This window comes from Janthinobacterium sp. GW822-FHT07A03, from assembly GCF_058798815.1.
The window spans coordinates 57,672-114,964 of the sequence record NZ_JBXAKW010000012.1; the positions used below are offsets into that span (position 1 = coordinate 57,672).

General features: G+C 62.8%; 53 protein-coding genes (2 of these 53 cut by a window edge). 44 read left to right on the forward strand and 9 right to left on the reverse strand.

Features of this window, described 5'->3' with window-relative positions; all coding sequences use genetic code 11:
- From AC1RJW_RS26875 to tatC, 26 genes are all read left to right on the forward strand, one after another.
- Window positions 1-2,022, forward strand: partial view of a glutamate synthase-related protein gene (locus AC1RJW_RS26875; RefSeq protein ID WP_493047630.1) — the end only. Its footprint begins 2,679 nt before the window's first position; 2,022 of the gene's 4,701 nt are visible here — the last part of the coding sequence; its start codon lies off the left edge, out of view; the stop codon is at window positions 2,020-2,022.
- Window positions 2,023-2,102: 80 nt separating this feature from the next.
- The gene (locus AC1RJW_RS26880) at window positions 2,103-3,566 is read left to right on the forward strand and encodes a glutamate synthase subunit beta (RefSeq protein WP_493047631.1); all 1,464 of its coding nucleotides are present in this window, start codon (window positions 2,103-2,105) and stop codon (window positions 3,564-3,566) included.
- 259 nt (window positions 3,567-3,825) lie between these two features.
- Complete coding sequence (locus tag AC1RJW_RS26885; protein WP_070219703.1) at window positions 3,826-4,635, forward strand: ABC transporter ATP-binding protein; 810 nt, start codon at window positions 3,826-3,828, stop codon at window positions 4,633-4,635.
- Window positions 4,632-5,414: a lipid asymmetry maintenance ABC transporter permease subunit MlaE gene (gene mlaE / locus AC1RJW_RS26890; protein WP_493047632.1), complete on the forward strand. Its 783-nt coding sequence runs from the start codon at window positions 4,632-4,634 to the stop codon at window positions 5,412-5,414. Before AC1RJW_RS26885 ends, mlaE begins: the two co-directional genes overlap by 4 nt.
- Window positions 5,415-5,493: 79 nt before the next feature.
- On the forward strand, window positions 5,494-5,964 hold the full coding sequence (gene mlaD / locus AC1RJW_RS26895) for an outer membrane lipid asymmetry maintenance protein MlaD (RefSeq protein ID WP_070219660.1): 471 nt from the start codon (window positions 5,494-5,496) through the stop codon (window positions 5,962-5,964).
- Window positions 5,961-6,842: an MlaA family lipoprotein gene (locus AC1RJW_RS26900; RefSeq protein ID WP_326459556.1), complete on the forward strand. Its 882-nt coding sequence runs from the start codon at window positions 5,961-5,963 to the stop codon at window positions 6,840-6,842. Before mlaD ends, AC1RJW_RS26900 begins: the two co-directional genes overlap by 4 nt.
- A gap of 72 nt (window positions 6,843-6,914) precedes the next feature.
- Complete coding sequence (locus AC1RJW_RS26905) at window positions 6,915-7,550, forward strand: MlaC/ttg2D family ABC transporter substrate-binding protein (RefSeq protein ID WP_493047633.1); 636 nt, start codon at window positions 6,915-6,917, stop codon at window positions 7,548-7,550.
- A gap of 52 nt (window positions 7,551-7,602) precedes the next feature.
- A complete protein-coding gene (locus AC1RJW_RS26910) occupies window positions 7,603-7,950 on the forward strand; it encodes an STAS domain-containing protein (protein WP_070219654.1) in 348 nt (115 codons plus the stop codon).
- 211 nt (window positions 7,951-8,161) lie between these two features.
- Complete coding sequence (locus tag AC1RJW_RS26915; protein ID WP_133989052.1) at window positions 8,162-9,079, forward strand: ABC transporter ATP-binding protein; 918 nt, start codon at window positions 8,162-8,164, stop codon at window positions 9,077-9,079.
- Window positions 9,076-9,837: an ABC transporter permease gene (locus tag AC1RJW_RS26920; RefSeq protein ID WP_493047634.1), complete on the forward strand. Its 762-nt coding sequence runs from the start codon at window positions 9,076-9,078 to the stop codon at window positions 9,835-9,837. Before AC1RJW_RS26915 ends, AC1RJW_RS26920 begins: the two co-directional genes overlap by 4 nt.
- 46 nt (window positions 9,838-9,883) lie before the next feature.
- Complete coding sequence (locus AC1RJW_RS26925) at window positions 9,884-10,120, forward strand: BolA family protein (RefSeq protein ID WP_034753824.1); 237 nt, start codon at window positions 9,884-9,886, stop codon at window positions 10,118-10,120.
- Between the two features lie 4 nt (window positions 10,121-10,124).
- A complete protein-coding gene (gene murA, locus AC1RJW_RS26930; protein ID WP_070257789.1) occupies window positions 10,125-11,375 on the forward strand; it encodes a UDP-N-acetylglucosamine 1-carboxyvinyltransferase in 1,251 nt (416 codons plus the stop codon).
- Between the two features lie 20 nt (window positions 11,376-11,395).
- Complete coding sequence (gene hisG / locus AC1RJW_RS26935) at window positions 11,396-12,064, forward strand: ATP phosphoribosyltransferase (RefSeq protein ID WP_070219646.1); 669 nt, start codon at window positions 11,396-11,398, stop codon at window positions 12,062-12,064.
- Window positions 12,065-12,090: 26 nt separating this feature from the next.
- The gene (gene hisD / locus AC1RJW_RS26940) at window positions 12,091-13,416 is read left to right on the forward strand and encodes a histidinol dehydrogenase (protein WP_493047635.1); all 1,326 of its coding nucleotides are present in this window, start codon (window positions 12,091-12,093) and stop codon (window positions 13,414-13,416) included.
- Window positions 13,417-13,421: 5 nt separating this feature from the next.
- A complete protein-coding gene (locus AC1RJW_RS26945) occupies window positions 13,422-14,351 on the forward strand; it encodes a DNA-methyltransferase (protein WP_493047663.1) in 930 nt (309 codons plus the stop codon).
- Between the two features lie 33 nt (window positions 14,352-14,384).
- Window positions 14,385-15,479, forward strand: a complete 1,095-nt coding sequence (gene hisC, locus AC1RJW_RS26950; RefSeq protein WP_493047636.1) for a histidinol-phosphate transaminase — start codon at window positions 14,385-14,387, stop codon at window positions 15,477-15,479.
- 19 nt (window positions 15,480-15,498) lie between these two features.
- Window positions 15,499-16,089, forward strand: a complete 591-nt coding sequence (hisB, locus tag AC1RJW_RS26955; protein WP_010402123.1) for an imidazoleglycerol-phosphate dehydratase HisB — start codon at window positions 15,499-15,501, stop codon at window positions 16,087-16,089.
- Window positions 16,090-16,127: 38 nt separating this feature from the next.
- Window positions 16,128-16,766 (forward strand): imidazole glycerol phosphate synthase subunit HisH, encoded by a 639-nt coding sequence (hisH, locus tag AC1RJW_RS26960; RefSeq protein WP_230542020.1) that lies wholly within the window; start codon window positions 16,128-16,130, stop codon window positions 16,764-16,766.
- A gap of 55 nt (window positions 16,767-16,821) precedes the next feature.
- Window positions 16,822-17,595: a 1-(5-phosphoribosyl)-5-[(5-phosphoribosylamino)methylideneamino]imidazole-4-carboxamide isomerase gene (gene hisA / locus AC1RJW_RS26965; protein ID WP_070219639.1), complete on the forward strand. Its 774-nt coding sequence runs from the start codon at window positions 16,822-16,824 to the stop codon at window positions 17,593-17,595.
- Window positions 17,596-17,654: 59 nt separating this feature from the next.
- On the forward strand, window positions 17,655-18,416 hold the full coding sequence (hisF, locus tag AC1RJW_RS26970) for an imidazole glycerol phosphate synthase subunit HisF (RefSeq protein ID WP_070219637.1): 762 nt from the start codon (window positions 17,655-17,657) through the stop codon (window positions 18,414-18,416).
- Between the two features lie 38 nt (window positions 18,417-18,454).
- The gene (gene hisI, locus AC1RJW_RS26975) at window positions 18,455-18,892 is read left to right on the forward strand and encodes a phosphoribosyl-AMP cyclohydrolase (RefSeq protein WP_070219635.1); all 438 of its coding nucleotides are present in this window, start codon (window positions 18,455-18,457) and stop codon (window positions 18,890-18,892) included.
- Window positions 18,889-19,260, forward strand: a complete 372-nt coding sequence (locus AC1RJW_RS26980) for a phosphoribosyl-ATP diphosphatase (protein WP_034753849.1) — start codon at window positions 18,889-18,891, stop codon at window positions 19,258-19,260. The genes hisI and AC1RJW_RS26980 overlap by 4 nt, the downstream gene beginning before the upstream one ends.
- A 15-nt stretch (window positions 19,261-19,275) precedes the next feature.
- On the forward strand, window positions 19,276-19,647 hold the full coding sequence (locus AC1RJW_RS26985; protein WP_493047637.1) for a histidine triad nucleotide-binding protein: 372 nt from the start codon (window positions 19,276-19,278) through the stop codon (window positions 19,645-19,647).
- An 80-nt stretch (window positions 19,648-19,727) separates the two neighbouring features.
- Window positions 19,728-19,964, forward strand: a complete 237-nt coding sequence (tatA, locus tag AC1RJW_RS26990) for a Sec-independent protein translocase subunit TatA (RefSeq protein ID WP_034780931.1) — start codon at window positions 19,728-19,730, stop codon at window positions 19,962-19,964.
- Between the two features lie 48 nt (window positions 19,965-20,012).
- On the forward strand, window positions 20,013-20,546 hold the full coding sequence (gene tatB / locus AC1RJW_RS26995; protein WP_326459564.1) for a Sec-independent protein translocase protein TatB: 534 nt from the start codon (window positions 20,013-20,015) through the stop codon (window positions 20,544-20,546).
- Entirely contained in the window at window positions 20,543-21,298 is a 756-nt protein-coding gene (gene tatC, locus AC1RJW_RS27000; RefSeq protein WP_035823092.1) for a twin-arginine translocase subunit TatC, read from the forward strand. The genes tatB and tatC overlap by 4 nt, the downstream gene beginning before the upstream one ends.
- Window positions 21,299-21,382: 84 nt before the next feature.
- Here the strand turns inward: tatC and AC1RJW_RS27005 are convergent, their stop codons facing one another.
- The 5 genes from AC1RJW_RS27005 to AC1RJW_RS27025 all read right to left on the reverse strand — a co-directional run bounded on the left by AC1RJW_RS27005 (window position 21,383) and on the right by AC1RJW_RS27025 (window position 30,666).
- A complete protein-coding gene (locus tag AC1RJW_RS27005) occupies window positions 21,383-21,784 on the reverse strand; it encodes a hypothetical protein (protein ID WP_493047638.1) in 402 nt (133 codons plus the stop codon).
- Between the two features lie 171 nt (window positions 21,785-21,955).
- On the reverse strand, window positions 21,956-23,815 hold the full coding sequence (locus AC1RJW_RS27010; protein ID WP_493047664.1) for a DUF885 domain-containing protein: 1,860 nt from the start codon (window positions 23,813-23,815) through the stop codon (window positions 21,956-21,958).
- Between the two features lie 171 nt (window positions 23,816-23,986).
- Window positions 23,987-24,475, reverse strand: a complete 489-nt coding sequence (locus AC1RJW_RS27015) for a hypothetical protein (protein ID WP_493047639.1) — start codon at window positions 24,473-24,475, stop codon at window positions 23,987-23,989.
- Between the two features lie 69 nt (window positions 24,476-24,544).
- A complete protein-coding gene (locus tag AC1RJW_RS27020; RefSeq protein WP_493047640.1) occupies window positions 24,545-28,726 on the reverse strand; it encodes a DEAD/DEAH box helicase in 4,182 nt (1,393 codons plus the stop codon).
- The gene (locus tag AC1RJW_RS27025) at window positions 28,723-30,666 is read right to left on the reverse strand and encodes a dipeptidyl-peptidase 5 (protein WP_493047641.1); all 1,944 of its coding nucleotides are present in this window, start codon (window positions 30,664-30,666) and stop codon (window positions 28,723-28,725) included. Before AC1RJW_RS27025 ends, AC1RJW_RS27020 begins: the two co-directional genes overlap by 4 nt.
- Before the next feature lie 199 nt (window positions 30,667-30,865).
- Between AC1RJW_RS27025 and hemE the strand changes: the two genes are divergently transcribed.
- Window positions 30,866-31,951: a uroporphyrinogen decarboxylase gene (gene hemE / locus AC1RJW_RS27030; protein WP_070312001.1), complete on the forward strand. Its 1,086-nt coding sequence runs from the start codon at window positions 30,866-30,868 to the stop codon at window positions 31,949-31,951.
- A gap of 842 nt (window positions 31,952-32,793) precedes the next feature.
- On the forward strand, window positions 32,794-34,848 hold the full coding sequence (locus AC1RJW_RS27035; protein ID WP_493047642.1) for a primosomal protein N': 2,055 nt from the start codon (window positions 32,794-32,796) through the stop codon (window positions 34,846-34,848).
- Between the two features lies 1 nt (window position 34,849).
- Here the strand turns inward: AC1RJW_RS27035 and AC1RJW_RS27040 are convergent, their stop codons facing one another.
- The gene (locus tag AC1RJW_RS27040; protein WP_493047643.1) at window positions 34,850-35,740 is read right to left on the reverse strand and encodes an ArgP/LysG family DNA-binding transcriptional regulator; all 891 of its coding nucleotides are present in this window, start codon (window positions 35,738-35,740) and stop codon (window positions 34,850-34,852) included.
- Window positions 35,741-35,869: 129 nt separating this feature from the next.
- On the opposite strand from AC1RJW_RS27040, the gene AC1RJW_RS27045 reads away from it, so the two are divergent.
- Together AC1RJW_RS27045 and AC1RJW_RS27050 are read left to right on the forward strand one after the other, a co-directional pair.
- On the forward strand, window positions 35,870-37,318 hold the full coding sequence (locus AC1RJW_RS27045; RefSeq protein ID WP_493047644.1) for a dihydrolipoyl dehydrogenase: 1,449 nt from the start codon (window positions 35,870-35,872) through the stop codon (window positions 37,316-37,318).
- 164 nt (window positions 37,319-37,482) lie between these two features.
- Window positions 37,483-38,604 (forward strand): HD-GYP domain-containing protein, encoded by a 1,122-nt coding sequence (locus AC1RJW_RS27050; protein WP_493047645.1) that lies wholly within the window; start codon window positions 37,483-37,485, stop codon window positions 38,602-38,604.
- A 32-nt stretch (window positions 38,605-38,636) separates the two neighbouring features.
- Here AC1RJW_RS27050 and AC1RJW_RS27055 read toward each other — a convergent pair whose 3' ends face one another.
- Entirely contained in the window at window positions 38,637-39,122 is a 486-nt protein-coding gene (locus AC1RJW_RS27055) for an SRPBCC family protein (protein WP_099666092.1), read from the reverse strand.
- 209 nt (window positions 39,123-39,331) lie between these two features.
- On the opposite strand from AC1RJW_RS27055, the gene AC1RJW_RS27060 reads away from it, so the two are divergent.
- Entirely contained in the window at window positions 39,332-41,392 is a 2,061-nt protein-coding gene (locus AC1RJW_RS27060; protein WP_077398209.1) for a UvrD-helicase domain-containing protein, read from the forward strand.
- Window positions 41,393-41,399: 7 nt separating this feature from the next.
- Here AC1RJW_RS27060 and AC1RJW_RS27065 read toward each other — a convergent pair whose 3' ends face one another.
- Both AC1RJW_RS27065 and AC1RJW_RS27070 read right to left on the reverse strand, forming a co-directional pair.
- On the reverse strand, window positions 41,400-41,756 hold the full coding sequence (locus tag AC1RJW_RS27065) for an addiction module antidote protein (protein WP_493047646.1): 357 nt from the start codon (window positions 41,754-41,756) through the stop codon (window positions 41,400-41,402).
- The gene (locus AC1RJW_RS27070) at window positions 41,753-42,133 is read right to left on the reverse strand and encodes a type II toxin-antitoxin system RelE/ParE family toxin (RefSeq protein WP_493047647.1); all 381 of its coding nucleotides are present in this window, start codon (window positions 42,131-42,133) and stop codon (window positions 41,753-41,755) included. Before AC1RJW_RS27070 ends, AC1RJW_RS27065 begins: the two co-directional genes overlap by 4 nt.
- A gap of 160 nt (window positions 42,134-42,293) precedes the next feature.
- Between AC1RJW_RS27070 and AC1RJW_RS27075 the strand changes: the two genes are divergently transcribed.
- From AC1RJW_RS27075 to rbsD, 13 genes are all read left to right on the forward strand, one after another.
- Window positions 42,294-42,512 (forward strand): SlyX family protein, encoded by a 219-nt coding sequence (locus AC1RJW_RS27075; protein ID WP_034753936.1) that lies wholly within the window; start codon window positions 42,294-42,296, stop codon window positions 42,510-42,512.
- Between the two features lie 154 nt (window positions 42,513-42,666).
- The gene (locus tag AC1RJW_RS27080; protein WP_493047648.1) at window positions 42,667-44,814 is read left to right on the forward strand and encodes a M3 family metallopeptidase; all 2,148 of its coding nucleotides are present in this window, start codon (window positions 42,667-42,669) and stop codon (window positions 44,812-44,814) included.
- Between the two features lie 227 nt (window positions 44,815-45,041).
- A complete protein-coding gene (locus AC1RJW_RS27085; RefSeq protein WP_493047649.1) occupies window positions 45,042-47,186 on the forward strand; it encodes a M3 family metallopeptidase in 2,145 nt (714 codons plus the stop codon).
- Between the two features lie 109 nt (window positions 47,187-47,295).
- Window positions 47,296-47,508 (forward strand): VF530 family protein, encoded by a 213-nt coding sequence (locus tag AC1RJW_RS27090; RefSeq protein WP_071326083.1) that lies wholly within the window; start codon window positions 47,296-47,298, stop codon window positions 47,506-47,508.
- An 11-nt stretch (window positions 47,509-47,519) separates the two neighbouring features.
- Window positions 47,520-47,798 (forward strand): DUF4404 family protein, encoded by a 279-nt coding sequence (locus AC1RJW_RS27095; protein WP_493047650.1) that lies wholly within the window; start codon window positions 47,520-47,522, stop codon window positions 47,796-47,798.
- A 356-nt stretch (window positions 47,799-48,154) separates the two neighbouring features.
- Window positions 48,155-50,410 (forward strand): YgiQ family radical SAM protein, encoded by a 2,256-nt coding sequence (locus AC1RJW_RS27100; protein WP_493047665.1) that lies wholly within the window; start codon window positions 48,155-48,157, stop codon window positions 50,408-50,410.
- Window positions 50,411-50,551: 141 nt separating this feature from the next.
- Window positions 50,552-51,433: an EamA family transporter gene (locus AC1RJW_RS27105; RefSeq protein ID WP_493047651.1), complete on the forward strand. Its 882-nt coding sequence runs from the start codon at window positions 50,552-50,554 to the stop codon at window positions 51,431-51,433.
- A gap of 208 nt (window positions 51,434-51,641) precedes the next feature.
- Complete coding sequence (locus tag AC1RJW_RS27110) at window positions 51,642-52,601, forward strand: sugar ABC transporter substrate-binding protein (protein WP_493047652.1); 960 nt, start codon at window positions 51,642-51,644, stop codon at window positions 52,599-52,601.
- 85 nt (window positions 52,602-52,686) lie between these two features.
- Entirely contained in the window at window positions 52,687-54,240 is a 1,554-nt protein-coding gene (locus AC1RJW_RS27115) for a sugar ABC transporter ATP-binding protein (protein WP_493047653.1), read from the forward strand.
- An 18-nt stretch (window positions 54,241-54,258) separates the two neighbouring features.
- Window positions 54,259-55,230 carry an ABC transporter permease gene (locus AC1RJW_RS27120; RefSeq protein WP_070312235.1) on the forward strand — a complete coding sequence of 324 codons (972 nt, stop codon included), beginning with the start codon at window positions 54,259-54,261 and terminating at the stop codon, window positions 55,228-55,230.
- Window positions 55,231-55,239: 9 nt separating this feature from the next.
- Window positions 55,240-56,298 carry a LacI family DNA-binding transcriptional regulator gene (locus AC1RJW_RS27125; protein WP_493047654.1) on the forward strand — a complete coding sequence of 353 codons (1,059 nt, stop codon included), beginning with the start codon at window positions 55,240-55,242 and terminating at the stop codon, window positions 56,296-56,298.
- On the forward strand, window positions 56,295-57,203 hold the full coding sequence (gene rbsK / locus AC1RJW_RS27130; RefSeq protein ID WP_493047655.1) for a ribokinase: 909 nt from the start codon (window positions 56,295-56,297) through the stop codon (window positions 57,201-57,203). The genes AC1RJW_RS27125 and rbsK overlap by 4 nt, the downstream gene beginning before the upstream one ends.
- A 4-nt stretch (window positions 57,204-57,207) precedes the next feature.
- Window positions 57,208-57,293 carry the beginning of a D-ribose pyranase gene (gene rbsD / locus AC1RJW_RS27135; protein ID WP_475416672.1) on the forward strand. The gene runs 307 nt beyond the window's last position, so the window shows 86 of its 393 coding nt (coding positions 1-86); its start codon is at window positions 57,208-57,210; its stop codon lies beyond the right edge, outside the window.

Genomic DNA, 57,293 nt, shown 5'->3' on the forward strand with positions numbered 1-57,293 from the left:
TCGCTCGGGTCGATCAGCACGGAAGCGCACGCAACGCTTGCGGTCGCCATGAACCGCATCGGCGGCAAGTCGAACACGGGCGAGGGCGGCGAAGATCCGAACCGCTACACGCAGGAATTGAAGGGCATCCCGATCCGCCAGGGCGATACGATGGCGTCCGTCGTAGGCGCCGAGCAGATCGTCGTCGATATTCCGCTGCAGGAAGGCGATTCCATGCGCTCGCGCATCAAGCAGGTGGCGTCGGGACGTTTCGGCGTCACGGCCGCCTACCTGAACTCGGCCGACCAGATCCAGATCAAGATGGCGCAGGGCGCGAAGCCGGGCGAAGGCGGCCAGTTGCCGGGCCATAAGGTGTCCGAATACATCGCCAGCCTGCGCTTTTCCGTGCCGGGCGTGGGCCTGATTTCGCCGCCGCCGCACCACGACATCTATTCGATCGAAGACCTGGCGCAGCTGATCCATGACTTGAAGAACGCCAATCCGCGCGCGTCGATTTCCGTGAAGCTGGTGTCGGAAGTGGGTATCGGCACGGTCGCCGCCGGCGTCACCAAGGCGAAAGCCGACCACGTGGTCGTCGCCGGCCATGACGGCGGCACGGGCGCCTCGCCATTGTCGTCCGTGAAACATGCGGGCACGCCGTGGGAGTTGGGCCTTGCTGAAACGCAACAAACGCTGGTCTTGAACGGCTTGCGCAGCCGTATCCGCGTGCAGGCCGACGGCCAGATGAAGACGGGCCGCGACGTGGTCATCGCCGCCCTGCTGGGCGCCGACGAGATCGGTTTCGCCACGGCGCCGCTGGTGGTCGAAGGCTGCATCATGATGCGTAAATGCCACTTGAATACATGCCCGGTGGGCGTGGCCACGCAAGATCCGGTGCTGCGCGCCAAGTTCTCGGGCAAACCCGAGTATGTCGTCAATTACTTCTTCTTCGTTGCTGAGGAAGCCCGTCAATTGATGGCGCAGCTGGGCATCCGCACCTACGACGAACTGATCGGCCGGGTCGACTTGCTCGATAAATCGAAGGCGATTTCGCACTGGAAGGCGCAGGGCCTGGACTTCTCGGCCATCTTCCACAAGCCGGAAACGCCGGACGGCCAAGCCTGCCGCCACGTGGAATTCCAGGACCATGCGCTGGAGAAAGCACTCGACCACAAGCTGATCGCGCAAGCGCGCGCGGCGCTGGAAAAGGGCGAGCGCGTCTCCTTCATCTCGCCCGTGCGCAACCTGAACCGCACGGTGGGCACCATGCTGTCCGGCGAAGTGGCGAAGAAATATGGCCATGCGGGCTTGCCGGACGACACCATCCACATCCAGCTGCAAGGCACGGCGGGCCAGTCGGCCTGCGCCTTCCTGGCGCACGGCATCACGATCGACCTGGTGGGCGAGGGCAACGACTACGTGGGTAAAGGATTGTCCGGCGGACGCATCATCGTGCGGCCGAATACGGAATTCCGCGGCTGGGCCGTGGACAACATCATCATCGGCAACACGGTGCTGTACGGCGCCATCGCCGGCGAAGCCTTCTTCAATGGCGTGGCCGGCGAACGCTTTGCCGTGCGCAACTCGGGCGCCACCACGGTGGTCGAGGGCCTGGGCGACCATGGCTGCGAATACATGACGGGCGGCACGGTCGTGGTGCTGGGCAACACGGGACGCAACTTCGCGGCCGGCATGTCGGGCGGCATCGCCTATGTGTATGACCCGGCCGGCGACTTTGCCAGCAAGTGCAACACGGCCATGGTCAGCCTGGGCAAGGTCGTGTCGGCGGCAGAACAGCATGTCGACCGCGATGCCTGGCATACGCAGCACCGCGACGGCGTGCCGGAAGCGGACGAAGTCATCCTCAAGCGCCTGATCGAGCGTCACTTCAAGCACACGGGCAGCACCCGCGCCCGCGTCCTGCTCGACGACTGGGCCGCGGCGCGCGGCAAGTTCGTGAAAGTCTTCCCGAACGAATACAAGCGCGCGCTGATCGAGATGGCAGCGGACGCCGCCATGGAAGTGCAAGCCGTCGCCGCCTGAGCCAGCCAAGCTCATTGCCAAATGAATTGACCAGGGAGCGGCCCGGCCGCTCCCCGCCAGCCAAATACAAAGGAAACATCGTGGGTAAAATTACCGGCTTCATGGAATTCAAGCGCCAGGACGAACACTATCTGGAGCCTGCCGCGCGTCTGAAGAACTACAAGGAATTCGTGCTGCACCTGTCGGACGCGCAAGCGACCGTGCAGGGCGCGCGCTGCATGGATTGCGGCATTCCCTTCTGCACCACGGGTTGCCCCGTGAATAACATCATTCCCGACTGGAATGACCTGGTGTACCGCGGCGCCTACCGCGAAGCGCTCGACATCTTGCATTCGACCAACAATTTCCCGGAATTTACGGGCCGCATCTGCCCGGCGCCGTGCGAATCGGCCTGTACCCTGGGCATCCATGAAGATCCGGTCGGCATCAAGTCGATCGAGCATAAAATCATCGACATGGGCTGGGAGCACGGCTGGGTCACGCCGCAGCCGGCGGGTTTTAGCACCGGCAAGAAAGTGGCCATCGTCGGTTCCGGCCCCGCCGGCCTGGCGGCGGCGCAGCAGCTGGCGCGCGCCGGCCATGCCGTCACGGTATTCGAGAAGAGCGACCGGGTCGGTGGTTTGTTGCGTTACGGCATCCCCGACTTCAAGATGGAAAAGTCGCACATCGATCTGCGCGTGAAACAGATGGAAGCCGAAGGCGTGGTGTTCCGCACCAGCGTGCTGGTCGGCAAGGATTTCCCTGCCAATGTGAACAACTGGGCCAAGGAAACCATTTTCCCGGAAGACCTGGAAAAAGAATTCGACGCCGTCATCATGGCCGGCGGCGCCGAGCAGCCGCGCGACTTGCCCGTGCCGGGCCGCGACTTGAAAGGCGTGCACTTCGCCATGGATTTCCTGCCGCTGCAAAACAAGGTCAACGCGGGCGACAAGCTCAAGGACCAGATCAAGGCGACGGGCAAGCACGTGGTGGTGATCGGCGGCGGCGACACGGGTTCCGACTGCGTCGGCACCTCGAACCGCCATGGCGCCGCCTCGGTGGCCCAGTTCGAACTGATGCCGCAGCCGCCGGAACAGGAAAACAAGCCGCTGGTCTGGCCGTACTGGCCAACCAAGCTGCGTACCTCGTCCTCGCACGAGGAAGGCTGCGAGCGCGACTGGGCTGTGGCCACCAAGCGTTTCGAAGGCAAGGGCGGCAAGGTGGAAAAGCTGATCGCCTGCCGTGTCGAATGGAAAGACGGCAAGATGAGCGAAGTGCCGAACTCGGAATTCGAGATGAAGGCGGACCTGGTCTTCCTGGCCATGGGTTTTGTTTCTCCAGTGCAACAAGTGCTGGAAGCGTTCGGCGTCGATACGGATGCGCGCGGCAATGTCAAGGCGACAACGGATGGCGCCGGCTGCTACCAGACCTCGGTGCCGAAAGTCTTTGCGGCCGGCGACATGCGCCGCGGCCAGTCGCTGGTGGTGTGGGCCATCCGCGAAGGGCGCCAGTGCGCGCGCGCCGTCGATGAGTTCCTGATGGGGGCATCCCTGCTGCCACGCTAATTAACGAGCAATTGTTCGTTTTTTGACAGGGCCACGGCGCGGATTGCGGCGTGGCCCTTGTTATTTTTGATTGTCAAGCCGACAGCATTGAACGCCAGCGGATGAGGGTGCGATGCGCAGGTCAAATTTCCACTACAATATCTGACTTTCGATTCATTAGTGTTGTATTCTTCCCCTTTACGGGGCTGTCCCAAGGGGTGTCTCAGCAGAGGTTGGCGTTTCTGCACTACAATACGCCATTAAAATAGTGAGCTTCGTCGTGCCAAATCTTGTTGAGATCCGTGATTTACACTTTGCCTATGGAGAACGTTCGATTTTATCGGGCCTTCAAATGGATTTCCCACGTGGAAAAGTTGTGGCCGTCATGGGTGGCTCCGGCAGTGGCAAGACGACCGTACTGCGCCTGATCGGCGGGCAGTTGCGCCCCAGTTCCGGTTCCGTGAATGTGGACGGCCAGATCGTGCATACGCTGGGGACCGACGAGCTGTATCAGCTGCGCCGCAAGATGGGCATGCTGTTCCAGCACGGCGCCCTGTTTACGGATTTGACGGCGTTCGAAAACGTGGCGTTCCCCCTGCGCGAACACACGGACCTGAATGAAGAGCTGATCCGCACCCTGGTGCTGATGAAGCTGCACGCCGTGGGTTTGCGCAATGCGGCGCAATTGAAGCCGGCCGAGATTTCCGGCGGCATGGGCCGCCGCGTCGCGCTGGCGCGCGCCATTGCACTCGACCCCGAACTGATCATGTACGACGAGCCGTTCGCCGGCCTGGACCCGATTTCCATGGGCGTGACGGCCAATTTGATCCGTAATCTGAACGATGCGCTGGGCTCCACGTCTATCCTGGTATCGCACGATGTGAAGGAGTGTTTCGCCATCGCTGATTATGTCTATTTTCTGTCATCGGGCAAGATCGTGGCGCACGGCACGCCGGCCGAGATGGCCGTGTCGACGCATCCGTACGTCAAGCAGTTCGTCAATGCCGAGGCCGATGGCCCCGTACCGTTCCACTATCCGGGCAAGTCGCTGGCCGACGACCTGGGCTTGCACGCGGGAGCGGGCCGATGATCGCGCGTTTCCTGGCGGCGATCGGAGCATGGTTGCGCAATTCGGTACAAGACCTCGGCTTTGCCGTGCGTTCGTTCTTTATCATCATCGCCTCGTCGGGCGGCCTGTGGCGCCGTCCGCGCCTGGTGATCGAGCAACTGTTTTTTATCGGTAACCGCTCGCTGGTGATTACCGCCGTCTCCGGCCTGTTTGTCGGCATGGTGCTGGGTTTGCAAGGCTATTACACCCTGACCACGTATGGCGCCGAGCAGTCGCTGGGCTTGCTGGTGGCGCTGTCCTTGACGCGCGAACTGGGCCCCGTCGTCACGGCGCTGCTGTTCGCCGGCCGTGCCGGCACGTCGCTGACGGCGGAAATCGGCCTGATGAAGGCGGGCGAGCAATTGTCGGCCATGGAAATGATGGCCGTCAATCCGATCCAGCGCGTGCTGGCGCCCCGTTTCTGGGCCGGCGTGATCGCCATGCCGATCCTGGGCGCCATCTTCACGGCCGTCGGCATCGTCGGCAGCTACCTGGTCGGCGTGGTGCTGATCGGCGTCGATGAAGGCTCGTTTTGGTCGCAGATGCAAGGCGGCGTGGATGTCTGGAAAGAAGTAGGCAACGGCACCATCAAGAGCCTGGTGTTCGGCATCGCGGTGACCTTCATCGCGCTGTTCCAGGGGTACCAGGCACAGCCGACGCCGGAAGACGTCTCCGGCGCCACCACGCGCACGGTGGTGATTTCGTCGTTGATGGTGTGGTGGCTCGATTTCATGATGACGGCGTTGATGTTTAGCAAGTAATTGCCAATCAGCGACAAACAGCGGGCCTGGGCAAGATGTTGCGCAGGCGGCAGCAAGTAAAAATTATTTAGGATTGTTTATGCAACGTAAATCTTTGGATGTCTGGGTCGGCTTGTTCGTCTTGTTGGGTGTGGCGGCATTGATGTTTCTGGCGCTCAAGGCCGGCAATATGAGCTCGCTGTCTTTCAGCAAGACGTATACCATTACGGCCAAGTTCGACAATATTGGCGGCCTCAAGCCGCAGGCGCCCGTCAAGGGTGCCGGCGTGGTGGTGGGGCGCGTGGCGGAGATCCGCTTTGACGACAAGACGTATCAGGCGCTGGTGAAACTCGACATCGAAGATGGCTACAAATTTCCGAAAGACAGCTCGGCCAAGATTTTGACGGCCGGTTTGCTGGGTGAGCAATATATCGGCCTGGAAGCAGGCGGCGATTTGGCCAACCTGGCAGAGGGCGACAAGATCGCCCGTACTCAATCGGCCACAGTGCTGGAAGACCTGATCAATCAGTTCATCTACAGCAAGGCAGCGGAAGGAAAGGACAGCAAATGAGCGAGTCGACCAAGCAATCCCAAGGCAGCCTGGCGCGTATCGGCCTGGCCCTGGCCATCGCCGCCAGCGTGAGCGCCTGCGCCACCGGCACCAATCCGCGCGACCCGCTGGAAGGGTATAACCGCGCCATGTTCAAGTTCAACGATACCGTCGACCAGGTGGCGCTGAAGCCGGTCGCCACGGCCTACAAGACGGTCACGCCGTCGTTCGTGCAAACGGGCGTGGGCAACTTCTTCGGCAACTTGTCCGACGTCTGGAGCGCCGTGAACAATTTGCTGCAAGGCAAGGGTGAAGCGGGCTTGCAGGACGTCGTGCGCGTCAGCATGAACTCGACCTTCGGCATCCTCGGCCTGATCGACATCGCCTCGCAAGCGGGCATTCCCAAGCATAACGAAGACTTTGGCCAGACGCTGGGCTGGTATGGCGTCCAGTCGGGTCCGTACCTGATGCTGCCGCTGCTGGGCCCATCGACCGTGCGCGACACGGCGGCCCTGCCGCTCGATATCACGGGCGACCCATGGCGCTACAAGGATCCGGTCAATGTACGCAATATCGGCACGGTGACGCGCGTGGTCGACAAGCGCGCCGCGCTGCTCGACGCGACCAACCTGATGGAAGCGGCCGCGCTGGACCGTTATGAATTCATCCGCGACGGCTTCCTGCAAGCCCGTGAAAGCAAGGTTTTCGATGGCGATACGGACCGCCGCGACCGCAAAGTGCCAAAAAACGACACCAGCGATTACGAGCCGGAGTACGAGGCAAAACCGCAACCTGCCAATGACGCGCCTGCGGCCACCGCCGCCGCCGTGGTGGCGCCAGCGGACCTCGTAACATCTGGTAGCAATACCGTTGCTTCCGAGGCCAGGCCTCAGGAGTAAACTCCGGTACAGAAACACCACGGCTGCGATCAACGCCAGCCGGTGCATAGCAACACCATGAAAGGTAGAACCATGAAATTGATGAAACAACTGCTGGCGATGGCCACCATCGCCTTTGCCACCGCCGCCCAGGCCGCTCCTGCTGTCGAAGCGCCGGACGTATTGGTCAAACGCATCAGCCAGGACGTGATCGATACGGCCAAGAACGACAAGGCCATCCAGGCTGGCGATATCAAGCGCGTCACCGAGTTGGTGGAAAGCAAGATCTTGCCGTACGTGGATTTCCAGCGCATGACGGCCCTGGCCGCCGGCCGTTTCTGGCGCGACGCCACGCCGGACCAGCAAAAGCAGCTGTCGGCGGAGTTCCGCACCCTGCTGATCTACACGTACTCGGGCGCTTTGTCGCAGATCAAGAACGAAACCGTGGAATTCAAGCCGCTGCGCGCCGACCCGAGCGACACGGAAGTGGAAGTGCGTTCGCAGGTCAACGTGGCGCGCGGCGAACCCGTGCCCCTGAACTACCGCGTGGCGAAAACCCCGTCCGGCTGGAAGATCTATGACATCAACGTGTTGGGCGCGTGGCTGGTGGAAACCTACAAAAGCAGCTTTGCCAGCGAGATCAGCAAGGGCGGCATCGATGGCCTGATCAAGACCCTGCAGGCAAAAAACAAGGCCCTGGCCAGCCGTCCCGCTGCCAAAGCCAAATAATCGGCTATCATATAGCTCCTGACCCAGCTCCAGACCAGCGCAGCCCGACGCCATGCCCGACTCTCTCGACACCTTGCAGTCCCTGACATCCCTGACCGTGCACAATGCCACTTCGGCATTGGAGCAGGGTCTGGACGCCATCCGCTCGGGTCAGACGAAGTTCGACCTGCGCAACGTCAAGGCCGTCGATTCGGCCGCCGTTTCCGTCATGCTGACGTGGCAGCGCGCCGCGCAGGACGCGGGCGGCGTGCTGGAGCTGAAAAACCTGCCGAATAACCTGAAAAACCTGACCAAGCTGTATGGCGTCTGCTCGCTCGTCTCGAGCACGCTGACGGCCGACGACTGCGCCAGCGCCGGCGGCCACGCCGAACGCAGCCCGTCCGACCTGCATCATCATTGATCCTGTCCCACTCCCCGCATCAGCAGTAGCTTTCAAGCCGGCAGGCCAGCAGCGCCGCCGGATTGATCTCCAAGTGTTCCACGAATTTTCCAACTATAATTGACTGTTGCGCCGTCCTCGCCTGAAGGTGGCGCCCTGCACCGGCCTGCCGGCCTGGATGTCTCCGGCAACTGGCGCATCACACCAGACGCATTACACTTGAAACAAGCACATGACCGCAATTCAAATAACGAATGTAGAAAAGAGCTATAAATCGCTCAAGGCGCTGGGCGGCGTGTCGCTGGCCATCGAAGAAGGCGAGTTTTTTGGCCTGCTCGGTCCCAACGGCGCCGGCAAGACCACCCTCATTTCCATCATCGCCGGCCTGATACGCCCCGACGCGGGCACCGTCAAGATCCATGGCCACGACGTGGTCACGGATTTCCGCAACGCGCGCCGCAACTTGGGCGTGGTGCCGCAGGAACTCGTGTTCGACCCGTTCTTCACCGTGCGCGAAACCCTGCGCCTGCAGTCCGGCTATTTCGGCCTGCCGAACAACGACAAGTGGATCGACGAGGTCATGGAAAACCTCGACCTGACCGGCAAGGCCGACACCAATATGCGCGCCCTGTCCGGCGGCATGAAGCGCCGCGTGCTCGTCGCCCAGGCGCTGGTGCACAAGCCGCCCGTCATCGTGCTCGATGAGCCGACGGCCGGCGTCGACGTGGAACTGCGCCAGACCCTGTGGAAGTTCATCTCGCGCCTGAACCGCGAAGGCGGCCACACGGTCGTGCTGACCACCCACTACCTGGAAGAGGCGCAAGCCATGTGCCAGCGCGTGGCCATGCTGAAGACCGGCAAGGTGGTGGCGCTCGACACCATGTCGGCGCTGATCCGCCGCATCGCCGGCTCGCAGCTGCAGGTGCACCTCAAATACGGCAGCCTGCCGGCCGACCTGCAGCACCTGGTGCTGCACCCGGAAGAACAGCAGGCGCCGAACAAGTTCAGCCTGCGCGTCAACGAATACAGCGAAGTCGAGAAAATCCTCGCCCGCCTGCGCGAAGCGGGCGTCGAGATCGATGAAATGCAATTGCAACAAGCCGACCTGGAAGATATCTTCTTGCAGATCATGGATAAAGGTACCGTATGATTTCGACAGGATTTCGCACCCTCGTCTACAAAGAGACGCTGCGCTTCTGGAAAGTGGCGACGCAAACCGTGGCCGCGCCCGTGCTCACGTCGATGCTGTACCTGCTGGTGTTCGGCCATGTGCTCGACGGCCGCGTCGAGCCGAGCCCCGGCGTCAGCTACACGGCCTTCCTGATTCCCGGCCTGGTGATGATGAGCGTGCTGCAAAACGCGTTTGCCAACTCCTCGTCCTCGCTGATCCAGTCGAAGATCACGGGCAACCTGGTGTTCGTGCTGCTCACGCCCCTGTCGCACTGGGAAATCTTCTCGGCGTATGTACTCGCTTCCGTCGCGCGCGGCCTGGCCGTGGGCTTTGGCGTGTTTGCCATCACCTGCTGGTTCGCCGACCTGTCGTTTGTCGCACCGCTGTGGATCGTCATCTTCGCCTTCCTCGGTGCCGCCATGCTGGGCACCATGGGCCTGATCGCCGGCATCTGGGCCGAGAAATTCGACCAGCTGGCCGCCTTCCAGAACTTTTTGATCATGCCGGCCACCTTTTTGTCGGGCGTGTTCTATTCGATCCACTCGCTGCCCGCCTTCTGGCAGACGGTATCGCACCTGAACCCCTTCTTCTACATGATCGACGGCTTCCGCTACGGCTTCTTCGGCGTGTCCGACGTCAGCCCCTGGCTCAGTCTTTCCATCGTCGCCGGCTTCCTCGTGATCCTGGCGCTGGCATCGATCCGCCTGCTGAAAAGCGGCTATCGTTTGCGCCATTGATTGCGGCACATCACATCACTACATTATTCAATATCAAGGACTTATCGTGACCACCACTCCAGAACTGATCCACGGCTACCTGTCGGCCGGCCTCGAATGCACGCACCTCGAAGTGGAGGGCGACGGCCAGCACTTCCAGGCCGTGATCGTTTCGCCCGCGTTTGCCGGCAAGCGCCTGATCCAGCGCCACCAGATCGTCTACGCGGCGCTGGGCGACCGCATGCGCGAGGAAATCCACGCGCTGTCGATGAAAACCCTGACACCTGAAGAATTCCAAGGATAAGCACATGGACAAGCTCCTCATCAACGGCGGCAACCGCCTGAACGGCGACATCGCCATCTCCGGCGCGAAAAACGCCGCCCTGCCCATCCTGTGCGCGGGTCTCTTGACCGCGGGCGACCTGGACCTGACGAACGTGCCGCATTTGCACGACGTGGCCACCATGCTCAAATTGCTGGGCCAGACGGGCCTGAAAGTGCAGCAGGACGGCGACCGCGTCGTTCTCAACGGCAGCGCCATCGACACCCTGGAAGCGCCATATGAACTGGTGAAAACCATGCGCGCCTCGATCCTCGTGCTGGGCCCCATGCTGGCGCGCTTCGGCGAAGCCAAGGTCTCGCTGCCGGGCGGCTGCGCCATCGGTTCGCGCCCTGTCGACCAGCACATCAAGGGTTTAGAGGCGCTGGGCGCCGAGATCCGCATCGAAGCGGGCTACATCTACGCCAAGTGCGCCAAGCTGAAAGGCGCGCGCATCGTCACCGACATGATCACCGTCACCGGCACCGAAAACCTGCTGATGGCGGCGACCCTGGCCGAAGGCGAAACCATCCTGGAAAATGCCGCCTGCGAACCGGAAGTGACCGACCTGGCGCACCTGCTGGTGGCCATGGGCGCGAAGATCGACGGCATCGGCACCAGCCGCCTGGTGATCCAGGGCGTGGACGCCTTGCACGGCGCCTCGCACGCGGTGATCGCCGACCGTATCGAAACGGGCACCTTCCTGTGCGCCGTGGCGGCCACCGGCGGCGACATCACCCTGCGCAACGTGCGCACCGACATTCTCGACGCGGCGCTCGACAAGCTGCGCGCCATGGGCCTGACGATGACTTTCGGCGCCGACTGGATCCGCGCCGAGATGTCGGCCCGTCCGAATCCCGTCAGCTTCCGCACCACGGAATACCCGGGCTTCCCGACCGACATGCAGGCGCAGTTCATGGCCGTCAATACGATCGCCAATGGCGCCAGCCGCGTCACCGAGACGATTTTCGAGAACCGCTTCATGCACGTGCAGGAAATGAACCGCCTGGGCGCCGACATCACCATCGAGGGCAACACGGCCATCATCGCCGGCGTCAAGCAGCTGCGCGGCGCGCCCGTGATGGCGACGGACCTGCGCGCCTCGGCGTCGCTGGTGATCGCCGCCCTGGCGGCCGACGGCGAAACCTTGATCGACCGCATCTATCACCTCGACCGCGGCTACGACCGCATGGAAGTGAAATTGTCGGCAGTTGGCGCGAACATCGTGCGCATCAAGTAAAAACAAGAAAAGGAACGAGCATGAACGGATCGAACAACGGCGACAGCTCCCAGCTGATCCTGGCGCTCTCGAAGGGCCGCATTTTTGAGGACACCATGCCGCTGCTGGAAGCGGCCGGCATCAAGGTGCTGGAAAACCCGGAGACTTCGCGCAAGCTGATTTTGGCCACCAACGATCCGAACGTGCGCGTCATCATCGTGCGCGCCAGCGACGTGCCGACCTACGTGCAGTACGGCGCGGCCGATTTCGGCGTGGCGGGCAAGGATGTCCTGCTCGAACACGGCGGCGAAGGCCTGTACCAGCCGATCGACCTGAATATCGCTTCCTGCCGCATGTCGGTGGCGGTGCAGGCCGGTTTCGACTATGAAAAGGCCGTGCACCAGGGCGCGCGTTTGCGCGTGGCCACCAAGTTCGTGCACACGGCGCGCGAGCATTTCGCCGCCAAGGGCGTGCATGTCGACCTGATCAAGCTGTATGGCTCGATGGAGCTGGCGCCGTTGGTCGGCCTGTCCGACGCCATCGTCGACCTGGTCAGCACGGGCAGCACTTTGCGCGCGAACAACCTCGTCGAGGTCGAGCACATCATGGAAATTTCGTCGCGCCTGGTGGTCAACCAGGCGGCATTAAAGCTCAAGCGCGAGCGCTTGCAGCCGATTATCGAGGCGTTTGAACGCGCCTCGCAAGCCTAGACACATTCAGTAGCAGAAAGCCGATTATGCCGATACAGATACGCAAGCTCGATTCAAGCCAGGAAGGTTTCCAACAATCGCTCGACACGCTGCTGGCGTTCGAGGAGGGCACCGATGCGGCGATTGAAACGTCGGTCGCAAAAATCCTGGCCGACGTGAAAACGCGCGGCGACGCCGCCGTCCTGGAATACACCAACCGTTTCGACCGCATCCCGCATGGCGGCGCGGCGGAAATGGCGGCCTTCGATATTTCGCAAGCCGAACTGCAGGCGGCCCTGAACGGCTTGCCGTCGGCCCAGCGCGAGGCGCTGCAGATCGCCGCCCAGCGCATTCGCGCCTTCCACGAACGCCAGCGCGAGGAATTGCGCGGTTTTAGCTACACCGAGCCCGATGGCACGGTGCTGGGCCAGAAGATCACGCCGCTGGACCGGGTCGGCATCTACGTCCCGGGCGGCAAGGCTGCGTATCCGTCGTCCGTGCTGATGAACGCCATTCCCGCGCATGTGGCGGGCGTGGGCGAAATCATCATGGTGGTGCCGACGCCCGATGGCGTGAAAAACCAGATGGTGCTGGCCGCCGCCGCGATCGCGGGCGTGACGCGCGTGATCACCATCGGCGGCGCGCAAGCCGTCGGCGCGCTGGCCTACGGCACGCAGACGATCGCCGCCGTCGATAAAATCGTCGGCCCCGGCAACGCCTATGTGGCGGCCGCCAAGCGCCGCGTGTTCGGCATCGTCGGCATCGACATGATCGCCGGACCGTCGGAAATCCTCGTGCTGTGCGACGGCACGACGGACCCGGACTGGGTCGCGATGGACCTGTTTTCGCAGGCCGAGCACGACGAACTGGCGCAGGCCATCCTGCTGTGCCCCGACGCGGAGTACATCGCGCAAGTCGAAGAGAGCATCGCCAAGCTGCTGCCGACGATGCCGCGCCAGGCCACCATCAGTACCTCGCTGGCCGACCGCGGCGCCTTGATCAAGGTTCGCAGCATGGAAGAGGCGTGCGCAATCGCCAATGCCATCGCGGCCGAGCACCTGGAAATCTCGGCAGACAACCCGCAGCAGTGGGCCGAGCAGATCCGCCACGCGGGCGCCATGTTCCTGGGCCGCTTTTCGTCCGAATCGCTGGGCGACTATTGCTGCGGTCCCAATCACGTGCTGCCGACCTCGCGTACGGCGCGCTTCTCGTCGCCGCTGGGCGTGTACGACTTCCAGAAGCGCTCGTCCATCATTCACGTCAGTGAAGCGGGCGCGCAAACCCTGGGCCGTGTCGCCGCCACCCTGGCGTATGGCGAAGGCTTGCAGGCGCACGCGCGCAGCGCCGAACTGCGTCTGAAGCCGCAGCCATGACGACGATGGCGGACCAGCCGGACTGGGTCAACCGGGTCTATTGCGAAGATGCGCTGGCAGGACTGGCGCGCATTCCCGATGGTTCGGTGGACCTGATCCTGACGGATCCGCCGTACAACCTGGGCAAGGATTACGGCAATGCGTCGGACCAGCAGTCGGTGGCCGACTACCTGCGCTGGACGGAACAGTGGATCGACGCGGCGCTGCCCAAGCTCAAAGCCAACGGCAGCCTGTATATCTTTCTGACCTGGCGCTATTCGCCGGAAATCTTCGTCATGCTGAAACAGCGCATGGCGATGATGAATGAAATCATCTGGGACCGCCGCGTGCCGTCCATGGGCGGCAGCGTGCGCAGTTTTTCATCGGTGCACGACACCATCGGCTTCTTCGTCAAGCGCAAGGATTACTACTTCGACCTTGACGCGGTGCGCATCGCCTACGACGCGGCCACCAAGAAAGCCCGTTCGCGCTCGATCTTCATCGGCGCCAAATGGCTGGAAGTGGGCTACAACCCGAAAGACTTGTGGAGCGTGTCGCGCCTGCACAAGGAGCACCCGGAACGGGCCGACCACCCGACGCAAAAGCCGCTCGAAATCATCGAGCGCATGGTCAAGGCGTCGTGCCCGCCCGGCGGCGTGGTGCTCGACCTGTTCATGGGCAGCGGCACCACGGCCCTGGCGGCCAAGCGCTGCGGGCGCGATTTCGTCGGTTTTGAATTGAACCCCGATTACTGCGCCATCATCGAACAGCGATTGGCGGCGTTGACGCAGGAGCTGGCCGAACCGACCACATCGCCGGCGGCCAAGCCCGCCAAGGCGGCGAAGAAGCCGGCGGCGGTCAGAAAAACGGCTGCCGTGAAAAAGCCGCCCACCGTGAAAAAAGCGCCGGCCCGCAAGGCGCGCAGCGCCAGCGTGCCGGAAGACGTCGTCATTTAGTCTCCATTTCATTTCATCAGGAGTGTTTGCAGCATGTCTTTCCTCGATCAGTTAATCAGCAACACCGTGCGCGCCGATGTGCGGGCCGTCAAGAGCTACCAGGTAGCCGATGCCAGCGGTTACATCAAGCTCGATGCGATGGAAAACCCGTATCCGCTGCCGCAGCAGCTGCGCGAGGAACTGGGCGCGCGCCTGGCCGGCGTGGCGCTGAACCGCTATCCGCCGTCCTACGCCAGCCTGCAGGCGGCCATCTGCGCCAATCTGGGCGTGCCCGCCGGCTACGACGTCATGCTGGGCAACGGTTCCGATGAACTGATTTCCATCCTGGCCATGGCGTGCGCCCGCCAGGAGCCGGGCCAGCGCGCCGTGCTGCTGGCGCCCGTGCCGGCCTTCGTCATGTATGCCCGTTCGGCGCAGTTTGCCGGCATGGATTTCGTCGGCGTGCCGCTGCAGGCCGACTTCAGCCTGGACATGCCGGCCATGCTGGCGGCCATCGAAGAGCACCGCCCGGCGCTGGTCTTCCTCGCCTATCCGAACAACCCGACGGGCAACCTGTTTGCCAGCGCCGACATCGAGCGCATCCTCGCCGCCCTGGGCGACACGGGCATCGCCGTCGTCGACGAAGCCTACGAGCCGTTCGCGCAGCACAGCTTCATGGGCCGCCTGCCCGAGTTCGAGAACCTGGTGGTGATGCGCACCGTGTCGAAACTGGGCCTGGCCGGCATCCGCCTCGGCTACATGTCGGCCGCGCCGGCCCTGCTGGCGCAGTTCGAGAAAGTGCGTCCGCCGTACAATGTGAATGTGCTGACGCAGGCGGCGGCCGAATTCGCGCTCGAGCACCTCGACGTGCTCAACGCCCAGGCGGCCCTGCTCAACAGCGCGCGCGACGACCTGGCACGACGCCTGGCGGAATTGCCCGGCGTGACGGTATTCCCCTCGAAGGCAAATTTTCTTTTGATTCGTGTGGCGGATTCCGACGATGTTTGCGCAAAACTGCTTGCCCGCAGGGTTTTAATTAAAAATATGAGTAAAATGCATGCTGCGCTGGCCAATTGCCTGCGCATCAGCGTCAGCACCCCGGAAGAAAATTCCCTTTTTTACGATGCCTTCAAGGCATCCCTCGTTTAGCCTATCGCCAGAGCCTCCCATGAACCGCACCGCAGAAATCACGCGCAACACCAATGAGACGCAAGTTCGCGTCGCCCTCAACCTGGACGGCACGGGCCAGCAAAAGCTCAACACCGGCGTGCCCTTCCTCGACCATATGCTGGACCAGATCGCCCGTCACGGCTTGATCGACCTCGATATCGAAGCGACGGGCGACGTGCATATCGACAACCACCATACGGTGGAAGACGTGGGCATCACGCTCGGCATGGCCGTGGCCAAGGCCATCGGCGACAAGAAGGGCATCCGCCGCTATGGCCACGCGTACGTGCCGCTGGACGAGGCGCTGTCGCGCGTGGTGCTCGATTTCTCGGGCCGCCCTGGCATCGAATACCACATCCCGTTTACGCGCGCCATGATCGCCGGCTTCGACGTCGACCTGACCCTGGAGTTTTTCCGCGGCTTCGTCAACCATGCGGGCGTGACATTGCATATCGACAACTTGCGCGGCACGAATGCCCACCATCAGTGCGAAACCGTGTTCAAGGCCTTTGGCCGCGCGCTGCGCATGGCTGCCGAGCTCGACGAGCGCGCGGCCGGCATCATTCCATCGACCAAGGGCAGCCTGTAAGCGCCGCGCTCGCTATATTGTAGATTCCGGGATCAAACATGAATAAAATTGTGGTGGTGGATTACGGCATGGGCAATTTGCGCTCGGTAGCGCAAGCCTTGCGTGCCGTGGCGCCAGAAGCCGACGTGCGCATTTCCGGTGTCGCTGCCGACATCGACAGCGCCGACCGCATCGTCTTGCCGGGCCAGGGCGCCATGCCCGACTGCATGCGCAGCCTGCGCGAATCGGGCGTATTGGAGGCGCTGCTGCGCGCCGCCGACAGCAAGCCCGTGCTGGGCGTGTGCATCGGCGAGCAAATGCTGTTCGACGGCAGCGAAGAGGGCGACGCGGCCGGCTTGGGCTTGCTGCCAGGCAAAGTCGTGCGTTTCCAGCTCGACGGCCAGGTGCAGGAAGACGGTTCGCGCTTCAAGGTGCCGCAAATGGGCTGGAACCAAGTGCGGCAAACGGCGTCCCATGTCATGTGGGATGGCATCGCCGACAATGCGTATTTTTACTTTGTGCACAGCTATTTTGCTCAACCTCAAGAGGCAGCGCACACGGTGGGCGAGACTATCTATGGCGCGCCGTTCGCTTGCGCCGTCGCCCGTGATAATATTTTCGCGACACAGTTTCACCCTGAAAAAAGTGCTGCCGCTGGCTTGCAGCTGTACAAGAACTTCGTTCACTGGCAACCTTAACGTTGGCTCTCCGGCTTTTTTTCCGCCTCTCACTCACTTTTAAACCACACTGACCATGCTGCTTATTCCCGCCATCGACCTGAAAGACGGTCACTGCGTACGCCTGAAACAAGGCGATATGGAACTTGCCACCGTATTTTCCGAAGACCCGGCCGAAATGGCCCGCCATTGGCTGATGCAAGGCGCGCGCCGGCTGCACCTGGTCGACCTGAACGGCGCCTTTGCCGGCAAGCCGAAGAACGAAGGCGCCGTGAAAGCGATCCTGAAGGCGGTGCAGGATTTCGCCGTGGAAAACGACATCGAGGAAATCCCCGTGCAGCTGGGCGGCGGCATCCGCGACCTCGACACCATCGAGCGCTACCTCGACGCCGGCATCACCTACATCATCATCGGCACGGCGGCCGTGAAAAGCCCCGGCTTCCTGCACGATGCCTGCGGCGCCTTCCCGGGCCACATCATCGTCGGCCTCGATGCCAAGGATGGCAAAGTGGCAACGGATGGCTGGAGCAAGATGTCGGGCCACGAAGTGATCGACCTGGCGAAAAAATTCGAAGCCTACGGCGTCGAATCGATCATCTACACGGACATCGGCCGCGACGGCATGATGGGCGGCATCAATATCGAAGCCACCGTCAAGCTGGCGCAAGCCGTCAAGATCCCCGTCATCGCTTCGGGCGGCCTGCACAATATCGGCGACGTGGAAGCGCTGTGCGCGGTCCAGGCCGAAGGCATCGAAGGCGTGATCTGCGGCCGTTCCATCTATGAAGGCACGATCGACCTGGCGCAGGCGCAGGAACGCGCCGACGAACTGACCGACGCCGCCGTTTAAGCCTGCCCGGCCGGGCACGCCTGCGCGTGTCCTGGCCTGGCGACAATCTGGATACCATCATGCTTGCAAAACGTATCATCCCCTGCCTCGACGTGACCAATGGCCGCGTCGTCAAAGGCGTCAATTTCACGGAATTGCGCGACGCCGGCGACCCCGTGGAAATTGCCCGCCGCTATGACGAGCAGGGCGCCGACGAAATCACTTTCCTCGATATTACCGCTTCGAGCGACAACCGCGGTTTGATCTTCGACATCATCGAAGCGGTGGCGTCGCAAGTGTTCATTCCGCTGACCGTGGGCGGCGGCGTGCGCGTGGTGGAAGACGTGCGCCGGCTGCTCAACGCGGGCGCCGACAAGGTCAGCATCAACACCTCGGCCGTGACGAACCCGCAGCTGGTGTTTGAGGCATCGCAAAAGCACGGTTCGCAATGCATCGTCGTCGCCATCGACGCCAAGCAGGTGTCGCCCGGCAAGTGGGAAGTGTTTACCCATGGCGGACGCACGGCCACGGGCCTGGACGCGTTCGAATGGGCGCGTAAAATGGAAAGCCTGGGTGCCGGTGAAATCTTGCTCACCAGCATGGACCGCGACGGCACCAAGGTGGGCTTCGACCTGGGCCTGACGCGCGGCGTGTCCGATGCCGTCAGCATTCCCGTCATTGCCTCGGGCGGCGTGGGCGGCTTGCAAGACCTGGTCGATGGCATCAAGGTGGGCCGCGCGGACGCCGTGCTGGCCGCCAGCATCTTCCACTATGGCCAGCACACGGTGCAGGAAGCCAAGCGTTTCATGGCGCAGCAGGGCATTCCCATGCGCCTGGCGTAAAGACAAGCAGTCAATATAAGCTAAGCGGATAGAAGAACATGCAGAACGGAACCATCGTAGCAAGCAATGCCAAGTGGCTGAAAAAGGTCAAATGGGACGAACACGGCCTGGTGCCCGTGATCGCCCAGGAAGCGGGCAGCAATGACGTGCTGATGTTCGCCTGGATGAACCGCGACGCGCTGGCGCGCACGGTGGAGCTGGGTGAAGCCGTGTACTGGAGCCGTTCGCGCAAGAAACTGTGGCACAAGGGCGAAGAATCGGGCCATACGCAAAAGGTGCTGGAAATCCGCCTCGATTGCGACGAAGACGTGGTCTTGCTGAAAATCGAGCAAGCCGGCGGCATCGCCTGCCATACGGGCCGCCATTCGTGCTTCTTCCAGAAGTTCGAAGGCGACGAGAAAACGGGCGAATGGCAGATCACCGATCCCGTCCTGAAAGACCCCGAGACGATTTACGCGGAAAGCAAGAGCAAATGAGTGAAACGTTAAAACGCCTGGCCGCCGTGATCGAATCGCGCAAGCTGGCCAACGGCGGCGACCCCGCCACCTCCTATGTCGCGCGCCTGTTCGCCAAGGGCGATGATGCCATTTTGAAAAAAATCGGCGAGGAAGCGACGGAAACGGTGATGGCCGCCAAGGATGCGCGCCGCGACAACGACCCGTCGAAGGTCCTGTACGAATGCGCCGACCTGTGGTTTCACTCGCTGGTGATGCTGGCGCAGTTCGACCTGACGCCGCAGCAGGTGCTCGACGAGCTGGCGCGCCGCGAAGGCCTGTCCGGCCTCGAGGAAAAGGCGGCGCGCAAGGACGAGCTGCGCGACGCTGGCGAAACAGACAAACACTGACCTACTGGAGCGTGCGTGGATAACTGTATTTTTTGCAAGATTGCTGCAAAACAAATTCCCTCGAGCATCGTGTATGAGGATGACGACTTGCTGGCCTTCAAGGACATCAACCCGGCCGCCCCCGTGCACCTGCTGCTGATCCCGAAGCGCCACGTGGCCAGCCTGTCCGATTGTGACGATAGCCATACGGAAATACTGGGCAAGCTGCTGCGCCTGGCGCCGAAACTCGCTGCCGAGTTCGGCTGCGCCGTCAGCTATGACGCCGATGGCACGCCTGCCGGCGGCTTCAAGACCATGATCAACAGCGGTCCGAACGGCGGGCAAGAGGTGTATCACCTGCACATGCATGTGTACGGCGGTCCCCGTCCCTGGCGCGGCCAGCACTGATTTCGCCGTGCGCCGGGTTCGCGTGTATACTACCGGCATTGGTTGACGCTATTCGGGCACCGTCCCGCAAGGAGAATGTGATGGGTTCATTGAGTATTTGGCACTGGGTGATCGTTCTGGTCATCGTGATGCTGGTCTTCGGCACCAAGAAACTGGGCAATATCGGCGGTGATATCGGCAAGGCCGTCAAAGGCTTCAAGGATGGCGTCAAGGGCGAAGATGACGCCCCGGCAGCCAATACCCCTCCTGCTGCGCCATCGCAAGTGGCCGACAAAAGCACCATTGACGTCGAAACGAAAGAGAAAAGCAAGTTCTGATAGCGTGGCGGGGCGCTTGCCTCGTCCGGTAACAGGCCTTGTCCGCTTATGATCGATCTCGGTCTCTCTAAAATCGCCATCATCGGCGTGGTTGCGTTGATAGTCATCGGCCCTGAAAAGTTGCCGAGAGTGGCGCGCATGGCCGGTACCCTGTATGGCCGCGCGCAACGCTATCTGAACCAGGTGAAATCCGAAGTTTCGCGCGAAATTGAAATGGAAGAGCTGAAAAACCTGCAGAAGGAAGTGCAGGAGGCGGCCCATTCCGTCAAGCAAAGCGTGGAGAAATCCATGCATGGCGTGGAAAACTCGATCTCCGGCAATCTGGCCGAGGTGGAAAACGCCTGGCGCGGCGATTCCAGCGCATATGAGGGGCATCACGACGCCCATGAAGCCATGCTGCGCGCCACCAACGATGATCTGGCCCGCAAGGCGCGCGAATTCCGCCGCAAGAAACTGGTGCGCAATTCCGCCATTCCTGGCTGGTACAAGCAGCGCCATGGCGGCAAGCTGCACGTGCAGTCGGCGGCCGCCCGCGTGGCGCGTTTCCGTCCGCGCGCCAGTTCCTCCTCCTTTTACTCATGAGTAGCAAATCTCCGGTGGAAGAAACCTTTATCTCGCATCTGGTCGAGCTGCGCAACCGCCTGGTCAAGGCGTCGATCGGCATCGCCGTCGTCTGCGCCGTGCTGTTCTATTGGCCCGGCCCCTCGCATATCTACGATTTCATTGCCGCGCCGATGATCGCCTCGCTGCCGGCCGGCTCGAAAATGATCGCCACCGGCGTCATCTCGCCGTTCCTGGTGCCGATGAAAGTGACGCTGGTGATCGCCTTCATCGTCGCCTTGCCCTGGGTGCTGTACCAGATGTGGGCGTTCATCGCGCCGGGCCTGTACACGCATGAAAAGCGTTTGATCGCGCCGCTGGTCATCTCCTCGTCGCTGCTGTTCATGGCCGGCGTGGCCTTCTGCTATTTCTTTGTGTTTGGCCGCGTGTTCCACTTCATCAGCGACTTTTCGCCGTCGTCGATCGCGGTAACGCCGGATATCGAAAACTACCTCGATTTCGTCATGTCGATGTGCCTGGCCTTTGGCGCCACCTTCGAGGTGCCCGTGGTGGTGGTGATCCTCGTGCGCATGGGCCTCGTTTCCATTGCGAAACTCAAGGAAGTGCGTCCCTACATCATCGTCGGCGCCTTCGTGATTGCCGCCATCGTCACGCCGCCGGACGTCGTCAGCCAGTTCTCGCTGGCCATCCCGATGTGCCTGCTGTTCGAGCTGGGCCTGCTGGTGGCGCCCATCTTCGTCAAGGCCACTCAGGCGCCGGAAGAAGCGTCCTAGACGCTCTGCTCTGCTCGCAGGCAAAAGCCGCTGACCTCTCCCGGGAACAGCGGCTTTTTTGTTTCCAGGAAAGTTAGTGCGCGCTTACTGCAGCATCAGTTTGCTGAGGATGCCCAGGTTGAGCAGGATCAAGGTGCTCATCATCCAGTACACGTGTTTCATGTCGGCGCCATGGCGCAAGTCCAGGCGTTCCAGGCGGGCGTCGAATTTTTGCTCCAGGGCGTCAATTTTGGTGTCGAGCCTGAGCTCCAGCGTATCGATCTTCACCGCCAGGGCGCCTACCTTGGTATCGACGTTCTGCGACACCAGCTTGATTTCCCCCAGCAGATTGCGCTCCAGCGCCGCCAGTTCGCCATGCACGACGACGGCCGAGCCCAGTACCTCGCCCAGGGCCGTGGCATGGGCTTCCGCCTGCTGCGTGGGCACGCCCGCCGAGGCGAGGCGTTTGGCGTAATCGAGGGTATCGAACTGGATGGGCATATGCATGGACGCTCCTGAACTCACCCTAGCAGAAAAATCGGCAATTGCCAGTGAGGAGTGCGGTGGCGCCTGCCTTCCCGTCAGCTTAATCGACAGGGGCGCTGGCGGTTTGCGGCGGCGCAAACGCATGCAAAAAGGGCGCCGCAGCGCCCTTTGCACGCTGACGGCGAGCGCCGCTTAATTCATCAGTTCCTTGATGACTTTCACGGGGGCGCTGCCGTAGCTGAGGAATTGCTCGTGGAAATCCTTCAGCACGAACTTGTTGCCCAGCGCCTGCTTGCGCTGTTCGCGCAAGTCCATGATTTCGCTGTAGCCGCTGAAATAGCTGGTCAGTTGCACCGAGCTCAGCTGCACGCGGCGCCATTTTTCCGTGGCTTCACGCTTGGTCTGGAAGGCCTGGCGCGTCAGCAGGTCGAGCGCTTGCGCTTCCGTCATGCCCAGCACGTGCACGCTGTAGTCGAGTATCGTGTTGGTGACGCTGCGCAAGTTCCATTTCGAATACATCAGCCACATTTCCGGCGCGTTGTTGCCATAGCCCGATTCGAGCATCATGCGCTCGCCATACACGGCCCAGCCTTCGATCATGGCGCCATTGCCGAAGATCGACTTGACCAGCGACGGCGACTTGTTGGCGTACACGAGCTGCGTGTAGTGGCCGGGGATGGCTTCGTGGATGTTCAGGATCTGCAAGATCCAGTGGTTGTACTCGCGCAAGCTGCTTTCCGCCTGTTCCGGCGTTTCGCCGTCGAGCGGCGTCACGTTGTAATACGTGCGGTCCTGCGGGCGGTAGGGGCCGGGCGCCTCGATGCTGGCGCCGGCCACGCCGCGCTGGTAGGCGGGCGTTTCACGCACGACCAGGGGCTTTTTCGGGTCCATCGTCAGCAGGTTGTGGCTGGTCACCCATTCCTGCAATTCCGGGATCTGGCGGCGGATTTCCGGCACGAAATTGGCGGGCGCCACGTGGTTGCTGGACAGCTTGTCGATCACCATGCCGATCTTCGCCGTGCGGTCCGCCGGCTTGGCCGTGCTGCCCATGGTTTTTACCCACAGCTCGTCGGACAGGCTATCCATGTGCTCGAGCAGCTTTTCGCGCGCGGCCAGGGCTTTCTGGTACATCTGCTCGGCGCTGACGCTGGCCTGGATATCGTAGGCGAATTTCTGTTCATATAAATCCTTGCCGATGCGGAAGGAGCGCGCATTGCCGTTCTGTGCCAGCGCGGCATCCTGTTCCGTCAGCCAGGCCGCATAGCCTTGCACGGCCGTGCGGGCCGCGGCGATGCGGGCGTTGTACAGCTGTTTTTCCGTCGGCGTCAGGATGGAGCCCTGGGCCGTCTTGTTCAGGTCGTCAAGCACGCTGAGCACGCCGGCGCTCTGGGCGATGGCCAGCTGCGTGTGTTCGCGCGTGGGCTGATGGATGCTGGCGCGCGCGGCCGCATAGTATTGCGGCACGCTGGCGATGCGCTTGAGCAAGGTGCGCAGGCGCTGCGGCTGCGAGGCGTATTCCGTGTTCAGGATGAAATCGATGGAGCCGGCCACGTTGTACTGGGCAGGATTCCATTCGAATTCGCGGAAGGTGGTCAGATACCAGCGGTCCGATTGCAGTTTATTCGTCAGCAAGGCCAGGTCGGTACGTTGCTTGTCCGACATCTTGCTCGCATTCAGTTTGCCGAACTTGCCCAGCCATTCTTCGATGAAGGCCAATTGCTTCTGGCGGCTGGCCGCGTCAGGAATGCTCAGGTTGGCGGCGCCATCGTACTTGCCGACCGAAATCGCGCTTTCCGGGTCCAGGCGCCACAGGGCCGTGAGGAATTGGCCGCTGAGGTTATTCATGGAGCGGTCGCTGCTGTTCTCGCTGGCGACGGCCGCGACCGTGGCTGCCGTGGCCGCCGTGACGACGGCCGCTTTCTTGCCGACGGTTTTTTTCTTGCTGCTGCTGGTGCCGGCCTTGCCTTGCTTCTGCGGTTTCTTGGCGGCGCTGGCCGGTGTCAGGGTAAAAGCCATCATCAATGCGGCGAGCGCAACTTTATTTTTGATCAGCATAGTTTATCTCTTGAATATTTTGCCGTTTGTCGGTATCAGAAAATAATAAACTGATAATATAAGTAACAAACAACTATTGAAAGGTTGGCCTTGCTTGCCTGGGCGGCCCAAAGATTAGCATTAATTGCCGCCGCTGCGCAGTTTTTTGCGCCGGGAGCGCGCGCGGCGCTAGACGACGATGGCGCTGCCGCGCAGCAGCTCCTGGTGGCGCGCATTCAGGGCCGCCACGGCATCCTTGCCGCGCGCCATGCCGGTGGCGTGGATTTCCGTTTCCTGCGTGTAACGCTGGCTGACGCGCACCGTGTAGGACTGGAACAGCCAGCTCCAGAAGTTGGTTTCATAGACGGCCTCATCCATGTCGCGCCATTTGACGCCCGTGAGTTTCTTTTTCCACGGCAAGATACCGGACGCCAGCCACACGCCCGCCTCGTCGTAGTACAGCTGATAGCTGCGGATGGTCAGCAGGCGGTAGCCGACGATCAGGGCCGAGCCGATCAGCACCACGAATGCGGCGCGCGCGTTGTACTTGAAGGCCAGCGGCAGGGCGGCAAAGAACAGCAGCACGGCAATGATGAAGGTGCTGACGTAGGCGGTCCAGGATTTGCCGCACAAAAAGGTGGCGCGCTGGCCGGCGCTGGTGGCGATATAGTCGGTCATGGCGGGGCATCAAAACAGGGAAAAACGATCATCGCATGGAACGCGGCTTGCCCGTGCATTTTTTCAAGCTCATCGCTTCAAGCCCTCCTGCAGCATGCCCAGCATGTCATTGGCCGACATGCGCGCGGCCGCGTCGCTGCCTTCCAGCAGGCTGTCGGCCAGGTCGCGCTTGTGCTGGTGCAATTCGACGATGCCTTCCTCGATCGTGTGTTTCGCCACCAGGCGGTAGATGGTGACGGGGCGCAATTGCCCCATGCGGTGGGCGCGGTCCGAGGCCTGGTCTTCCACGGCCGGGTTCCACCACGGGTCCATGTGGATCACGTAATCGGCCGCCGTCAGGTTGATGCCCATGCCGCCCGCCTTCAGGCTGATCAGGAAGACGTCGCCGTCTCCCGCCTGGAAGGCATCCACGCGGCGCTTGCGCTCCTGCATGGGCGTGCTGCCGTCGAGATACTGATAACTGACGCCATGCTGCTCCAGGTGCTTGCGGATGAGTGTTAAATGGTCGACGAACTGGCTGAAGACGAGCACCTTGTGGCGGTTTTCCAGCAAGCCCGACAGCAGTTCGGCGAAGGCGGCCAGCTTGCTGCTGGCCAGGCCCAGTTCCGGCGCCACCAGCTGCGGATTGCAGCAGGCGCGGCGCAGCTTCATGATCTCGGCCAGGATCTGGATGGCCTTTTTCGACGCCGGCCCTTCCACCATGGCCAGCTTTTCCAGCGCTTCGCGGCGCAGGGTTTCGTACAGCGCCGTTTCCTGCGGCGACAGTTCCACTTCCAGCACGATTTCCGTGCGCGACGGCAATTCCGACAGCACTTGCGTCTTCGTGCGGCGCAAGATGAATGGCGCGATCAGGCGGCGCAGCCGCAAGCGCGCCCCGGCCGCCGCCCGTTTGTCCTGATCTTTCTCAATGGGACCGGCAAAGCGCAAATTAAACTGGTCGAGGGTGCCCAGCAAACCGGGGTTGATGAAACGGAACAGGTTCCACAATTCACCCAGGTGGTTTTCCAGCGGCGTGCCGCTGGCCACCATGCGGAAGTCGCCTTGCAAGGCCATCACGGCTTGCGAGCGCTTGGTGGCGCCATTCTTGATCGCCTGCGCTTCGTCGAGCACGATCGTATGCCAGCGCACGCCGGCAAACATGGTGGCTTCCTGCTGCAGCAAGCCATAGCTGGCCACCACCACGTCGAAGGGCTGCAGGGTGTCGAGCATGTCGGCCCGGTCGCCGCTGCCGAACAGTTTTACCTTCAAGGTGGGTGCGAAGCGCTGCGCCTCGCTGATCCAGTTCATGCAGACGGACGTGGGCGCGACGACGAGGGTCGGGCCGTTCGGTGCGCGCGCCAGGATCAGCGCCAGCGCCTGCAAGGTCTTGCCGAGTCCCATGTCGTCGGCCAGGCAGGCACCCACGCCCCAGTGCGCCAGGCGCGCCAGCCACTCGTAGCCGGCCAGCTGGTAGTCGCGCAAGTCCGCCTGCAGGGTGCTGGGCAGCTGCGGCTGATAATCGTCGAGGGCGCGCAGGCGCAGCAAGTGTTCGCGCCACAACTTGTCGGCCTTCACGCCGCCCGCATCGTTGGCCAGCTCTTCCAGGGCGAAGGCGGCCAGCGGGTGGATGTGCACGCCATCGGCATGCGCTTCGCCATATGCGGCCAGTTCCGACAGGCGGCGGTGCAATTCATCGCTGAGGGCCAGGAACTGGTTGTCGCCCAGGGCCACGAAGCGGCTTTTATTGTTCTGCATCAAATCGAGCAGGGCGCGCAAATCCATCACCTTGTCTTCATCGATCTGCACTTCGCCGCTGGCGGCAAACCAGTCTTTTTCACTTTTGATATTCAGGCGCATCTGGCCGCTGTCGATGCGTTTCGACACGCGCAGGGTTTCGCCTTCCGGCCACGCCAAGACCATGCCGGCGGGGTCGAGCGATTGCAGCTCCACCAGCAATTGCAGGCCCAGCGCTGGCTGGCCCAGCAGCCACTCGCCATGCTCTTCTTCCGCCTCTTCCAGCACCAGACATTTTCCGATCAGCTGGCGCTGCGCTTCGCGTTCCCCTTTCAGGTCGCGCCGCGCTTGCACGGCCCGGCCCGCCACATCGGCAAACACGCTTTCGGCGCCGCTGCCCGGTGCGTAATAGGCGCCGTTGTCGAGCAGCGGGCGGACCAGAATCTGCATCTTTAACCCCTGCTGATACGGCAGCAGATGCACGTGCAGGCGGTGGTCGGCCGTGATCGCTTCCGCGTCGCCCGCGCCGCCGCCGATGTCCGATTGCACGGTGACCATGGACGAGATGGCGCCGATGGCCTGCATCACCTGTTTTTCCGCATGCAGGGGCACGGACAGGCCCAGGCCCACGATGGCGCCGATGCGCCGGTGCTCGTCGAGGATGTGCACCACGCGCAGGCGCGTCGGCGTCTCGCGCTGCACCACCACGTTGCTGCCGCTGTCGGGCAGCGGCGGCTGCATGCCCAGCCACAGCTGCCCCGCGTGCGACTTGATCAGGAGCTCGGGCGCGCCGGCGATCAGTTCCACGCGCGTGTCAGGATTATCCAGCCAGAACACCAGCGGGTGGCCGACCAGCAGCACGGCGGCCTTGTCGAGCTCCACCTCATAGCGCGGTGCCGACGAATAATATTGTTTGAACGGCGCGATGCTGCCGGCCGCGCGCGCGTCCTGCGGCGTGAGGAAATCGATGTCGCCCGCCTCTTCCGCCAGGCGTTTCAAGCCCATGGCGCGGCCCTTGCTCCAGCCGCCCCGCGCGTCGCGTTTCTGCTCGCGCACTTCCACGGCTGTCAGGCCGAAGCGGGGGTCGAACGCCACCAGCCACACGAGGCGCGACACGCCGCCCAGCGCCTCGGCGGGGGCGTTCTGCTGCAGGTTGATCAGGGCGCTCAGCTGGCGCTGCCACGCTTCCTGGCGCTCGAACCACGGCGCCATGTCCGTCAGACCGTGTTGCGCGCGCTTGGCCGTCGCATAGCGCTCCTGCTGCGGCTCGCCCAGCAGGCCCAGCAAGCCGGCCGCCTGCGCCGCGATCAGGTCGTAGCCTGCCGCGTCCGCTTGCTGCACCAGCGATCGCAGCTGCTCCTTGCGCTCGCTCAATTGCGGTAGCGCAAGCCAGTAGTACAGCAAAGCCTGGAACAGCTGCGCCTGCAAGCCCGTTTCCCAGCTGCGCGTGGAGATGCTTTCCGCCTGCTGCACGCCGGCACGCACCAGGCGCAAGGTGTTCAGCTGCTGGTAGACGATGCTGTCGTGGTTGGGCTGCGCGTGCAGCGCGATATCGAGGTAAGTCTCCGCGCTTTTCAGCAGCTTGGCGTCGTTGCCGCGCAGCAAGGCCAGCACGTACAGGTGGCCGCCGATGCCCGTAAAGCACAGCTTGCGCTTGCCCGTTTCCTTGCGCAACCCTTTCAGGGCCGTTTCGAAGCCTGCCACGGCGTGCGCATGTTCGCCACGCAACAGGGCGATGCTGCTGTCGACAAACAGCGCCTGCGGGCCCTGCTGGCCCGCCAGGTAGCGCGCGGCCGCGTCGAGTTCGCCGCACAGCAGGGCGTCCTCGGCCAGGGCCAGCGGCAAGGCGGCGCCGATGTGGTCGCCGGCGGCCGCCTGACGCGCGTGGTGGGCGCGCGCGTAGCTGCGGATGGCGTGCGCCGTGCCCGGTTCGCGCGGGGCGTTGCCCAGCAGCACGGCGAGGATGTCGTCCTGCAATTGCGGCATGACGAAAGACAACATTTCCGGCTCGAACGGGCGGCCGAAAATCTCGATCAGCGGATGCAGCTGCTGCGCTTCATAGCACGCCATGCAGGCGGCCAGGATGGCGGCCACGTGGCGCACCTCATCATTGCGCAAGAGGGCGATGCGCAGGCGCGCCACGCCTTGCCGGTAGCTGCGCAGCTCCACATAACCATCCCAGTTGCGGCGCACGGGGTTGATCAGCTCGATGGCCTGGCACAGGTCGCGGAACACCAGGTGCTCGATGGCGGCGCGCATGGCGGGCCAGCGCAGCCGGGTTTCGCAGGCAAAGCCCCGTCCCACCACCTCGCTGGCCAGCGCCAGACGCGTCAGCCGTTGCAGCATGTTGGTCACCGTCAGCAGGGAAAACGGCGTGCCGTCCGGCTCGACGACGTTGGCGCGCTGCAAGTGTTCATACACGGCATGCTTGCCCACCGGCTCGCCCGCGATGGCCAGCAAGGCCAGGATCATCTGTTCGTGCTGCTCCAGGGCGGCGAATTCGTCCAGCAGATGTTGCTCTACATGCTGTTCGCTCATGCGGGCAAGTTGGCGATGTGCACGGGCGGCTCGCCGGCCGCCACGGGCAGGCCGAACACGCGCTGGTAGAAATACAGTTCCGCTTCCAGGGTGCGCACGATGTTTTCCGCCTTGCGGAAACCGTGGCCCTCGCCCTCGAGCGGCACATACGCGACGGGCACGCCGCGCGCCTGCAGGGCGTCGACCATCAGCTGCGACTGCTGCGGCGGCACCACCTTGTCATCGAGGCCCTGGAAGAAAATCATCGGGCGCGACAGTTTATCCGTGTGGTGGATGGGCGAGCGCTCGCGGTACAGCGCCTCGGCTTGCGGCTGCGAAGCAATCAGGTAATCGGTGTAGCGCGATTCGAACTTGTGCGAATCGTCGTCCAGGCCCTTCAGGTCGGATACGCCATAGTAGCTGGCGCCGGCCTTGAAGACGTCGTGGAAGGTCAGCGCGCACAGGGTCGTCAGGCCGCCCGCGCTGCCGCCGCGCACGATCAGGCGCTCGGGGTCGGCCAGGCCGTTGGCGGCCAGGTAACGGGCGCCGGCGATGCAGTCTTCCACGTCGACGATGCCCCATTGCCCGCGCAGCGCGTCGCGGTATTCGCGGCCGAAGCCGCTGCTGCCGCCGTAGTTGACGTCGAGCACGCCGATGCCGCGGCTGGTCCAGTACTGTGTCGCCAGTTTCAAGGTATTGCTGGCCATGCTGGTGGGGCCGCCATGGCTGATGACGATGACGGGCGGCAAGGCTCCCGCCGGCGCCTGCACGTCGTCATTTTTCGGCGGATAAAAGAAGGCGTAGGCCGTGCGGCCATTGCTGCTAGGAAAGCTCAAGCTGCGCGGCACGGACAGGTAGTCGAGCGCGGGCAAGGCCGTGATCGACTGCGCCAGCACTTCCAGCTCATGGTTCGACAGGTCGATGCGCGCCAGTTCCAGCGCGATGGTGGGGCTGCCGCCCAGCAGCGCGACGAAGCCGGGGCCCACGCGCAGTTCGCGGATTTCCTGGTACGGATGCGGGATCGGCTCCAGCTTGGCCGCCGCCACGTTCAGCTGCGCCAGGTAGCTGACGCCGGCCTGGATATACGTGCAGACGATCTCGTCGTCGGACAGAAAACCATACATGCTGCCGCCGAAGGTCCAGTGCGGCGTGGCAAATTCCGCTTCCATCGGACACAGCGCCTCGATGTCGGCGCCGTGCAGGCGGTACAGGTTCCACCAGCCGCTGCTGTCGGAAACGAAGTGCAGCAAGCCGTTCGGCGACCATTCCGGCTGGCAAATCGATTCGCGCGCGCCGCCGGCGATCAGGCGTGGCGACCCCAGGCTGCCATCCGCGTGCACGTCGGCCAGCCACAGTTCTGTGCCTTGCCACGGCAGGCGCGGGTGGTCCCAGCTGATCCAGGCCAGCTGGCTGCCGTCCGGCGACAAACGCGGCGCCGCATAAAAATCGTGGCCGCGCGCCAGCACCGTTTCGCGCCCGTCGAAGCCGACGGCGGCCAGGCAGTTTTCCGGATGCGCGTGGCCTTGCTCCGGATGCTGTTCGCGCACGGCGATCAGGCGGGCACGGGCCGCATCGACGACGAAATCCGCGTGGCGCGTGTTGCCGCCCGTGGTGAACGCTTCGGGCGCGCCGTCGCCGGCCACGCGGTACAGGCAATTGTCGGCGAAATGCGAGAAATACACGCTATCGCCGGCAACGGCATACGCGCCGCCGCCGTATTCATGCACGCGGGTGCGCACATTGAAGGGCGCCGGCGTCAATTCATCGACCCGCGCGCCACGCTGGCGCAGCAGGGTGTTGCGGCCCGCCTCGCTGGCGCGCCCGGCCAGCCAGAACACGTCGGCGCCGTCCGCCCCGCCCAGGGCCAGCTGCGTCAGCGGCGAGGCGCCGGCGGCGACGATGGCCGCGCTGATCGGCGATGGCCAGATGCCATAAGGGGTGCTGGATGCGGTCGAGGTCATGCGGGCTCCGTGTCGTGGTGGAAAGAGGGGGCCTCCAGGCGGCGTCAGGCAGCGCGGCGGCGTGCATCATCATAATGGAAGGGCAGGCACAACGAAAGTCATCGCTGTGCGTGGCAAATGCTGCAAAGCGGCACCGGAATCAATGAAATGGCGGCGATTGGATGCGATAATACCGCTTCTCCAAGCTCGATTGCCTTCCATGCCACAATTTGCTCCGCTCCAGAATGATACTTTCCTGCGCGCCCTGCTGCGCCAGCCGACCGAGCACACCCCTGTCTGGCTGATGCGCCAGGCGGGCCGCTACCTGCCCGAATACCGCGCCACGCGCGAGCGGGCCGGCTCCTTCCTGGGCTTGGCAAAGAATCCCGATTACGCGACGGAAGTCACCTTGCAGCCCCTGGAGCGTTTCCCGCTCGACGCGGCCATCCTGTTTTCCGACATCCTGACGGTGCCTGACGCCATGGGCCTGGGCCTGTATTTCGCCGATGGCGAAGGCCCCAAGTTCGAGCGCCCGCTGCGCACGGAGCAGGACGTGAAGGCATTGCAAGTGCCGGACCTGGCGTCGCTCGACTACGTTTTCAAGGCCGTCACGCAAATCCGCACGGAACTCAATGGCCGTGTGCCGCTGATCGGTTTTTCCGGCAGCCCGTGGACCCTGGCGTGCTACATGGTGGAAGGCGGCGGCTCGAAAGAGTTCCACACCATCAAGAAGATGCTGTACAACCGCCCGGACCTGATGCATCACATTCTGGCGATCAACGCCACCTCCGTGGCGCAGTACCTGAATGCGCAAATCGATGCCGGCGCGCAAGCCGTGATGATTTTCGATTCCTGGGGCGGTGCGCTGGCCGATGGCGCCTACCAGGAGTTCTCGCTGGCCTACATGCAGCAAGTGGTGGCGCAGCTGAAACGCGACAAGGATGGCGTCAAGATTCCCGCCATCGTGTTTACCAAGGGCGGCGGCCAGTGGATCGAGCAGATCGCCGACATCGGCGCCGATGCCGTGGGCCTGGACTGGACCGTCAACCTGACGCGCGCGCGCCAGCTGGTGGGCCATAAAGTGGGCTTGCAGGGCAATCTCGACCCCGCCATCCTGTTTGCCAGCCCCGAGCAGATCCGCGCCGAAGTGGCAAAAGTGCTCAACGCCTTCGGTGCGCCGTCGGCCGGCACGGGCCACGTGTTCAACCTGGGCCATGGCATTTCCCAGTTCACGCCGCCGGAATCCGTGGCAGCGATGGTGGAAGCCGTGCACAGCATGAGCCGCGCCATGCGCAGCGGCCAGTAAGTATTCGTTTTCCCCTGGCGCAGGGGCAGAAAAGGCAGGCTTTCCAGCGGAAGCCTGCCTTTTTCTTTGCTGCGCCTTAGCAAGAAATACCGACTTATGCACAATTTTTTTTGCTGCGGAAATAAGAGGCAGTGTCAAAGCCATGCCCGGGGATGCTTTGCAAGTGCTTGATTATTAAGAGATAAAAAATGCCTTGTTGGGCGGACTTTGTTGCTATTGATAAGGTTATTCTTTCGTTCGCTTGCCTTATTCCTTCATTGTCCACAAAGTTATCAACAGATTCTGTGGATAAAATTGAAAAGTATTTTGTTAACCGATACTTAGCGACGATGTTCAGGTTTCACCTGAAGTGCATGTTGCAGTGCATGATAATTGAACAATGTTTCGCCGTCCCTCAGGTAAAACCGAACGCTTGCCCGGCAATTGTCAATTTTGCCGCATGCGGCCCGTGTTTTTCCGCATAGGGCGCATCAAAACGGTGCGGATTGCTGTATAAAAAAATCATAAATGGTTCAGTTATGCACAGCGGCGGAAATGCCCCACGGATTTATCGCTTCCCGGGCATCAATTTTTAAGCCATTGATTTTAAATGGTTAATTTTTCTTGCGTGCCGCTCTTGACGGCGATCGAAATTTTCTATCCACATTTTTCTGAAAGTTAATTTTGCTTTGTCCACAAAGTTATCCACAGAATTTTCTTCTGGCACGATGACACGCCGTGCTGCCTGCCGTTAGGCGTTTGAGGGGCGAAACAAGTATCATGGCCCGCTGGCTTGATGCCGGACATCCCGCCGCGCCATCGACCCTGCGGCGCGCTTTTTTATTGAGATAGGCCATACCTCCATGCCGCAGTGCATTTTGACGTCGTGCATCCTGAAAATCGCACTCGACACGCCCCTGAACGCCCTGTTCGACTACCGCTGGAACGGGGCGGCGGCGGACGGCGTCGCGGACGCGCTGCTGCCGCAAGTGGGACAGCTGGCGCTGGTGCCGTTCGGCCGGCGCGAAGTGATGGGGCTGATCGTCGGCGTATCCGACAGCACGGACGTGCCCGCCACGAAGTTGAAGGAGGTGCTGGCCGTGCGCAGCCAGCTGGCGCCTTTGTCGGAGCAGTGGCTGGCGCTGGCCGCCTTTGCCGCCGATTACTACCAGCGCCCGCTCGGTGAAGTGGCCTTGCCCGGTTTACCGAAGAACTTGCGCGTGCTCACCACCGTGGCGCTCGACCGCGCCATCAAGAAGCTGGGCAAGCTGGCCGACGCGCATGACGGCACGCCGCTGAACATGCCGGCGCTCAATGCTGCCCAGCAAGAAGCTGCGGACGCCATCGGCGGCGCCCAGGGTTTCAAGCCAACCCTGCTGTACGGCGTGACGGGCAGCGGCAAGACGGAAGTGTATCTGCAAGCCTGCGCCCAGGTGCTGGCGCGCGAGGACGATGCGCAAATCCTGATTCTGGTGCCGGAAATCAATCTCACGCCCCAGCTGGAAGGCAATATCCGCGCGCGTTTTCCCGGCGTCATGCTGGCCACCCTGCACAGCAGCCTGTCCGAAGGCGAGCGCATGCTGCACTGGCTGGCCGCCCACCAGGGCCAGGCGCGCATCGTGCTCGGCACGCGGCTGGCCATCCTGGCGTCCTTGCCGAAATTGAAACTGATCGTCATCGACGAAGAGCACGATCCTTCCTACAAGCAGCAGGAAGGCTTGCGCTATTCCGCGCGCGACCTGGCCGTGTGGCGCGCCTGGCAATTGCAGATTCCCATCGTGCTGGGCTCGGCCACGCCGTCGCTGGAAAGCTGGCACCATGCACAGACGGGGCGCTACCGCAAGCTGGAATTGCGCGAACGGGCCGTCAAGAATGCGGTGTTGCCGCGCGTCAAGATTTTGGACATGGAGCGCGACAAGCCGAAAGATGGCCTGACTTCGCATCTGGTAGCCGCTTTAAAATTGCGCATGGAGCGGGGCGAGCAGTCGCTGCTGTTCCTGAACCGGCGCGGCTATTCGCCCGTCATCTGCTGCGAATCGTGCGGCTGGATCAGCAATTGCACGCGCTGTACCTCGTTCATGGTGCTGCACAAGCCCGAGCACCGCTTGCGCTGCCACCATTGCAGCCTGGAATTGCGCATTCCCCGCCATTGCCCCACCTGCGGCAACGTCGACCTGCAGCCGCTGGGACGGGGCACGCAGCGCGTGGAAGAGGGCTTGCAGCAATTGTTTCCAGAGGCGCGCATCTTGCGCATCGACGCCGATTCCACGCGCAAGAAGGGCAGCGCGCAGGAAGCGTTCGACACCGTGCACCGGGGTGAAGTCGATATCCTGATCGGCACGCAGATGGTGGCCAAGGGCCACGATTTCAAAAAACTGACTTTAGTGGGCATTCTGAATCCGGACACGGCCCTGTTTTCCCAGGATTACCGGGCCAGCGAACGGCTGTTCGCGCAATTGATGCAGGTGGCGGGCCGGGCCGGTCGCGCCGCGCAGACGGAAGGGGGCAGCGTCAGTGAAGTACTGATCCAGACGCGCTATGCGCGCCATCCGCTGTACGACGCCGTCGTCAACCACGATTACGACCATTTCGCCACGACCCTGCTGGAAGAGCGGGCCCAGGCGGCGCTGCCGCCGTATCTGTTCCAGGCCCTGCTGCGCGCGGAAGCGCCCGAGCTGGCGACGGCCATCGAATTCCTGCAGGCGGCGAAAGAGTGCATGGAACACCCGCAGGTGACCATCAATGACCCGATTCCCATGAGCATGACGCGCGTGTACAACGTGGACCGCGCCCAGCTGCTGCTGGAATCGCCCTCGCGGCCGGCCTTGCAGGCGTTTTTGAAGGAATGGTTAGCGGAGTTGCGCGCCATGAAGACGCGCGTGAAATGGTCGCTGGAAGTGGACCCGCTCGATATTTGAATTACTGCAGGTAATCGCGCGCCGATTTGACGATCTGTTCCGACAGTAGCTTGGTAAACGGCGTGTCCAGGGTCCACGCGTGCCAGCTCAGCGGTACGTCCAGGGTGCTGCCCGGCAGCAGATCGACGAGACGGTCCGTCGCCAGCGCCTGTGCGGCCAGGCGCTGCGGCATCAGGCCGTAGGCCAGGCCGTCCTGGACGCAGCCGCGGCGCGCCGCTTCCACGGGTAAGGTGTGGTGCGGAAACGGTTCGCGCAGGCTCAATTGTTCAGCGAGGAAACGTGCCAGCAAGCCGTGCTGGCCCACCACGGCCGGCGCCAGTTGCACGGCCTCGGCAATAAAGCCATCGCCGAACCAGTGGCCCGCAAACACGGGCGTGGCCACGCAGACATAGCGCAAGGTGCCCAGCGGGGTGACGCTGGTGGCGGCGGCCGCGTCGATCGCCGTGCCGGACTCGGCCGCCACACAGCCGAACACGGAGCCGTCGCGCACCATCTGCAGGGCGCTGTCGCTGTCGGCCAGGCGCACGTCGAGCTGGCAGCGCGGCGGCGCCAGCAGGGCGGACAAGGTGTCGGGAAACCACGTGGCCAGGCTGTCGGCATCGATGGCGATGGCGATTTCCGGCATGCTGACGCTGTTGCCCAGGTCGATGTCGAGCGATGCTTCCATCAGCTTGACGTTGCGGTGATGCACGATCAATCGCTGGCCCAGGCCCGTCGGCACGGCCGGCTGGCCACGGATGATCAGCAAGCGCCCGCTGGCGTCTTCCAGCGCCTTGATGCGCTGCGAGACGGCCGACTGGGTGATGCCCAGCGCCAGGGCGGCCTTGTCGAAACTGCCATGGCTGGCCACGGCGTCCAGCACGGCCAGCGCGCGATAATCGAGTGATCCCATTAGCTCAGCTTATAAATTTTGAAAATGATTAGTTATACTAATGCATATATTGCTGCAAAGTAAAACCTTATTTTCAGCAAACGGGTAGTATCGAACGCTGTGAGCAACCTCAGTGGGATGGACAGCACGATGAAAACGATACGAGTGGATGTGGCCGTGATCGGCAGCGGTACGGCCGGCATGACGGCGCACAAGGCGGCGCGCATGCAGGGCAAGCGCGTGCTGATGATCGAAAGCGGGCCGTACGGCACGACCTGCGCGCGCGTGGGCTGCATGCCCAGCAAGCTCCTGATCGCGGCGGCCGAGGCGGCCCATGCGGTGGCCGCCGCACCCGCGTTTGGCGTGCATCCCGGACCCGTGCGCATCGACGGCCGGCAAGTCATGGCCAGGGTGCGCAGCGAGCGCGACCGTTTTGTCGGTTTCGTGCTCGACGGTGTCAACGCCATCCCCGACGAGGAAAAACTGCGCGGCCATGCGCGTTTTATTTCCCCCGGTACATTGCAGGTGGATGAGCATACCTTGGTGGAAGCTGCCAGCGTGGTGATCGCCACCGGTTCCACGCCCATCGTGCCGCCCGAGTGGCAGGCGGCGGGAGAGCGCGTCATTACCAGCGACGCCGTGTTCGAGTGGACGGACTTGCCAACGTCCGTCGCCGTGGTCGGCAGCGGCGTCATCGGTCTGGAACTGGGCCAGGCGCTGGCGCGGCTGGGCGTGCGCGTGACGGTGTTTGCGCGTGGCAATAAGGTCGCGCAGCTGACGGACCCGCTGGTGCTGCGGGAGGCCGATGCCGTGCTGGCGCGCGAACTCGATATCCGTTTCATGACCCAGGTCGCGCACATGGCAAAAACGCCGGATGGCGGCGGCATCCTGCTCACCAGCCGCGATGACGCGGGCGTGGAAAAAACCGAGCAGTTCGAGTATGTGCTGGCCGCCATCGGCCGCCGTCCCAATGTGGACAAGATCGGCCTGGAGACGGCGCAAATCGAGCTCGACCGTAACGGCATCCCCCTGCATGACCCGCACACCATGCAGTGCGGCAACAGTGCCATCTTCATCGCGGGCGATGCCGACAACGCCTTGCCGCTGCTGCCCGAAGCGGCCGACGAGGGCCGCATCGCGGGCGAGAACGCGGCCCGCTATCCCGAGGTCAAACCTGGCTTGCGCCGCACACCGCTGGCGATCGCCTTCACGGAACCGCAGATCGCCACCCTGGGCGCCACCTACCAGCAATTGTGCGTGAGCCACGCGGGCCGCTTTGCCGTCGGTGCCGTGTCGTTCGGCAACCAGGGCCGCAGCCGCGTCATGCTGCAAAACCAGGGTTTGCTGCGCGTGTATGCGGAATTCGGCAGCAAGCGCTTTCTTGGCGCCGAGCTGATCGGTCCACGGGCGGAACACCTGGGCCACTTGCTGGCGTGGGCATGCCAGGCCCAACTGACGGTGCCCGCCATGCTCGACATGCCGTTCTACCACCCCGTCATCGAGGAAGGCGTGCGCACGGCCTTGCGCGAGCTGGCGCTGCACCTGGAAAAAGATCCGGAACACGCGCCCGGCTGCGCCGATTGCTCGCCTGGCGTGTGATGCAATTTTGATATTTACACAATTTTGTAGACAAGCGCACATGATTGCGCGATCATCGCTGCCACATTGAAATATTGATTAAAAGCAAAAAACATTTCAATTGGTACTCGCCGCTGATGCCACGATGGTAAAAACAAGCGGGTGCAGGCGATGATGGAGACGATGTGAAAATTCGGCGCATTTACGCGGGAGAACTCGCCCTGGGCGTGGCCCTGCCCTGGGACGTGCATGGCGAAACGGGCGGCTTGCTGGCCAGGCTGGGCCATGTCATCAGCAGCGAAAACCAGATCGCATTGCTGCTGGCGCGCGGCGTCATTGCCGATACCAGCGCCGACGTGCCGCGCACGGCCACGGAAGCGCCGTCGGCCCTGCGCATGCTGAACCTCGTCACGGCGGGCCTGGCCCTTGTCTTGCCGGCCGTTGCCGCCAGACAGGCGGGCAGCCACCTGTCCCTGGTGCCGCTGGCACAGCTGGTGGAAGAGGCCGTTGTCCTGGACGCCGACGTGGCGCTGGCCTGCATCCTGCACAACCAGGGCGCGGGCGACTTTGCCGTCCGCCACAGCGTCGACACGGCCGTCATCGCGGCCCTGCTGGCGCGCGCCCTGAAACTCGACGACGCCGTCGTGCGCAGCGTGGTGCTGGCCGCGCTGAGCATGAACGTGGGCATGCTGGAACGCCATGCGGATTTCCAGCACAAGGCGGGCCCGCTGGACGCGCAGGAGCGCGCCTATTTGCGTGCCCATCCGCAAGCGGGCGTCGACTTGCTGCGCGCGGCGGGCGTGACGGACGCCGTCTGGCTGCAGGCCGTGCTGCAGCACCATGAAAATATCGATGGCAGCGGCTATCCGCTGGGCACGCAAGGCGAGGCGATCGGCATCGGCGCGCGGCTGATCATGCTGGCCGACCGCTATTGCGCGCGCGTCTCGAAGCGCAGCTACCGCCAGCCCCTGCTGCCGAACGTGGCCCTGCGCGAAATGTTGATGGCCGACAAGGCCACGCTGGATGCGCCGCTGGCATCCCTGCTGGTGCGCGAGCTGGGCATCTACCCCGTCGGCACCTTCGTCAAATTACTCAATGGGGAAATCGGCGTCGTCACGCGCAAGGGCCTGAATGCCACCACGCCGCACGTGCAGTCGCTGATCGGCCCCCGCGGCGCGCGCCTGGACGTGCCGCTGCGGCGCGACACGCGCGTGGACTTGCACGCCATCCGCGAAGTGCTCAGCGCGGAGCAGGCGGGACTGCAATTTCGCCCCGACCAGCTATGGGGCCGCAGCGCAAGAGTGTAGAGCGTCTTCCAGACACTCTCTACGTCAAGAGCTTAATTCAGCAGACCGGCATCCAGCCGTCCCTCGAGCGCCAGTTCGCGCATGATGCGCACCGTATCGATGTCGGACTCCTTGTAGGCGGAGCGGCGGAAGTCGTCGTACAGGGCGTTGGCCGCATCGGTGGCCGCGTCGTGGCCGTCGTCGTACTGGAAGCGCACCCACAGGCTCGCTTCGTCGGGCATCTCGATGGTCATCACCAGCGAGGAGGCGCTGATGTCCTTTTGCGCCGGTACTTCGTAACGCACCTGCAGTTGCGGCACCAGCACCACCTTGTCGTTGATGACCAGCTCGCCATAGCGCAGGCTGCGCGCGAAACCGGCATCGCTGCGCTCGCTGATCTGGCATTCATCCAGGTGCGGCACGAACAGTTTCGGCGACTCGGCGCGCAAGACCAGGCCGCGCCAGACCTGTTCCAGGGTCAGGGTGTCGATCAGCGGGTTCAAGGGATCGTTGATTTCAATCAAGTGTTCAAATTTCATGGGACTGCCATTCGGTAAGTGGGCGCGCGCGGGCGATATAGGCGGAATGGTACTCCAGGCGTGGCCGTGCCGCACGCATTGCATGGGTCAAGGTGGCGCCATATGGCGATATATCAATGCCGTTGCCTGTTTTTCAGGCATGCTCCGTCGTGCAAATGGCGGGCGCGACGCTGTTACAATGGGCTGCTGTTCCCTGCGGAAATACCCTGATGTCCAAAGCACCACAGTTCGGTCTGAATGCGCCCCAAAGCGAAGCGGTAACCTACCTCGACGGCCCTTGCCTGGTGCTGGCGGGCGCCGGTTCGGGCAAGACGCGCGTGATCACGCAAAAGATCGCCCATCTGATCGAAGACCGAGGCTATGACCCGCGCACCATCGCCGCGCTGACCTTCACCAACAAGGCGGCGCTGGAGATGCAGGAACGCATCGCCAAGCTCTTGAAGCAGCCGCGCCAGGCCAAGCAGTTGACGGTGTCGACCTTCCACTCGCTGGGCGTGAAAATCCTGCGCCAGGAAGCCAACGGCGTGGGGCTGAAGGACCGCTTTTCCATCATGGATAGCGACGATTGTTTTTCCCTCGTGCAAGACCTCGCCATTACCACCGATAAACAGGTGATACGCGGCATCCAGAATGCCATGTCCTTGTGGAAAAATGGCCTGATCGATCCGGACATGGCGCTGGCGCAAGCCAAGGATGAAGATGAAGCGAACGCGGCGCGCATCTACCGCAGCTATGTGGCAACGCTCTCCGCCTACCAGGCCGTCGATTTCGACGATCTGATCCGTTTACCGGTGGAACTGTTCCGCAACAACGGCCCCGTGCGCGACAAGTGGCAGCGCCGTTTGCGCTACCTGCTCGTCGACGAGTACCAGGATACGAATACGTGTCAGTACGAACTGGTGAAACTGATGGTGACGGGCATCGGCAAGAAGCCGATGTTTACGGCCGTGGGCGACGACGACCAGGCGATCTATGCGTGGCGCGGCGCCACGGTGGAAAATTTAAAAACGCTGGAGACGGATTTCCCCGATTTGCGCGTGATCAAGCTCGAACAGAATTACCGCTCCACCATGCGCGTGCTCAATGCGGCCAATGCCGTCATCGGCAACAATCCCAAGCTGTTTGAAAAGTCGCTGTGGTCCGAGCACGGCCTGGGCGAGCCGATCAAGGTGCTGGGCATGCAGACGGACGAGCAGGAGGCGGAACAGGTCGCCATCATGATTTCGGCCGACCATTTTGAACGCAAGAACAAGTTTTCCGACTACGCGATTCTGTACCGGGGCAACCACCAGGCGCGCATCATCGAGCAGTGTCTGCGCAAGGAGCGCATCCCGTACACGATTTCGGGCGGCCAGAGTTTCTTCGACAAGGCCGAAATCAAGGACATCATCAGCTACCTGCGTTTGCTGGCCAACGAGGACGACGACCCGGCCTTCATTCGCGCCGTGACGACGCCGCGCCGCGGCGTGGGACAGTCGACCCTGGAAGTGCTGGGCGCGTTTTCGGGGCAGTGGCAGTGCTCGCTGTTCCAGGCCGTGTTCAAGGGCGGCATCGAGGCCAAGCTGACGGACCGCCAGCTGGGTCCCCTGCGCGATTTCTGCAACTTCATCAACGATCTGGAATCGCGCGCCAGCCGCCCCGGTGCGGCCGGCAGCGGCGACAATGCGGCCGAAGTGCTGGACGACATGATGAAGGAAATCCACTACGAATCGTATTTGTACGATGCTTTCGAGGAACGGCAGGCGCAAAGCAAGTGGCAGAACGTGCTGGAGTTCGTCAACTGGCTGAAGGAACGGGGCCGGGGCGGCAAGGACCGCGATGGCGAAGAAAAGAACGTGCTGGAACTGACGCAGATGGTGGCCCTGATGACCATGCTCGAAGGCAAGGACGAGGAGCAGGACGCCGTGCGCATGTCCACCCTGCACGCGTCGAAAGGGCTCGAGTTTCCGCACGTGTTTCTCGTTGGCGTGGAAGAGGGCATCTTGCCGCACAAGGGCGACGCGGACGCGCCGGCCGAAACCATCGCCGCGCGCATCCAGGAAGAGCGACGGCTGATGTATGTGGGCATTACGCGGGCCCAGCGCACCTTGCACGTTACCTGGTGCAAGAAGCGCAAGCGGGCCGGCGAGCAAGTCCATTGCGACCCGTCGCGCTTCATCAAGGAAATGCAGCTCGACGTGGGCGACGCCGTGCCGACGGAAGCGGAAGTGATTTCGCCGAAAGAGCGTCTGGCGCGCATGAAGGCGCTGCTGGCCGCGCCGAAAGTGTAAGCGGCGTTCAGGCCTCCACGGCGCCGTCGGGCGTGGCTTTCGGCACGATGGCCAGCTGCATGCCCAGCGCATCGAGCATCTTCAAAATGGTTTCAAAGCGCGGCTTGCTGCCTTCGCGCAAGGCTTTATACGCGCCCTCGCGCGTGATGTCGGCCCGGGCCGCCACCTTGCCCATGCCGTAGGCGCGTACCACGTCGTTCATGGCGGACTGGAACAGTTCCGCGTTGCCGGTGGCGACGATTTCGCTCATGTAGGCAGCCACGGCGGCCTTGCTGGTCAGGTGTTGCGTTGTATCAAATTTGCTCAGGCCTAAGGCTTCCAGGTCGTCGAGGTCGAAGGTGTCATGGTCGATATGGTGGTTCATTTCTTTCGTGCTCCTGTCGATGGGCTTGCCGCCGCTTTCCGCATGGCTGCCTGCCGGGCTTTCAGTTCGCTGAGGATCGCTTGCGCCAGCTTGATGTCGCGTTGCTGGTTCGATTTGTTGCCACCCAACAGCAGCAAGATCAGGGTGCCCCGATTCGTTTCATGAAAATACACGCGCCAGCCCGGCCCCGTCTGTAAAAAACGCAGTTCGCACACGCCTTCGCCCACTGGCCGCCAGTCGCCACCGTGCTGTAAGTGCTTGATGCGCGCATCAATGGCGGCGGCCGCCACATCGTGCAGGGAATCTTCCCAGCGCCGGTATTCGGCCGTCTTGCGCGTATCGATCAGTACTGGTTCGGGTGGCGTTGGCGTGTTCATTGTAATCGGTTGTTCTCATTCGTCAAGCGGTTTGATTCAGCCATACGGAGAGAATAGGCAGAAATCGGCACCGCCTCGGGAAGAATGCCGCTTGTTTGTCCTGGCTCACGCCGCTGCGGCGGTAGAATGCCGCTTTCAGTCAGGAATCACCGAGAGCACCATGGACAATGCAGAACAGATGGAAGTACGTTTCGTCGATATCGAAATCAAGCTGGCGCAGCAGGAAGACCTGGTCGAGTCGCTGAACCAGATGGTGTACCAGCAGGGCAAGCGCATCGACCAGCTGGAAGCGATGCTGCACAAGCTGGGCGAGCATGTGCGCGACGGGGCGCAGCAGGCAAATGGCGGGCTGGTCAACGAGCGTCCGCCGCATTACTAAATCGGCATCGTAGCGCGGGGCGCATGAAAACCGTTCATCACCGGCGGGCGCGCTACCATCGGTAGTTGCTGGTGACGCAAGTGTTTCAGGCTGTTATTATTTCAGGCTGGCCCGCGACACAATCGCGGCTCTCTTGCGTTCCTTGAAAGAAGACATGACCCGTCCTACAATGCTCGTCATCGCCGCCAGCCTGATGCTGGCGCCAGCCGCCGCCGCTTTTGCCGCCACCGCCGCTACCGCCGCTACCGCCGCCTTGCCCGCCTCGAATCCGTTTGCGCAGGCGAGCAGCCTGCCATTCAACTATCCGCCGTTCGACAAGGTGCAGGACGCCGATTACGCGCCCGCCTTTACGGCAGGCATGGCCGCCAACTTGGCGGAAATCAACGCGATTGCGAATAACAAGAAACCGGCCACGTTCGACAACACCATCGTCGCCATGGAACGCTCGGGCCAACTGCTGAGCCGCGTGCGCACCGTGTTTTCCGTGATGTCCGGTTCCAACACGAATGACACGATCCAGGGCCTGGAACGCGAGCTGGCGCCGAAGATGGCGGCCCACAGCGACGCGATCATGCTCAACGACAAGCTCTTCAAGCGCATCGACAGCCTGTACGCCAAGCGCGACAAGCTGGGTCTGGATGCGGAATCGAAACGCCTGCTGGAACGCTACCACACTGATTTTGTCCGCGCCGGCGCCAAGCTGTCGGCGCTTGATAAGGAAAAGCTGCGCGCCTACAACGGCCAGCTGGCTGCCCTGTCGACCAAGTTCGCGCAAAATGTGCTGAAGGAATTGAACGCTTCGGCCGTCGTCGTCGACACGCGCGAAGAACTGGACGGTTTGTCGCCGGCCGCCATCGAAGTGGCTGCGGGCCTGGCCAAGAAGCGCGGCCTGGATGGCAAATACGTGATTGCCCTCGTCAACACGACGGGCCAGGCGCCGCTGTCGCTGCTGACGAATCGCGCCGTGCGCGAACGCATCATGGCCGCCTCGCAAGCGCGCGGCAGCCGTGGCGGCGAGTTCGACAACACCCAGGAAGTACTGGAACTGGCGAAACTGCGCGCCGAGCGTGCCGCGCTGATGGGCTACCCGAACTACGCTGCCTACTCGCTGGAAGACCAGACGGCGCATGACACCACCGCCGTGAACGCCCTGCTGGGCGAGCTGGCAAAGCCGGCCGTCGTCAATGCGCGTCGTGAAGCGGACGATATCCAGAAGGTCATCGATGCGGGCAAGGGCGGCTTCAAGGTGGGCGCCGCCGACTGGGCTTTCTATAGCGACAAGGTGCGTGCCGAACGCTACAACTTTGACGAGAATCAACTCAAACCGTACTTTGAAATGCACAGCGTGCTGACCAAGGGCGTGTTCTTTGCCGCTGGCAAGTTGTATGGTTTGACCTTCAAGCAGCGCACGGACTTGCCCGTCTACACGGCCGACATGCTGGTGTACGACGTCTTCAATGAAGACGGCACCCAGCTGGCCATCTTTACGCTCGATCCTTACGCGCGCAGCAACAAGCGCGGCGGCGCCTGGGCGAATGCCTACGTGGGCCAGTCGAGCTTGCTGAACCGCAAGCCGGTGATCGCGAATAACCTCAACATTCCAAAGCCGGAAGCGGGCCAGCCGACCCTGATGACGTTTGACGAAGTCAACACCATGTTCCACGAATTCGGCCATGCGCTGCACGGCATGTTTTCGAACGTGAAATACCCGCGCTTCGCCGGCACCAGCGTGCCGCGCGACTTCGTCGAATACCCGTCGCAAGTCAATGAAATGTGGGCGCTGTGGCCGGAAGTGCTGCAAAACTACGCCAAGCACTACCAGACGGGCGCGGCCATTCCAGCCGAACTGCTGGCCAAGGTGACGGCGGCCGACAATTTCAACCAGGGCTACAAGACCACGGAATACCTGGCGTCGGCCCTGCTGGACCAGCGCTGGCACCAGCTGACCCCGGCACAGATCCCCACCGACGTGCTGGCGTTTGAAAAAACCGCCTTGACGGACGCGGGCGTCGATTTCGCCCCGGCGCCGCCGCGCTACCGCACCACGTATTTCTCGCACGCGTTCGCGGGCGGCTATTCGGCCGGCTACTACGCGTATCTGTGGTCGGAAAAGCTCGATGCCGACACGGTCGAGTGGTTCAAGGAAAACGGCGGCCTGACGCGCAAGAACGGCGACTGGTTCAGAGCCAAGTTGCTGTCGCGCGGCGGCAGCGCCGATGCGCTCGACATCTACCGCAACTTCCGCGGCCGCGATGCGAAGATCGAGCCGCTGCTGGAACGCCGTGGCTTGAACGGCAAGTAATCGGGTGATTCCGGCGTCAAGGCCGGGTCAATGAAAAAATGGCTGCCAAGCAATTGGCGGCCATTTTTATTTGGCGATTTTGACAGTAAACCGTGGTAAACCGCGCATTTTGCGTGCTGCACCACAGGATCGCCCATGTTGGATGACGCCCGTGTGACAGGCTGCTATGATCTGCCACTGGCCCGCGACGCGATCGCGGTTCTTCCCCGCGCTTCCTGAAAGATGTCATGATCCGTCCACAACTGCTCGTCATCGCCGCCAGCGTCATGCTGGCCCACGCCGCCCCATCCGCCATGGCCGCCGCCGCTGCACCTGCCGCCGCCGTCAGCGCCCAGAACCCCCTGCTCAAAGTGAGTCCGCTGCCGTTCCAGATGCCGCAGTTCGGCCTGATCAAGGATGGTCACTATGCACCGGCGTTTGCCGAAGGCATGAAACGCCAGCTGGCCGAAGTCAATGCCATCGCCAACAACCGCCAGCCGGCCACGTTCGAGAACACCATCGTGGCCCTCGAGCGCACGGGACAGCTGCTGCACCGCGTGCAGAGCATCTTCAGCAACATGACGTCGACCAATACCAATGCCGTGCTGGAAGCGGTGGAAGTGGACGTGTCGCCGAAACTGGCCGCGCATGGCGATGCCATCACCCTGAACCCGAAACTGTTCGCCCGCATCGACACCCTGTATGCCAAGCGCGACAAGCTGGGCCTCGATGCCGAATCCCTGCGCCTGCTCGAACGCTATCACACGGATTTCGTGCGCGCCGGCGCCAAGCTGTCCGATGCGGACAAGGAAAAACTGAAAGCCTATAACGCTGAGCAGGCGGGCCTGGAAACGGCCTTCGCGCAAAACGTGCTGAAGGAAACGAATGCCAAGAGCATCGTCGTCGACACGCGCGCCGAACTGGCCGGCATGACGGACAGCGATATCGATACGGCCGCCACGGCCGCCAAGGAACGGGGCTTGACGGGCAAGTTCGTCATCGCCCTCGTGAACACCAGCGGCCAGCCGCCGCTGGCTGTATTGACGGATCGCAAGACACGCCAGCGTTTGATGGATGCCTCGCTGAACCGGGGCAGCCAGGGCGGCGAGTTCGACAACCGCGCCATCGTGCTGAAGCTGGCCAAACTGCGCGCCGAACGGGCGACTTTGCTCGGTTACGCTAACTACGCCGCGTACTCGCTGGAAGACCAGACGGCCAAGACCACGACGGCCGTCAACACCCTGCTGTCGGAACTGGCAAAGCCGGCCGTCGCGAATGCGCGCCGCGAAGCGGCCGACCTGCAGCAAGTGGTCGATGCGGAAAAGGGCGGTTTCCAGGTGGCAGCGGCCGACTGGGCCATCTACACGGACAAGCTGCGCAAGCAGCGTTTCAATTTCGATGAAAACGAGCTGAAACCGTACCTGGAATTGAACAGCGTGCTGAACAATGGCGTCTTCTTTGCCGCGAACAAGTTGTACGGCATCAGTTTCAAGGAGCGCAAGGACTTGCCGGTGTACAACCCGGATGTGCGCGTCTACGACGTTCTGGATGCCAACGGCAAGCCGCTGGCCCTGTTCATCGCCGATTTCTATGCGCGCGGCAATAAGCATGGCGGCGCGTGGATGAATGAATATGTGTCGCAATCATCGCTGATGGGCACGCATCCCGTCGTCGCCAATCAATTGAACATTCCGAAGCCGCCCGTCGGCCAGCCGACCTTGCTGACGTTCGATGAAGTGACGACCATGTTCCACGAATTCGGCCATGCGCTGCACGGCATGTTCTCGAACGTGAAATACCCGCGCTTTGCCGGCACCAGCGTGCCGAGCGACTTCGTCGAGTATCCATCGCAAGTCAATGAAATGTGGGCCGTCTGGCCGGAAGTGCTGCAAAACTACGCCAAGCACTACCAGAGCGGCGCGGCCATGCCGCAGGAATTGCTCGACAAGGTCACGGCGGCGAAGAAATTCAACCAGGGCTTCATGACGACGGAATATCTGTCGGCGGCCCTGCTGGACCAGCGCTGGCACCAGCTGGCGCCGAGCCAGATCCCGACGGACGTGCTGGCCTTTGAAGCGGCATCGTTGAAAGACGCTGGTGTCGATTACGCGCCCGTGCCGCCGCGCTACCGCACCAGCTACTTCTCGCACAGCTTCTCGGGCGGCTACTCGGCGGCGTATTACGCCTACCTGTGGTCGGAAAAGCTGGACGCGGAGTCGGTCAACTGGTTCAAGGAAAACGGCGGCTTGACGCGCAAGAATGGCGACTGGTTCCGCAGCAAATTGCTGTCGCGCGGCGGCAGCGTCGATGCGCTGCAGCTGTTCCGCGACTTCCGCGGCCGCGATGCCACCGTGGAACCGTTGCTGGAACGCCGCGGCTTGAACGCCAAGTAAGACGTCCTCATCAGAAGCTTGCGTTGCGTTGACCTGGCGCACGCAAGCTTTCTGTGCCGGCGGCGTAGAATTGAGTAAGATGTAAACAAGAAGGCAGTCGAAAGAGTATATGAGTCAGCAAGATTTGAATGGCATTACCCTGGAAGGTATCGTGACGCGCCTGCACGCCCACTACGGCTGGGACGGCTTGGCCAAGCACATCGATATCAATTGCTTCATCAGCGATCCCAGCATCAAGTCGAGCCTGAAGTTTTTGCGCAAGACCCCGTGGGCCAGGAGCAAGGTGGAACAGCTGTACCTGGACACGCAATTTACTGACTGACAGGAAAAAACATGGATAGCAAACTCAAGGAATCGCTGCAACAGCTGCATTCGACACTCGCAACCAGTGGTCCCGTCGATGAAGAACTGCATGGTTTGCTGCAAAAACTCGATGTCGACATCAAGTTGCTGATGGAAAAGCGCGCCGCCGAGGAACAGGAAGAAGAGTCGACCACCTATGGCCTGGCCGAGCGCAGCCAGGAATTGTCGGCCAAGTTTGCCGTCAAGCATCCGAAACTGGAGCCGGCGTTGCGCGAACTGGGTGAGATTCTTGCCAATATGGGGATTTGATGCACCTCTGAAAACCTACTGCGCAGCCCACTGCCGGGCATCCGTTGCTCACCGTACCTTCGTACGGCTCCGCTACTCAACCCGGCATTGAGCTTGCTCGCTACGGTTTTGAGAGGCGCCGAGACGATGTTGATGCAATGATAAAAACTGCTCCTCAGTCACAATTTCTCGATAGAAATTCCCCAAGTGATTGAAAAATAAACGTTTTTTGTACTGAAATCCAACAGTAAAAAGCAGGCCGTCAGGTTGGAAATGGCCAATTCCGGTACAATCCGTACCCTATGAGCTCCCCTACCAATTTATTTGCGACCGTTCCCAAGCGGTCTGCCCGCGCTGCCGTGGCGCCTTTCCTGCCGATGTCGCGTGCCGAGATGGACGCGCTGGGCTGGGACCAGTGCGACGTCATCCTCGTCACGGGCGACGCCTACATCGACCATCCGAGCTTCGGCATGGCCCTGGTCGGCCGCCTGCTCGAAGCGCAGGGTTATCGCGTCGGCATCATCAGCCAGCCGGACTGGCTGTCGGCCGACGCCTTCCGCATCCTCGGCAAGCCGCGCCTGTACTACGGCATTACCGCCGGCAACATGGATTCCATGGTCAACCAGTACACGGCCGACCGCAAGATCCGCTCCGACGATGCCTACACGGCGAATGCCGAACCGAACAAGCGCCCGGACCGCGCCGTCACCGTGTACGCCCAGCGCGCGCGCGAAGCGTATTCCGACGTGCCCATCGTCATCGGCAGCATCGAGGCGTCCTTGCGCCGCATCGCCCATTACGATTACTGGTCGGACAAGGTCCGCCGTTCCGTCTTGCCCGATTCCAAGGCTGATTTGTTGATCTTTGGCAATGCCGAGCGTGCGCTGGTCGACCTGACGCACCGCCTGGCCGCCGGCGAAAACATCAAGGATATCCGCAACTTGCGCGGCACGGCCTTCATGGTGCCGGCCGGCTGGCTGCCAGGCGACGACTGGGGCGTGCACAATTCCACCCGCGTTGACGTGCCCGGCAAGATCGACCCGCACTACAGTCCCTACGAGATGGTGCAGGAAGACAAGACCGCCTGCGCGACCGAGAATGCGTCGAAATCGGCCGAAGTCATCAAGCCCATCCGTATCATGAGCCGCGAAGAGCGCCTGGCCATGGCCAAGGAAAAGCACGACAAGACGGTGGTGCGCTTGCCCGCCTACGACGTCGTCAAGGATGACCCCGTCATGTATGCGCATGCGTCGCGCGTGTTCCACCTGGAATCGAATCCCGGCAATGCACGCGCCATGGTGCAGGCGCACGGCGAACGCGACGTGTGGCTCAACCCGCCGCCGCTGCCGCTGGCCATGGACGAGATGGATGGCGTGTACGACATGAACTATGCGCGCGCGCCGCACCCGAGCTATGGCAAGGCGCATATCCCCGCCTGGGAAATGATCCGCTTTTCCGTCAACATCATGCGCGGCTGCTTCGGCGGCTGCACCTTCTGCTCGATCACGGAGCACGAAGGCCGCATCATCCAGAGCCGTTCGGAACCGTCGATCCTGCGCGAGATTGAGCATATCCGCGATAAAACCAAAGGCTTTACGGGCACCATTTCCGATATGGGTGGCCCGACGGCGAATATGTACCGCCTGGCCTGCAAGGAAAAAGAGATCGAAGTGTCGTGCCGCCGCCTGTCGTGCGTGTATCCGTCCATCTGCGTCAACCTGGGCACGGACCACAGCAAGCTCATCTCGCTGTACCGCAAGGCGCGCGCCATTCCCGGCATCAAGAAAGTCTTGATCAGCTCGGGCTTGCGCTATGACCTGGCCGTGCGGTCGCCCGAGTACGTCAAAGAGCTGGTGACGCACCACGTGGGCGGCCTGTTGAAGATTGCCCCTGAGCACACGGAAGAGGGGACGTTATCGAAGATGATGAAGCCCGGCATCGGCGCGTATGACGAATTCAAGGAAATGTTCGACCGTTTCTCGCTGGAAGCAGGCAAGAAGCAATACCTGATCCCGTATTTCATCGCCGCCCATCCGGGCACGACGGACCTGGACATGTTGAACCTGGCCCTGTGGCTGAAGAAAAACAATTTTAAATTGGACCAGGTGCAGACTTTCATGCCTACGCCGATGGCCATGGCCACGACCATGTACCACACGCGCAAGAATCCCCTGCGCAAGGTGACGGCCGATTCGGAAGTGGTGGAAACGGCCCGCAGCGGCAAGATCCGCCGCACGCACAAGGCCTTCCTGCGCTACCAGGATCCGGCCAACTGGCCGATCCTGCGCGAAGCGCTGGTCAACATGGGGCGTGGCGACTTGATCGGCAATGGCGACAAGCATTTGATACCCGCCTGGACCTCGTCCGAGTCGGGCGGCCTGGCCGCTGGCGAACGCAGCCGTCAGACGCATGGCGCCGGCACGCCGGACAAGTTCAAGGTCACGCCCGGCAAGAACCGCATCGCCCTGGGCGGTACGGCCGCGGCGCCGAAGGCCACGGCCGTCGAGTCGAAAGTGCGTCCATCGATCTTGTCGACCATCAAGACGAAGGCCAAGCCGGCTGCCGCTCCCGTTGGCCGTGGCAGCAAGCCGCCTGCCAAGGGCGGCACGCCGGCCCGCAGCGGGCGCCGCTAAGCTTTCAGCGTTGCAACAAGAACCCGGCCTGCGCGCCGGGTTTTTTTATGCCTGGCAGCATCGCCCATGTCGGCGTATTTATCTTGACATCAAGATAGTTTGCGACCACACTGGACTTTTATCTTAACGTCGAGATAGTTCATGCCTGCCTCCGCTGCCCGCCCCGCCTGGGGCGATATCGTGCTCACGGCGCTGGCGCCCCTGATCTGGGGTTCCACGTATATCGTCACGTCCGAACTGCTGCCGCCGGACCGGCCCTTCACGGCAGCCCTGATCCGCGTGCTGCCGGCCGGTCTGCTGTTGCTGCTGATCATGCGGCGCCTGCCCGCGCGGCGCGACTGGGGCCGCGTGCTGATCCTGTCCGCACTGAATATCGGCGTATTCCAGGCGCTGCTGTTCGTGGCCGCCTACCGCTTGCCGGGCGGCTTGGCGGCCGTGGTGGGCGCCATCCAGCCGCTGCTGGTGATGGGTTTGGCCTGGGGCGTGGAAGGGCGCCGTCCAGCCCGCGTGGCCCTGGGCGCCAGCGTGCTGGGCGTGGCCGGCATGGCCGTTCTGTTATTGTCGCCGCGCACGGTGTGGGAACCCGTCGGCATCGCCGCCGCGCTGGGCGGCACGGCCTGCATGGCGGCCGGCACCTACCTGACGCGGCGCTGGAAGCCGGACTTGCCGGTGCTGGTGCTGACGGGCTGGCAATTGCTGCTCGGTGGCCTGATGCTGGCACCCGTCGCCTGGCTGGCCGACGCCCCGCTGCCCGCCTTGTCGTTGCAGCAAGTGCTGGCCTACGCCTACCTGTGCCTGGCCGGCGCTCTGCTGGCCTATGCCTTGTGGTTTCGCGGCATCGCCCGCCTGTCGCCCGTAGCCGTCTCCTCGCTGGGACTGCTCAGTCCCCTGATGGCCGTCGTGCTGGGCTGGGCCTTGCTGGGCCAGGCCATGACGGGCTGGTCGATGCTGGGCTTGCTGCTGGTACTGGCCAGCGTGCTGGCCGTGCAGTGGGCCAGCGCCCGTCCCGCAACAAACGCCTGACTTCCGCGTATTTCCCCTCGGCAGGCCGATCGCATCGGCCTGCCCGTTTCCCTCTGGGCGTCGCCCTTTTGCTGCACCGCACATACAGTTTTGCTTGCACTGATATGGGGCATTGAGGCACTATTCGCTTCGCGCAAACGTTTGCGCGCAACGAATTTCCTCAAAAGCATGCAGTACACGTGCTTGACCAACAACTCTGGAGACGCTCATGACATCCCGTATTCGCCTGAAAATGATTGCCGCCGCTGTCCTGGTATGTGCCTTGCCCGCCGTACCGGCGATGGCGCAAACGCCGGCCAAGCCGAAGGTCGCACTGGTGATGAAGTCGCTCGCCAATGAATTTTTCCTGACCATGGAAAATGGCGCCAAGGCGCATCAGAAGGCCAATGCCGCCAAGTACGACCTGCTGTCGAACGGCATCAAGGATGAAACGGATACGTCAAGCCAGATCAAGCTGGTCGAGCAAATGATCGTCTCGCGCGTCAACGCGCTGGTGATCGCCCCGGCCGACTCGAAGGCGCTGGTGCCGGTGCTGAAGAAAGCCATCGACGCGGGCATCATCGTCGTCAATATCGACAACAAGCTCGACGAGGGCGCGCTGAAAGAGAAGGGCATCACCGTGCCGTTCGTCGGCCCGGACAACCGCAAGGGCGCCAAGGTCGTCGGCGACTTCCTGGCCAAACAGATCAAGAAGGGCGACCCCGTCGGCATCATCGAAGGCGTGTCGACCACCTACAACGCGCAGCAGCGCACCCTGGGCTTCCAGGACGCCATGAACGCGGCCGGTGCCAAAGTGGTCAGCGTACAGTCGGGCCAGTGGGAAATCGCCCCCGCCAACACGGTGGCGGCCGCCATGCTGAACGCCAACCCGAATATCAAGGCTTTGCTGTGCGGAAACGATAACATGGCCATCGGCGCCGTGTCCGCCATCAAGGCGGCCGGCAAGACGGGCAAAGTGCTCGTCGTCGGCTACGACAACATCAACGCCATCAAGCCGATGCTGGCCGATGGCCGCGTGCTGGCTACCGCCGACCAGTTCGGTTCGCAGCAAGCCGTGTTCGGCATCGACACCGTGCTGAAAGCTTTGGCGCAGAAGAAGAAACAGGGCGATCTGGGTGGCGTCATCGAAACCAAGGTCGAACTGGTCGCCAAGGGCGCCAAGTCCTGATCGTCTGATCCCGCCGGGGCCAGCGTCCGCGTCTCTGCCTGAGGCTGCGGCGCCGGCCCCGCCGCCACTACCGCGGAGTTTTATCATGCCTACCGACATCCCCCCGGCGCCCTCAGCCGCCATCCCTCTATTGACCTTGGACAACATCGGCAAGTCCTATGTCGGCCCCGTGCTGGGCGGCGTGGGCCTGCGCTTCGCTCCTGGCCAGGTGCTGGCGCTGACGGGCGAGAACGGCGCGGGCAAGAGTACCCTGTCGAAGATCATCTGCGGCCTGGAGCAAGCCACCACGGGTACGATGTTGCTCGACGGTAAGCCCTACCAGCCCGCTTCGCGCGGCGCCGCCGAGGCGCTGGGCATCCGCATGGTGATGCAGGAATTGAATTTGATTCCCACCCTGTCGATCGCGGAAAACCTGTATTTGAAAAATCTGCCGCAGCGCTTCGGCTTCATCGACCGCGCCCGTCTCGAACGCGACGCGCGCGAACAGATGGAGAAAGTGGGCCTGGGCGGCCTCGATCCGTGGACCCTCGTGGGCGAACTGGGCATTGGCCACCAGCAAATGATCGAAATCGCGCGCAACCTGATCGGCGCTTGCCGCCTGCTGGTGTTAGATGAGCCGACGGCCATGCTGACGCACCGCGAAGTGGAATTGCTGTTCCTGCAGATCGAGCGCCTGAAGGCCGACGGCGTGTGCATCATCTATATTTCCCACCGGCTGGAAGAACTCAAGCGCGTGGCTGACCGCATCGCCGTGCTGCGCGATGGCCAGCTCGTGTGCGATGACGATATCGCCGGCCACTCCGCGGCCGACCTGGTCAGCCTGATGGTGGGCCGCTCGGCCGACGATGCCGTCGACCTGAGCGGGCGCACCATCGGCGCGCCGCTGCTGCGCGTGCGGGGCCTGGCGCGCGGCAAGGTCGTCAACCCGACGTCGTTTGACTTGCGCGCGGGCGAAATCCTCGGTATCGCCGGCCTCATCGGCTCGGGCCGCACGGAATTGCTGCGTTTGATCTTCGGTGCCGACCGCGCGGACGCCGGTGACGTGTTCCTCGGCGACAGCGAAATACCCGCCGCCTTGCACTCGCCGCAGGCGGCCGTGCAAGCCGGCATCGCCATGATCACGGAAGACCGCAAGGGACAAGGTTTGTTGCTGCGCCAGTCGATCGCCGTCAACACGACCCTGGCCTCGCTCGACACCGTCAGTGGCGCAGGCTGGCTCAACGACGCGGCCGAAGCGTCGGTGGCCGACGATTACATCCAGCGCCTGGGCATCCGCTCGCGCAACAGCGCGCAAACGGTGGCGGAGCTGTCCGGCGGCAACCAGCAAAAGGTGGTGATCGCCCGCTGGCTGTACCGCGATTGCCCCGTGATGCTGTTCGACGAGCCCACGCGCGGCATCGATATCGGCGCCAAGTTTGATATTTATCAGGTGCTGTCCGAACAGGCGCGCCAGGGCAAGGGCCTCGTCATCGTCTCGAGCGACTTGCGCGAACTGATGCTGATCTGCGACCGCATCGCCGTCATGAGCGCCGGCAGCATCGTCGACACCTTCGAGCGCGGCGCCTGGAGCCAGGACGCGCTGCTGTCGGCCGCCTTCTCCGGCTATTTGACCCCCAACTCCACTCCAGCTGCGGCCTGATCCGCCGGAAAGATTCCCATGACCTCCAACTCCTCTCCTTCGTATCTGCAGCGCAGCCTGGCCGACCTGAAAAACTATGCGGGCCTGATCGGCGCTTTGCTGGCCATGTGCGTGCTGTTTTCGTTTGCCAGCGAAAACTTCTTTACCCTGGCGACCTTGAGTACCCTGTCGAACAACATCCCGACTCTGGTCGTGATGGCCGTCGGCATGACGTTTGTGCTGATCATCGGCGGCATCGATTTGTCCGTCGGTTCCGTGATGGCGCTGGCCGCTTCCGTGCTGTCGCTGGCCGTCGTGCACTGGGGCTGGCCCGTGTGGAGCGCGGCCCTGCTGGGCATGTTCGTCGCGGCCCTGTGCGGCGCCACGACGGGCCTGATTTCCGTCGGCTGGCGCATACCCTCCTTCATTGTGTCCCTGGGCGTGCTGGAAATGGCGCGCGGCATGGCCTATCAGGTGACCAATTCGCGCACGGAATACATCGGCAGCGCCGTTGACGGCATCAGCTCGCCGATCGCGTTTGGCCTGTCGCCCGCCTTCATCGCCTCGATCGCCATCGTCGTCATCGGCCACCTGGTGCTCACGCGCACGGTGCTGGGACGCCACTGGATCGGCATCGGCACGAATGAAGAAGCCGTGCGTTTGTCCGGCATCAATACGAAACCGTCGAAAGTGCTGGTGTTTGCCTTGATGGGCTTTCTGGCCGGCGTGGGCGCCCTGTTCCAGGTCTCGCGCCTGGAAGCGGCCGACCCGAACGGCGGCGTGGGCATGGAATTGCAAGTGATCGCCGCCGTCGTGATCGGCGGCACGAGCCTGATGGGCGGGCGCGGTTCCGTCATCAGCACGTTTATCGGCGTGTTGATCATTTCCGTGCTGGAAGCGGGCCTGGCGCAAGTGGGCGTGTCGGAACCCGTGAAGCGCATCGTCACGGGCCTGGTGATCGTCGCGGCCGTGGTGCTCGATACCTACCGCCGCCGCGGCGAGCGTTCATAATACCGGCCCATGGCAACCATCAAGCAAGTGGCGCAGGCGGCGGGGGTATCGTTTACCACCGTCTCGCACGTCCTCAACAATACCCGCCCCGTCAGCGACGAGGCGCGCCGCGCCGTGCTGGCGGCGGCGGAGGCACTGCATTACGTGCCCAGCGCGCTGGCGCGCTCCTTGCGCAGCCGCAGCACGGGCACCATCGGCCTGATCATTCCGAACAATACGAATCCGTATTTTTCGGAAGTGGCGCGCGGCATCGAGGACAGCTGCTACGCGGCCGGCTACAGCGTGATTTTGTGCAATTCCGATGACGACCCCGTCAAGCAGCGCGACTACCTGAACGTGCTGCTGACCAAGCGCTGCGACGGCCTGATTTTGTCCGCGCTGGCCGACAGCGATGGCGAACTGCTGCGCAAGATGAAGGTGCCGGCCGTGCTGCTCGACCGCGCGCCCAGCGACCTGGCCATCGATGCCGTGGCCGTCGACAACCGCGCCGGCGGTGCCCTGGCCGCGCGCCATTTGCTGGAGCTGGGACGCCGGCGCCTCGCCTGCATCGCCGGTCCCCGCGAAGTGAGCATTTCCAACGAACGCATCGCCGGCGCGCGCAGCGCCATGGCGGAGGCGGGCGTGGTCCTGGCTGACGCCCTGTGCGTGCATGGCGATTTCACGAGCGCGGGCGGCTATGCGGCCGCGCTGGACTTGCTGGCGCTGCCCCAGGGCGAGCGCCCCGACGCCCTGTTCTGCTGCAATGACCTGATGGCTTTTGGTGCCCTGCGCGCCGCCGCCGAGCGCGGCATTGCCGTGCCCGGCGAACTGGCCGTCGTCGGCTTCGACGATATCGACCTGGCCAGCTTCGTGCATCCGGCCTTGACCAGCGTGGCGCAAAATACGCGCGAGCTGGGCCACATCACGGCCGCGTGCCTGCTGGCGCGCATCGCCGATCCCGCCTTGCCGCGCCAGCAGCGCAGCATCGCACCCGCACTGTACGTGCGCGGCTCCAGCGTGGCCGCCACCGTACCTTCTGCTGTACCTACTTCTTCTCCTGCAACTGAACTGATGGGAATGACATCATGATCGTGGTTATCGGCAGCATCAATATGGACCTGGTCTTGCGCGTGCCGCGCATGCCCCTCCCCGGCGAAACCCTGACGGGCGGCGCTTTTCGCACCATCCCTGGCGGCAAGGGCGCCAACCAGGCCGTGGCCTGCGCGCGCCTGAGCGGCAAAGTGGCGGGCGCCCAGCAAGTGGCCATGGTCGGCTGCGTGGGCGACGACGCCTTCGGCGCCACCCTGCGCGCGGCCCTCGTGGGCGACGGCATCATCGACAGCCACGTCACCACCTTGCCGGGCGTGGCGTCCGGCATCGCTTCCATCCTCGTCGACGACAACGGCCAGAACAGTATCGTGATCGCCGGCGGCGCCAACGATCTGCTCAGCCCCGCGCACATCGACGCGGCCAAGGCGCTGATCGAGCAGGCGGACATCGTCGTGCTGCAGCTGGAAACGCCGATGGCCACCGTCGTGCACGCCATTCAACTGGCCCGCTCGCTGGGCAAGACCGTGGTGCTGAACCCGGCCCCCGCCGCCAGCCTGCCGGAAGGCGTGCTGGAACTGGTCGACTACCTGATCCCGAACGAGATCGAAGCGGCCATGCTGGCCGGCGTCAGCCCGGAAGGCGCGGACGCCAAGGCGCTGGCGGCCGCGCTGCAAAAGCTGGGCAGCGACAATGTCATCATCACCTTGGGTTCCAAGGGCGTGCACGCGGCCCTGTATGGCGGCGATTACACCTTCCCGGCCGAAGCGGTGCAAGCGGTCGACACGACGGCTGCCGGCGACACCTTCATCGGCGGTTTTGTCGCGGGCCTGGCGTCCGGCATGGACGAGGCGGAAGCGATTCAACAAGGCCAGCGCGCGGCCGCCTGGAGCGTCACCAAGCCCGGCGCGCAAACCTCGATCCCCCACTTGCACGAGCTGTTCTGAGACCATGAAAAAATCACCGCTGCTGAATATTGCGCTGTCGCAACTGATCGCGTCGCTGGGGCATGGCGACATGCTCGTCATCGGCGATGC

Bases quoted from the DNA above. Each gene is read 5' to 3' on its own strand.
- mlaE (WP_493047632.1), top strand. From the start codon at position 4,632: ATGATCGCGCGTTTCCTGGCGGCGATCGGAGCATGGTTGCGCAATTCG.
- mlaD (WP_070219660.1), top strand. From the start codon at position 5,494: ATGCAACGTAAATCTTTGGATGTCTGGGTCGGCTTGTTCGTCTTGTTG.
- AC1RJW_RS26900 (WP_326459556.1), top strand. From the start codon at position 5,961: ATGAGCGAGTCGACCAAGCAATCCCAAGGCAGCCTGGCGCGTATCGGC.
- AC1RJW_RS26905 (WP_493047633.1), top strand. From the start codon at position 6,915: ATGAAATTGATGAAACAACTGCTGGCGATGGCCACCATCGCCTTTGCC.
- AC1RJW_RS26910 (WP_070219654.1), top strand. From the start codon at position 7,603: ATGCCCGACTCTCTCGACACCTTGCAGTCCCTGACATCCCTGACCGTG.
- AC1RJW_RS26915 (WP_133989052.1), top strand. From the start codon at position 8,162: ATGACCGCAATTCAAATAACGAATGTAGAAAAGAGCTATAAATCGCTC.
- AC1RJW_RS26920 (WP_493047634.1), top strand. From the start codon at position 9,076: ATGATTTCGACAGGATTTCGCACCCTCGTCTACAAAGAGACGCTGCGC.
- murA (WP_070257789.1), top strand. From the start codon at position 10,125: ATGGACAAGCTCCTCATCAACGGCGGCAACCGCCTGAACGGCGACATC.
- hisG (WP_070219646.1), top strand. From the start codon at position 11,396: ATGAACGGATCGAACAACGGCGACAGCTCCCAGCTGATCCTGGCGCTC.
- hisD (WP_493047635.1), top strand. From the start codon at position 12,091: ATGCCGATACAGATACGCAAGCTCGATTCAAGCCAGGAAGGTTTCCAA.
- AC1RJW_RS26945 (WP_493047663.1), top strand. From the start codon at position 13,422: ATGGCGGACCAGCCGGACTGGGTCAACCGGGTCTATTGCGAAGATGCG.
- hisC (WP_493047636.1), top strand. From the start codon at position 14,385: ATGTCTTTCCTCGATCAGTTAATCAGCAACACCGTGCGCGCCGATGTG.
- hisB (WP_010402123.1), top strand. From the start codon at position 15,499: ATGAACCGCACCGCAGAAATCACGCGCAACACCAATGAGACGCAAGTT.
- hisH (WP_230542020.1), top strand. From the start codon at position 16,128: ATGAATAAAATTGTGGTGGTGGATTACGGCATGGGCAATTTGCGCTCG.
- hisA (WP_070219639.1), top strand. From the start codon at position 16,822: ATGCTGCTTATTCCCGCCATCGACCTGAAAGACGGTCACTGCGTACGC.
- hisF (WP_070219637.1), top strand. From the start codon at position 17,655: ATGCTTGCAAAACGTATCATCCCCTGCCTCGACGTGACCAATGGCCGC.
- hisI (WP_070219635.1), top strand. From the start codon at position 18,455: ATGCAGAACGGAACCATCGTAGCAAGCAATGCCAAGTGGCTGAAAAAG.
- AC1RJW_RS26980 (WP_034753849.1), top strand. From the start codon at position 18,889: ATGAGTGAAACGTTAAAACGCCTGGCCGCCGTGATCGAATCGCGCAAG.
- tatA (WP_034780931.1), top strand. From the start codon at position 19,728: ATGGGTTCATTGAGTATTTGGCACTGGGTGATCGTTCTGGTCATCGTG.
- tatB (WP_326459564.1), top strand. From the start codon at position 20,013: ATGATCGATCTCGGTCTCTCTAAAATCGCCATCATCGGCGTGGTTGCG.
- tatC (WP_035823092.1), top strand. From the start codon at position 20,543: ATGAGTAGCAAATCTCCGGTGGAAGAAACCTTTATCTCGCATCTGGTC.
- AC1RJW_RS27005 (WP_493047638.1), bottom strand. From the start codon at position 21,784: ATGCATATGCCCATCCAGTTCGATACCCTCGATTACGCCAAACGCCTC.
- AC1RJW_RS27015 (WP_493047639.1), bottom strand. From the start codon at position 24,475: ATGACCGACTATATCGCCACCAGCGCCGGCCAGCGCGCCACCTTTTTG.
- AC1RJW_RS27020 (WP_493047640.1), bottom strand. From the start codon at position 28,726: ATGAGCGAACAGCATGTAGAGCAACATCTGCTGGACGAATTCGCCGCC.
- AC1RJW_RS27025 (WP_493047641.1), bottom strand. From the start codon at position 30,666: ATGACCTCGACCGCATCCAGCACCCCTTATGGCATCTGGCCATCGCCG.
- hemE (WP_070312001.1), top strand. From the start codon at position 30,866: ATGCCACAATTTGCTCCGCTCCAGAATGATACTTTCCTGCGCGCCCTG.
- AC1RJW_RS27035 (WP_493047642.1), top strand. From the start codon at position 32,794: ATGCCGCAGTGCATTTTGACGTCGTGCATCCTGAAAATCGCACTCGAC.
- AC1RJW_RS27040 (WP_493047643.1), bottom strand. From the start codon at position 35,740: ATGGGATCACTCGATTATCGCGCGCTGGCCGTGCTGGACGCCGTGGCC.
- AC1RJW_RS27045 (WP_493047644.1), top strand. From the start codon at position 35,870: ATGAAAACGATACGAGTGGATGTGGCCGTGATCGGCAGCGGTACGGCC.
- AC1RJW_RS27055 (WP_099666092.1), bottom strand. From the start codon at position 39,122: ATGAAATTTGAACACTTGATTGAAATCAACGATCCCTTGAACCCGCTG.
- AC1RJW_RS27060 (WP_077398209.1), top strand. From the start codon at position 39,332: ATGTCCAAAGCACCACAGTTCGGTCTGAATGCGCCCCAAAGCGAAGCG.
- AC1RJW_RS27065 (WP_493047646.1), bottom strand. From the start codon at position 41,756: ATGAACCACCATATCGACCATGACACCTTCGACCTCGACGACCTGGAA.
- AC1RJW_RS27070 (WP_493047647.1), bottom strand. From the start codon at position 42,133: ATGAACACGCCAACGCCACCCGAACCAGTACTGATCGATACGCGCAAG.
- AC1RJW_RS27075 (WP_034753936.1), top strand. From the start codon at position 42,294: ATGGACAATGCAGAACAGATGGAAGTACGTTTCGTCGATATCGAAATC.
- AC1RJW_RS27080 (WP_493047648.1), top strand. From the start codon at position 42,667: ATGACCCGTCCTACAATGCTCGTCATCGCCGCCAGCCTGATGCTGGCG.
- AC1RJW_RS27085 (WP_493047649.1), top strand. From the start codon at position 45,042: ATGATCCGTCCACAACTGCTCGTCATCGCCGCCAGCGTCATGCTGGCC.
- AC1RJW_RS27090 (WP_071326083.1), top strand. From the start codon at position 47,296: ATGAGTCAGCAAGATTTGAATGGCATTACCCTGGAAGGTATCGTGACG.
- AC1RJW_RS27095 (WP_493047650.1), top strand. From the start codon at position 47,520: ATGGATAGCAAACTCAAGGAATCGCTGCAACAGCTGCATTCGACACTC.
- AC1RJW_RS27100 (WP_493047665.1), top strand. From the start codon at position 48,155: ATGTCGCGTGCCGAGATGGACGCGCTGGGCTGGGACCAGTGCGACGTC.
- AC1RJW_RS27105 (WP_493047651.1), top strand. From the start codon at position 50,552: ATGCCTGCCTCCGCTGCCCGCCCCGCCTGGGGCGATATCGTGCTCACG.
- AC1RJW_RS27110 (WP_493047652.1), top strand. From the start codon at position 51,642: ATGACATCCCGTATTCGCCTGAAAATGATTGCCGCCGCTGTCCTGGTA.
- AC1RJW_RS27115 (WP_493047653.1), top strand. From the start codon at position 52,687: ATGCCTACCGACATCCCCCCGGCGCCCTCAGCCGCCATCCCTCTATTG.
- AC1RJW_RS27120 (WP_070312235.1), top strand. From the start codon at position 54,259: ATGACCTCCAACTCCTCTCCTTCGTATCTGCAGCGCAGCCTGGCCGAC.
- AC1RJW_RS27125 (WP_493047654.1), top strand. From the start codon at position 55,240: ATGGCAACCATCAAGCAAGTGGCGCAGGCGGCGGGGGTATCGTTTACC.
- rbsK (WP_493047655.1), top strand. From the start codon at position 56,295: ATGATCGTGGTTATCGGCAGCATCAATATGGACCTGGTCTTGCGCGTG.